Origin of the sequence: Comamonas odontotermitis, assembly GCF_040396735.1 — a bacterium.
Classification (GTDB): Bacteria; Pseudomonadota; Gammaproteobacteria; order Burkholderiales; family Burkholderiaceae_C; genus Comamonas; species Comamonas odontotermitis_C.
In genome coordinates, this window is sequence record NZ_JBEBNZ010000021.1 from 1 (window position 1) to 57671 (window position 57671).

Annotated in this window: 46 protein-coding genes and 1 tRNA gene (1 of these 47 running past the window's edge); 30 read left to right on the top strand and 17 right to left on the bottom strand. The window is 62.7% G+C overall.

Annotated features, from left to right (window positions below; translation table 11 throughout):
* Positions 1-85: 85 nt before the first annotated feature.
* Positions 86-160 (top strand) — tRNA-Val (locus ACH2DG_RS16240).
* 131 nt (positions 161-291) lie between these two features.
* Here ACH2DG_RS16240 and ACH2DG_RS16245 read toward each other — a convergent pair.
* The 5 genes from ACH2DG_RS16245 to ACH2DG_RS16265 form a co-directional block, all read right to left on the bottom strand.
* Positions 292-1662, bottom strand: a complete 1371-nt coding sequence (locus tag ACH2DG_RS16245) for a TolC family outer membrane protein (RefSeq protein WP_395027432.1) — start codon at positions 1660-1662, stop codon at positions 292-294.
* Positions 1663-1737: 75 nt separating this feature from the next.
* Complete coding sequence (locus ACH2DG_RS16250; protein ID WP_184711620.1) at positions 1738-2073, bottom strand: rhodanese-like domain-containing protein; 336 nt, start codon at positions 2071-2073, stop codon at positions 1738-1740.
* A gap of 58 nt (positions 2074-2131) precedes the next feature.
* A complete protein-coding gene (locus tag ACH2DG_RS16255; RefSeq protein WP_395027433.1) occupies positions 2132-2845 on the bottom strand; it encodes a protein-L-isoaspartate O-methyltransferase in 714 nt (237 codons plus the stop codon).
* A complete protein-coding gene (locus ACH2DG_RS16260) occupies positions 2842-3015 on the bottom strand; it encodes a hypothetical protein (RefSeq protein WP_395027434.1) in 174 nt (57 codons plus the stop codon). Before ACH2DG_RS16260 ends, ACH2DG_RS16255 begins: the two co-directional genes overlap by 4 nt.
* The gene (locus ACH2DG_RS16265; protein ID WP_395027435.1) at positions 3012-3692 is read right to left on the bottom strand and encodes a TetR/AcrR family transcriptional regulator; all 681 of its coding nucleotides are present in this window, start codon (positions 3690-3692) and stop codon (positions 3012-3014) included. The genes ACH2DG_RS16260 and ACH2DG_RS16265 overlap by 4 nt, the downstream gene beginning before the upstream one ends.
* A gap of 242 nt (positions 3693-3934) precedes the next feature.
* On the opposite strand from ACH2DG_RS16265, the gene msrA reads away from it, so the two are divergent.
* Both msrA and ACH2DG_RS16275 read left to right on the top strand, forming a co-directional pair.
* A complete protein-coding gene (gene msrA, locus ACH2DG_RS16270; protein ID WP_395027436.1) occupies positions 3935-4486 on the top strand; it encodes a peptide-methionine (S)-S-oxide reductase MsrA in 552 nt (183 codons plus the stop codon).
* A 73-nt stretch (positions 4487-4559) separates the two neighbouring features.
* A complete protein-coding gene (locus ACH2DG_RS16275) occupies positions 4560-5036 on the top strand; it encodes a Fur family transcriptional regulator (protein ID WP_395027438.1) in 477 nt (158 codons plus the stop codon).
* Positions 5037-5070: 34 nt separating this feature from the next.
* On the opposite strand, the gene ACH2DG_RS16280 is transcribed toward ACH2DG_RS16275, so the two are convergent.
* Positions 5071-6030 carry a DMT family transporter gene (locus ACH2DG_RS16280; protein WP_395027439.1) on the bottom strand — a complete coding sequence of 320 codons (960 nt, stop codon included), beginning with the start codon at positions 6028-6030 and terminating at the stop codon, positions 5071-5073.
* Between the two features lie 359 nt (positions 6031-6389).
* Here ACH2DG_RS16280 and ACH2DG_RS16285 point away from each other — a divergent pair, with 359 nt between their 5' ends.
* The 3 genes from ACH2DG_RS16285 (at position 6390) to ACH2DG_RS16295 (ending at position 10570) form a co-directional block, all read left to right on the top strand.
* A complete protein-coding gene (locus tag ACH2DG_RS16285) occupies positions 6390-7778 on the top strand; it encodes a phosphomannomutase/phosphoglucomutase (RefSeq protein WP_395027440.1) in 1389 nt (462 codons plus the stop codon).
* Positions 7779-7817: 39 nt separating this feature from the next.
* A complete protein-coding gene (locus ACH2DG_RS16290) occupies positions 7818-9230 on the top strand; it encodes a 3-deoxy-D-manno-octulosonic acid transferase (protein WP_395027441.1) in 1413 nt (470 codons plus the stop codon).
* Positions 9231-9385: 155 nt separating this feature from the next.
* Positions 9386-10570, top strand: a complete 1185-nt coding sequence (locus ACH2DG_RS16295; protein ID WP_395027442.1) for a CynX/NimT family MFS transporter — start codon at positions 9386-9388, stop codon at positions 10568-10570.
* 138 nt (positions 10571-10708) lie between these two features.
* On the opposite strand, the gene soxR is transcribed toward ACH2DG_RS16295, so the two are convergent.
* On the bottom strand, positions 10709-11257 hold the full coding sequence (soxR, locus tag ACH2DG_RS16300) for a redox-sensitive transcriptional activator SoxR (RefSeq protein ID WP_395027444.1): 549 nt from the start codon (positions 11255-11257) through the stop codon (positions 10709-10711).
* Between the two features lie 216 nt (positions 11258-11473).
* On the opposite strand from soxR, the gene ACH2DG_RS16305 reads away from it, so the two are divergent.
* The 6 genes from ACH2DG_RS16305 (at position 11474) to ACH2DG_RS16330 (ending at position 21552) form a co-directional block, all read left to right on the top strand.
* A complete protein-coding gene (locus ACH2DG_RS16305) occupies positions 11474-12694 on the top strand; it encodes an efflux RND transporter periplasmic adaptor subunit (RefSeq protein WP_395027446.1) in 1221 nt (406 codons plus the stop codon).
* 12 nt (positions 12695-12706) lie between these two features.
* Entirely contained in the window at positions 12707-15892 is a 3186-nt protein-coding gene (locus tag ACH2DG_RS16310; RefSeq protein WP_395027447.1) for an efflux RND transporter permease subunit, read from the top strand.
* Positions 15885-17354: an efflux transporter outer membrane subunit gene (locus tag ACH2DG_RS16315; RefSeq protein WP_395027448.1), complete on the top strand. Its 1470-nt coding sequence runs from the start codon at positions 15885-15887 to the stop codon at positions 17352-17354. The genes ACH2DG_RS16310 and ACH2DG_RS16315 overlap by 8 nt, the downstream gene beginning before the upstream one ends.
* A 479-nt stretch (positions 17355-17833) precedes the next feature.
* Positions 17834-19399 carry a hypothetical protein gene (locus ACH2DG_RS16320; protein WP_395027449.1) on the top strand — a complete coding sequence of 522 codons (1566 nt, stop codon included), beginning with the start codon at positions 17834-17836 and terminating at the stop codon, positions 19397-19399.
* 87 nt (positions 19400-19486) lie between these two features.
* Entirely contained in the window at positions 19487-19663 is a 177-nt protein-coding gene (locus tag ACH2DG_RS16325) for a hypothetical protein (protein ID WP_395027451.1), read from the top strand.
* Between the two features lie 230 nt (positions 19664-19893).
* Positions 19894-21552, top strand: a complete 1659-nt coding sequence (locus tag ACH2DG_RS16330; RefSeq protein ID WP_395027453.1) for a hypothetical protein — start codon at positions 19894-19896, stop codon at positions 21550-21552.
* Positions 21553-21634: 82 nt separating this feature from the next.
* Here ACH2DG_RS16330 and ACH2DG_RS16335 read toward each other — a convergent pair whose 3' ends face one another.
* Positions 21635-22120, bottom strand: a complete 486-nt coding sequence (locus ACH2DG_RS16335) for an ASCH domain-containing protein (protein ID WP_395027455.1) — start codon at positions 22118-22120, stop codon at positions 21635-21637.
* A gap of 325 nt (positions 22121-22445) precedes the next feature.
* Here ACH2DG_RS16335 and panB point away from each other — a divergent pair, with 325 nt between their 5' ends.
* Entirely contained in the window at positions 22446-23330 is an 885-nt protein-coding gene (gene panB / locus ACH2DG_RS16340) for a 3-methyl-2-oxobutanoate hydroxymethyltransferase (protein ID WP_395027457.1), read from the top strand.
* A gap of 48 nt (positions 23331-23378) precedes the next feature.
* Entirely contained in the window at positions 23379-24230 is an 852-nt protein-coding gene (panC, locus tag ACH2DG_RS16345) for a pantoate--beta-alanine ligase (RefSeq protein WP_395027459.1), read from the top strand.
* Positions 24231-24345: 115 nt separating this feature from the next.
* Here the strand turns inward: panC and ACH2DG_RS16350 are convergent, their stop codons facing one another.
* From ACH2DG_RS16350 to ACH2DG_RS16360, 3 genes are all read right to left on the bottom strand, one after another.
* Positions 24346-24831: a carboxymuconolactone decarboxylase family protein gene (locus tag ACH2DG_RS16350; RefSeq protein ID WP_395027460.1), complete on the bottom strand. Its 486-nt coding sequence runs from the start codon at positions 24829-24831 to the stop codon at positions 24346-24348.
* 99 nt (positions 24832-24930) lie between these two features.
* Positions 24931-25878, bottom strand: a complete 948-nt coding sequence (gene sigJ / locus ACH2DG_RS16355; protein WP_395027462.1) for an RNA polymerase sigma factor SigJ — start codon at positions 25876-25878, stop codon at positions 24931-24933.
* Between the two features lie 245 nt (positions 25879-26123).
* Positions 26124-27392, bottom strand: coding sequence for a purine-cytosine permease family protein (locus tag ACH2DG_RS16360; protein ID WP_395027464.1), 1269 nt, complete (start codon positions 27390-27392; stop codon positions 26124-26126).
* Between the two features lie 499 nt (positions 27393-27891).
* Here ACH2DG_RS16360 and ACH2DG_RS16365 point away from each other — a divergent pair, with 499 nt between their 5' ends.
* On the top strand, positions 27892-28833 hold the full coding sequence (locus ACH2DG_RS16365; RefSeq protein WP_395027466.1) for a pseudouridine synthase: 942 nt from the start codon (positions 27892-27894) through the stop codon (positions 28831-28833).
* Between the two features lie 49 nt (positions 28834-28882).
* On the opposite strand, the gene asd is transcribed toward ACH2DG_RS16365, so the two are convergent.
* The gene (gene asd, locus ACH2DG_RS16370) at positions 28883-29731 is read right to left on the bottom strand and encodes an archaetidylserine decarboxylase (RefSeq protein ID WP_395027467.1); all 849 of its coding nucleotides are present in this window, start codon (positions 29729-29731) and stop codon (positions 28883-28885) included.
* A gap of 220 nt (positions 29732-29951) precedes the next feature.
* Here asd and ACH2DG_RS16375 point away from each other — a divergent pair, with 220 nt between their 5' ends.
* Both ACH2DG_RS16375 and ACH2DG_RS16380 read left to right on the top strand, forming a co-directional pair.
* Positions 29952-31142, top strand: coding sequence for a CBS domain-containing protein (locus ACH2DG_RS16375; protein WP_395027469.1), 1191 nt, complete (start codon positions 29952-29954; stop codon positions 31140-31142).
* Positions 31143-31583: 441 nt separating this feature from the next.
* Complete coding sequence (locus ACH2DG_RS16380) at positions 31584-33206, top strand: phosphoethanolamine transferase (protein WP_395027470.1); 1623 nt, start codon at positions 31584-31586, stop codon at positions 33204-33206.
* Here the strand turns inward: ACH2DG_RS16380 and lptG are convergent.
* Together lptG and lptF are read right to left on the bottom strand one after the other, a co-directional pair.
* Entirely contained in the window at positions 33181-34275 is a 1095-nt protein-coding gene (lptG, locus tag ACH2DG_RS16385) for an LPS export ABC transporter permease LptG (RefSeq protein WP_395027471.1), read from the bottom strand. The two genes, ACH2DG_RS16380 and lptG, sit on opposite strands and share 26 nt — an antisense overlap.
* The gene (gene lptF, locus ACH2DG_RS16390) at positions 34272-35372 is read right to left on the bottom strand and encodes an LPS export ABC transporter permease LptF (RefSeq protein WP_395027473.1); all 1101 of its coding nucleotides are present in this window, start codon (positions 35370-35372) and stop codon (positions 34272-34274) included. The genes lptG and lptF overlap by 4 nt, the downstream gene beginning before the upstream one ends.
* Positions 35373-35395: 23 nt before the next feature.
* Here lptF and ACH2DG_RS16395 point away from each other — a divergent pair, with 23 nt between their 5' ends.
* The 7 genes from ACH2DG_RS16395 (at position 35396) to ACH2DG_RS16425 (ending at position 42379) form a co-directional block, all read left to right on the top strand.
* Entirely contained in the window at positions 35396-36964 is a 1569-nt protein-coding gene (locus ACH2DG_RS16395) for a leucyl aminopeptidase (RefSeq protein WP_395027475.1), read from the top strand.
* A gap of 17 nt (positions 36965-36981) precedes the next feature.
* Positions 36982-37434 (top strand): DNA polymerase III subunit chi, encoded by a 453-nt coding sequence (locus tag ACH2DG_RS16400; RefSeq protein ID WP_224152457.1) that lies wholly within the window; start codon positions 36982-36984, stop codon positions 37432-37434.
* Complete coding sequence (locus ACH2DG_RS16405) at positions 37427-38191, top strand: hypothetical protein (RefSeq protein WP_395027477.1); 765 nt, start codon at positions 37427-37429, stop codon at positions 38189-38191. The genes ACH2DG_RS16400 and ACH2DG_RS16405 overlap by 8 nt, the downstream gene beginning before the upstream one ends.
* 117 nt (positions 38192-38308) lie before the next feature.
* Positions 38309-39361 carry a methionine ABC transporter ATP-binding protein gene (locus ACH2DG_RS16410; protein ID WP_395027478.1) on the top strand — a complete coding sequence of 351 codons (1053 nt, stop codon included), beginning with the start codon at positions 38309-38311 and terminating at the stop codon, positions 39359-39361.
* A gap of 21 nt (positions 39362-39382) precedes the next feature.
* Positions 39383-40048 carry a methionine ABC transporter permease gene (locus tag ACH2DG_RS16415; RefSeq protein WP_224152460.1) on the top strand — a complete coding sequence of 222 codons (666 nt, stop codon included), beginning with the start codon at positions 39383-39385 and terminating at the stop codon, positions 40046-40048.
* Positions 40049-40287: 239 nt separating this feature from the next.
* A complete protein-coding gene (locus tag ACH2DG_RS16420; RefSeq protein WP_395027481.1) occupies positions 40288-41400 on the top strand; it encodes a DUF6817 domain-containing protein in 1113 nt (370 codons plus the stop codon).
* 181 nt (positions 41401-41581) lie between these two features.
* The gene (locus ACH2DG_RS16425) at positions 41582-42379 is read left to right on the top strand and encodes a MetQ/NlpA family ABC transporter substrate-binding protein (protein ID WP_395027482.1); all 798 of its coding nucleotides are present in this window, start codon (positions 41582-41584) and stop codon (positions 42377-42379) included.
* 135 nt (positions 42380-42514) lie between these two features.
* Here ACH2DG_RS16425 and ACH2DG_RS16430 read toward each other — a convergent pair whose 3' ends face one another.
* The gene (locus ACH2DG_RS16430) at positions 42515-43378 is read right to left on the bottom strand and encodes a PP2C family protein-serine/threonine phosphatase (protein WP_395027494.1); all 864 of its coding nucleotides are present in this window, start codon (positions 43376-43378) and stop codon (positions 42515-42517) included.
* Between the two features lie 197 nt (positions 43379-43575).
* Here ACH2DG_RS16430 and ACH2DG_RS16435 point away from each other — a divergent pair, with 197 nt between their 5' ends.
* Positions 43576-45774 carry an ATP-dependent DNA helicase gene (locus tag ACH2DG_RS16435; RefSeq protein WP_395027483.1) on the top strand — a complete coding sequence of 733 codons (2199 nt, stop codon included), beginning with the start codon at positions 43576-43578 and terminating at the stop codon, positions 45772-45774.
* Positions 45775-45854: 80 nt separating this feature from the next.
* Here ACH2DG_RS16435 and ACH2DG_RS16440 read toward each other — a convergent pair whose 3' ends face one another.
* Positions 45855-46673 carry an outer membrane protein assembly factor BamD gene (locus ACH2DG_RS16440; RefSeq protein ID WP_395027496.1) on the bottom strand — a complete coding sequence of 273 codons (819 nt, stop codon included), beginning with the start codon at positions 46671-46673 and terminating at the stop codon, positions 45855-45857.
* Positions 46674-46892: 219 nt separating this feature from the next.
* Here ACH2DG_RS16440 and dnaE point away from each other — a divergent pair, with 219 nt between their 5' ends.
* The 5 genes from dnaE (at position 46893) to sbcB (ending at position 56711) form a co-directional block, all read left to right on the top strand.
* Positions 46893-50438 carry a DNA polymerase III subunit alpha gene (gene dnaE / locus ACH2DG_RS16445; protein WP_395027484.1) on the top strand — a complete coding sequence of 1182 codons (3546 nt, stop codon included), beginning with the start codon at positions 46893-46895 and terminating at the stop codon, positions 50436-50438.
* 386 nt (positions 50439-50824) lie between these two features.
* Positions 50825-51196 (top strand): ATP-dependent Clp protease adapter ClpS, encoded by a 372-nt coding sequence (gene clpS, locus ACH2DG_RS16450; protein WP_395027485.1) that lies wholly within the window; start codon positions 50825-50827, stop codon positions 51194-51196.
* A 63-nt stretch (positions 51197-51259) separates the two neighbouring features.
* Positions 51260-53602 (top strand): ATP-dependent Clp protease ATP-binding subunit ClpA, encoded by a 2343-nt coding sequence (gene clpA / locus ACH2DG_RS16455; protein ID WP_395027486.1) that lies wholly within the window; start codon positions 51260-51262, stop codon positions 53600-53602.
* Between the two features lie 155 nt (positions 53603-53757).
* Entirely contained in the window at positions 53758-55212 is a 1455-nt protein-coding gene (cls, locus tag ACH2DG_RS16460; protein ID WP_395027487.1) for a cardiolipin synthase, read from the top strand.
* Positions 55213-55253: 41 nt separating this feature from the next.
* The gene (sbcB, locus tag ACH2DG_RS16465; protein ID WP_395027489.1) at positions 55254-56711 is read left to right on the top strand and encodes an exodeoxyribonuclease I; all 1458 of its coding nucleotides are present in this window, start codon (positions 55254-55256) and stop codon (positions 56709-56711) included.
* 120 nt (positions 56712-56831) lie between these two features.
* On the opposite strand, the gene ACH2DG_RS16470 is transcribed toward sbcB, so the two are convergent.
* Positions 56832-57671: the 3' portion of a hypothetical protein gene (locus ACH2DG_RS16470; protein WP_395027490.1), read on the bottom strand. Its footprint extends 1050 nt past the window's final position; only the last 840 of its 1890 coding nucleotides appear in the window; its start codon lies beyond the right edge, outside the window; the stop codon is at positions 56832-56834.

Sequence of the window (57671 nt, forward strand, 5' to 3'; positions counted from 1 at the left end):
GCCTTCACACGGCAGGGGTCACATGTTCGATCCATGTATCACCCACCAGTTTTTTGGAAAGTGGCCTGCAAAGGCGGCTTTCTTCGGGTGATTAGCTCAGCGGTAGAGCACTGCCTTCACACGGCAGGGGTCACATGTTCGATCCATGTATCACCCACCAACAAAGTCAAAAGGCCTGGTGCACATACCAGGCCTTTTTATTTTCATCGCGCTACGAATCCGTGACTATCTCGCACCCGGGCCGCATTTGCGGCCCTTGCTGCCTCTGTGGCGGTGGCTGCTGCTGCAGCCTCAGGGTTTCGCGGGGGGTTGTGGTTTGGCCAGCAGCAGATCGACGGCGCGAACATCGTCCAGTGTCAGATTGCCGCTCGCCTGCTTGAGCTTGAATTGGCCCAGCAGGGTGTTGTAGCGCGCCTGCGCCAGATCGCGCTTGGTCTGGAACAGCTGGCTCTGGGCATTGAGCACGTCGATGTTGATGCGCACGCCAACTTCGTAGCCGGTGCGGTTGGCGTCCAGCGCAAGCTGGCTGCTGGCCTCGGCTGCTTCCAGAGCCTTGACCTGGCTGGCACTCGACTGCACGCCGAAAAAGGCACTGCGTACGGTTTGCGTCACCGTGCGGCGCGCGTTGTCCAGGTCGGCCTCTGCCTTGGTTTCCAGGGCCACGGTTTCCTTGACCCGGTTCTGCACGGCAAAGCCGGAGAAGAGCGGCACATTCAGCACGACGCCCACCGTGCCCTGGTTGGCGTTATAGCCATTGGTGGGCATGGTGATGCTGCCCTTGGGGTAGAACTGCCGGCCTACGCTGGCCTGCAGGTCAACGGTGGGCAGGTGGCCGGTTTCGGCCTTTTTCGTGTCGAGCCGGGCATTGTCGACCGCCAGTTGTGCAATGCGGATCTGCAACTGATCGGCCTGGGCCTGATCGACCCAGGGAAGCACGCTGTCGGGCATGAGCGCAGGCAGCCTGGCGGGCTGCTGCAGCGGCCAGGGCTGGTTGCCGGGCATGCCGACCACATTGTCGAGCGCGAGCCGCTTGACAGTCAGATCGTTGTCGGCGGCAATTTCCTGGGCGCGGACGAGGTCGAAACGGGCTTCGGCCTCGCGCGAATCGGTGATGGTGGCGGTGCCCACATCAAAATTGCGCTTGGCGGCGGCCAGTTGCTCCTGCACCGCCGCTTTCTGTGCCTGCACGAAGCGCATGGTGTCTTCGGCAGCTAGCACATCAAAATAGGCCTGGGCCACCCGTACCAGCAAGTCCTGGGCTGCGGCGTCAAGCTGAAGCCTGGCGATGTTGGCGCCGAGCTTTCCCTGCTCCAGTGCAATGCGGTTGGCGGGCCGGTACAGCGGCTGGCTGGCAACCAGGCCCAGTTGGTGGTTGGGGCCGGTGATCGTCAGCTCCGGCTTGCTGACTTCGGTGCGGCTGTATTGCGACTGCGCCTGCAGGGCGACCTGTGGCAGCAGTCCCGCACGGGCCTGCTCTGCGCGGCTGATGGCGGCGTCCACATTGGCGCGCGCGGCCAGCCATGCAGCGTCGTAGCCGCTGGCCTGCTCGGCCATCTGCGACAGGCTCTGGCTGTGGGCGGCAGTGCCGCCCACAGCGAGCAATGCGCCTGCAATGCAGGTGTGGAGCCACAAGAGGCGGGGCAGGGCAGGTGCTGGGCGCATGGTAGGTCAGGAGATGGGGCGCAGGCGCTTGTTCATCCAGCGCAGGCGGCTCTGAGTTGACGGGTCTTGCGGGTCTTAGTAGCGAGGAACGCGGGGGTCGCGCTCTGCGCTCCACAGGTCGATGCCGCCCGTGATGTTGGACACCTCGGTAAAGCCGTTCTGCGTGAGGAAATGCGCCACCTGCAGGCTGCGCATGCCGTGGTGGCACAGGCAGGCAATCGGGCGGTCTTCGTCCAGCTGCGAGAGGGCAGCCGGGATCTGCTGCATGGGAATGTTCAGCAGCTCGAAGCCATCGGGGCTGACCGAGGCGGTCTGCACTTCCCAGGGCTCGCGCACATCCAGCACCAGGGGTTGTGCCCCGGCGTGGCGGGCCAGCCATTCTTGCAGTTGTGCAGGGCGGATTTGCTCCATAGCTTTCTTTCCGCCATGCAGCCGCACAAGGGGCTGCTGCATGGCAATGGGTGCGAGGTCAGAACTTGAAGCGCGGCGCTTCCGGGAAACCCTTGAGGCGTGCCACGACGATATCCCAAGGCTGGCTCACGTCGATCTTGCCGTTGGTGCGGGTGTACAGCGTGGTGCGCATCATCGGCTCATTGCCGACAAAGGCGATCAGGCGGCCGCCTTCGTTGAGCTTGTCAAAGAAGGCTGCCGGTACTTCGTGCACCGAGCCGCTGAGCACGATCACGTCGTAGGTGCCACCGATGGCCTTGACATTGGAGCCGTCATCGAGCACTACGTCCACATTCCTGATCTGCGCACGGTGCAGATTGGCGCGGGCCAGCTCGACCAGGGCTGGCTCGATCTCGATGGTGGTGACCTGCTTGGCCAGGCGCGACATCAGCGCAGCCATGTAGCCCGATCCGGTGCCGATCTCGAGCACGTTGTCGTTGGGCTGCAGCTTCAGGTCCTGCAGCACACGGGCTTCGACGCGCGGAGGCATCATGCAGTGGCCGTTGGCGATGGCCTCTTCGCCATCGTCGCCAAGCAGCGGCAACTGGATGTCCATGAAAGCCATGTCCTGCAGGCCATCGGGTACGAACTCTTCGCGGCGCAGGGTGCCGATGAGCTCGAGCACCTGCTCATCACCCAGGCTCCAGGGGCGCACCTGCTGCTCCACCATGTTGTAGCGTGCGAGCTGGTACTTATCACTTCCATTCGTGACCATGTTCAAGGGCAAACTCATTCCAGACTCCAGTTGACTTGTGGGGTGAGATAAAACGATGACAAACCCCTGATTTTAGGCTGCTTACGCCGCTTGCGCGGGTTGGCACCGCTTTTGCACCAACCATTGCGCAAAATCATTGGCTTGGCAGCGTTGAAATGCGGCAGGGCGGGGCAAGGCGCGGCCTTCATGGGAGGGCACCTTCGGCGTCGGGGGCGAGGCCGCGCACCAGGGTGTCGGCCTGCAGCCGCAAGAATGCCGGTACGTCAAACTGCGGGTTGGGCAGGCACAGCCCGCCCGAGCTTTGGGCAATGGCGCAGAAGATCAGCGGGGCCAGTACCAGGGTGGTGCCGTACCCCACATCCATGGCGCGCAACTCGCCCCGGTCGATGCCGCGCTGCAAAATGCGCTCGACCAGGCGATTGCCCGGCACGACCACTTCCTGCCGGTAGAACGCGGCAATCTCGGGAAAATTGTTGGCCTCGGCCATCACGAGGTGCGGCAGGCCACAGGCCTTGGTGGCGCCGATGCGCGTCCACCAGACCTCGTAGCAATAGTGGATCAGGCTGGCGGTGTCATTCTGGTAGTTGTCCAGCTCCAGGCTCCATTCGGCAAAGCGGTCGGCCAGCACATGACGCACGACGGCCTTGAACAGATCCTGCTTGCTGGGAAAGTACAGGAAGAGCGTGCCCTTGGAGACCCCCGCAAGCCGCGCCACTTCCTCCACCTTGGTGGCGGCATACCCCTTGCTGACAAACAGATCGAGCGCGGCGTCCAGCAGTTCGCCCGGGCGCGCTTCTTTGCGCCTGCTTCTTCGAGCAGGTGCAGAGCTGGTGCCCGGTGGAAGGTCGGAGGTGGGAGTGCCCATGTGAACAGAAGGAAATCAGTGCCAGGAGGAGAGATGGCGTATACCCCAAAGGCCAGGAAAAATTACTGACCCGTTGGTTATTAATGTAGTGGCGCAGTTCCTTGCCGTCAAGCCCGAGCGGCTCTTGAATGGCCTGGAGGCCGCCCGCAAATAAAGCCATGCGCTGACGAAATGGGCCACATTTTCTCTGGTACAACAGTCAGCCATACCGTCACTTGTTGCATATGTCTCCTGGAGCACGCATGGCCATCGAAGAACGTTCCACTACCGAAAAAATCTATCTGGCGGGAGGGTGCTTCTGGTGCACCGAAGCCGTGTTCTCACGGGTGCGCGGCGTCCAGAGTGTGACCAGCGGCTATGCCAACGGCCATGTGGACCAACCCAGCTATGAAGCGGTTTGCAGCGGCACCACTGGCCACGCCGAGTGCATTGAGCTGGTGTTCGAGCCGGGCGTGCTGCCGCTTGCGCAGGTGCTGCAGATATTCTTCGCCACGCACGATCCGACCACCCCCAATCGCCAGGGCAATGATGTGGGCACGCAATACCGCAGCGGCATCTACACCACCAGTGCAGAGCAATTGGCAGCAGTGCGCGCATTCGTTCAGCAGCTGGCAGACGGCGGCCAGTTCGGCGCGCCGGTGGTGACCGAAGTGGCACCGCTCAGCCAATTCTGGCCAGCTGAAATCTACCACCAGGAGTATTTCGACAACAATCCCCGCCAGCCATACTGCCAATACGTGGTCAGCCCCAAGGTGGACAAGCTGGAAACCCGCTTTGCCAGCTGGCTGAAATAGGTGGCAATGCCTGTGCATGCATTTGGACAGGCATAATGCAACACAATTGCATCAGCATTGGTTCATTCGCCCCATGTCCGCACGTACCCCCTCCACCACAACTGCTGCCCTGCGTGTAGACGCGCTGCCCGCCGGCATGCGCGCAACGCGTGCCACCAAGGCCTTGCTGGCCCTGGTGGCCGCGCAGCCGGACATGCAGTGGTCTGCTGCCGATGTACAGGCACGCCTGCAGAAAATGGGCGTGGATGTGAACCGGGTCACCACTTACCGTTTGCTCGACAGGCTGGCCGCCGCCGGAAGGCTGGTCAAGAGCGTGGACAGCGAACGCCTGACCCGCTATTCGGTGCCCACCCATGCCGAGGCACTGCACGTGCGCTACGAATGCACCGATTGCCACCAGGTGCAGGCGCTGGACGAGAGTGCCGATGCCCAGATTGCCCATGCCATGGCGCAGTACCTGCAGACCTTGCAGGGCCAGGGCCTGGCGCCTTCACAGAGTGAGCTGCGCCTGCAGGGACTGTGCGCCGACTGCAAATCAGGCCATCTCTAAGAAGGCATTGAAAGAAGCCTTTGCTGGGCGGCGCTCAGGCCTTCTTGGCCCCGATGAGCCCTGTCGAGAGCATGGTGCCTCCGATGATGATCGCTCCACAGCCCACCATCCAGGCCGTGATGGGCTCGGCCAGAAACCAATTGCCGTAGAGCAGGGCGAACACCGGCGCCAGGAAGGTCACCGCAATGGCCCGGCTGGGCCCGGCCGTCTGGATGATGCGGAAATACAGAATGTAGGCAATGCTGGTGCACAGCAGGGCCAGCGCCGCGACTGCCAGCCAAGACGACAGGGGCGGCATCTGCGCGGGCCACAGCGCCATGGTGGGCAGCAGCAGGCCAAGCGTAGCGCCAATCATGCTGCCGGTGGCCGTAGCCAGAGGCGGCACGCCCACCAGGTAGCGCTTGGCAAAACTGGCGGCAATGCCGTAGCTGAGCGATGCGCACAGGCAGGCGCCAATGGCGGTGTAGGCGGCCCAGCCGCCTCCGGTGCTTGCCGGCCGGTCATACAGGGCCAGCAGGGCGACGCCGGCAAAACCCATCAGAAGGCCGATGGCGCGCAGCGGCGTGATGCGGTCGCCCAGCCACAGCCAGGCCACCAGCGCGCCAAACAATGGCGCTGCGGCATTGAGTACCGAGGCCATGCCGGTGGGCATGTGCACCACGGCATAGGAAAACAGGGCAAACGGAATGGCCGAGTTGATGAGGCCCGAGAACAGCACTGGGCGCCAGTGCGCGCGCAGCGCGGGCCACTCGCCGCGCACCAGCATCACCGGCAGCAGAAACAGCGCGGCCAGCGCCACGCGCAGGCCTGCCGTGGGCACGGGGCCAAACTGCGAAGCGCCCAGGCGCATGAACAGAAACGATGCGCCCCACAGAACGGCGAGCACAACAAATTCCGGCAACCACCGCATGACGGGGATCGATGCGGCAGAGGGCAGGGCGGCTGGCGGAGAGACGGTCTGTGCCGGGGCTTGGGGCGTGGTGGTGCTGGGCATGGTGGGGGCGGGTCAGCGCAAAGCGGTTGTCACGGCAGGAAAAGGCCTCGGACAGATGCTGGCAATGGGTGCTGGTAACAGATGCTCCATGCTAGCGGGCGCGGGGGCGGTGATTGGTGACATTCTTGCGCCGAATTGATGCGTTGTGGTGATTGCTATTGATTCTATAGCTTGTAGTGCAAGTGTGCCGGGCACTCATGGCCTATCTCGCTCTCAACCCCTTTCGTTGGCAGGCCGGGGCCATGTGCCTTCTGGCCGGAAGCGGCTCACACAGTGCCTACAATAGCCTGCTCCCGGCATCGCGGCTTCCGAGCGAAGCCGTTTTTGTGTGCGCCGGGCCAACCAAAGGGTTTCGTACTGTGCCGATTTCTCCATCGATCTTCAAAGCCTATGACATTCGCGGCATTGTGCCCAGCACGCTGAACGAAAGCGTTGCGCTGAAACTCGGCCGCGCCTTTGGCCAGCAGGCCCTGGCCGCAGGCGAGATGGTGGTGGCCGTGGGCCGCGATGGCCGGCTATCGGGCGATGAACTCGGCCGCGCGCTGATCCAGGGCCTTGTGGAGGCGGGCGTCGAGGTGATCGACGTTGGCCGCGTCACGACGCCGATGCTGTACTTTGCGGCCAGCACCCTGTGCCACAGCGGCATCCAGATCACCGGTAGCCACAACCCCAAGGATTACAACGGCTTCAAGATGGTCATGGGTGGCCGTGCCATCTACGGCGACGAGATCCAGAAGCTGCGCCAGATCATGGAGAAGGAAGCCTGGCGCATGCAGGGCGGCGGCAAGGTGCGCGAGGCCGATGTGACGCAGGCCTACCAGGAGCGCATCGTGTCCGACGTGAAGCTCGCTCGCCCGATGAAAATCGTGGTCGACAGCGGCAACGGCATTGCCGGTGCCACGGCGCCAGGCATCTTCCGCGCCCTGGGCTGTGAGGTAACCGAGCTGTTTTCCGAGGTGGATGGCAATTTCCCCAACCACCACCCGGACCCCAGCAAGCCCGAGAACCTGAAAGACTTGATCGAGGCGCTGCAGAACTCCGACGCCGAGCTGGGCCTGGCCTTTGATGGCGACGGCGACCGCCTGGGCATCGTCACCAAGGACGGCCAGAACATCTTCCCCGACCGCCAGATGATGCTGTTTGCGCAGGATGTGCTCTCGCGGGTGCCTGGCGGCGAAATCATCTACGACGTGAAATGCTCGCAGCGCCTGGCGCCCGCCATCGAGGCGGCAGGCGGCAAGCCCGTCATGTTCAAGACCGGCCATTCGCTCATCAAGGCACGCATGCGCGAAACCAATGCACCGCTGGGTGGCGAGATGAGCGGGCACATCTTCTTCAAGGAACGCTGGTACGGCTTTGACGACGGCACCTACGCCGGCTGCCGCCTGCTGGAGATCCTGAGCCGCGCGCAAAACCCCAGCGCCGTGCTCAATGCCCTGCCCACCAGCTACAGCACGCCCGAGCTGAACGTGGCCTGCGAAGAGGGCGAGCCGCACAAGCTCACCGCCCAGTTGCAGGAAATGGCGCCTGCCGCCTTTGCCGCGCCTGCCGTCATCAACACCATTGACGGCCTGCGCGTCGACTGGCCCGATGGCTTTGGCCTCATCCGCGCAAGCAACACCACCCCGGTGCTGGTGCTGCGCTTCGAGGGCCACAACCAGGCAGCGCTGCACCGCATCGAGCAGGACATGAAAGCCCTGCTGCTGAAGGTCAAGCCCGATGCCGTGGTTGGCAGCGCTGCGCACTGACATCCCCGCCACCAACGCCAACGCCGCCAGGAAAGCGCCATGGGACTGAGCCTGATTCTCTACCGCTGTGCGGCGCGCCTGGCGCGGCCGCTGGTGCGGCGCAAGCTGGCTCGCCGCGCGGTGGCCGAGCCCGGTTACGCCCAAGCGGTGGAGCAGCGCTTTGGTGACTACGGTGATATCCCCTCCTACCAGGCGCTGCCCGATATGCCGCTGGTGTGGATTCACGCCGTCTCGCTGGGGGAGACGCGCGCTGCCGCCATTCTGCTGCGTGAGCTGCGCCTGCAGATCCCATCGCTGCGCCTGCTGCTCACCAACGGCACGGCCACCGGCCGGGAAGAGGGCAAGAAACTGCTGCTGCCCGGTGATATCCAGGTCTGGCAGCCATGGGACGACAAGGCAGCCGTGCGGTCCTTTCTGCGGCGCTTTCGACCCGCCATCGGCATACTGATGGAAACCGAGATGTGGCCGGGGCTCGTGGCCGAATGCCAGAAGGCCCATGTGCCGCTGGTGCTGGCCAATGCGCGGCTCAATGAAAAATCCTTGCGCGGCGCCAGGCGGCTTGCATGGCTCTCGCGCCCGGCCTACCAGGGACTGTCTGCCGTCATTGCCCAAAGTTACGCCGATGCTGCACGCCTGCGCGAGGTAGGGGCACCGGTGCAGGCCGTGCTGGGCAATCTGAAGTTCGACGTGCAGCCCGATCCCCAGCAACTGGGCCAGGGCCAGGCGTGGCGGCATGGCTCCCAAAAGCCGGTGGTCATGCTGGCCAGCAGCCGAGAGGGCGAGGAGCAGCTGTGGCTGGACGTGGTGTTGCAAAGCAAGGCGCTCGCGCCCGCCCAGCAGGCGCCAGATGCTATCAATAGCGAAGCGTCTCATGTCTTTGAGACGCCTTCTCAAAGCCTGTGCGCTGTGCAGTGGCTGATCGTGCCCCGGCATCCGCAGCGCTTTGACGAAGTGGAAAAGCTGCTCACCGCCGCGGGCCTGAGCGTATCGCGCCGCAGCCAGTGGCAGGATGGCCCGGGGGCTGCCGACGTGTGGCTGGGCGACAGCATGGGCGAGATGCAGCTGTACTATGGCCTGGCCGATGCAGCCCTGCTGGGCGGCAGCTTTGAACCCCTGGGCGGCCAGAACCTGATCGAGGCAGCCGCGTGTGGCTGCCCGGTGGTGATGGGGCCGCACACCTTCAACTTTACGCAGGCAGCTGCCAGCAGTGCCGAGGCCGGTGCTGCGCTGCGCGTTGACGGCATGGCGCAAGGCATTGCACAGGCCGTGCTGATTGCCACCCAGCCTGCGCTGCACAGCAGGATGCAGCAGGCCGCCTTGCAATTTGCGCACCACCACCGAGGGGCGGCCAATGCCAGCGCACAGATCATCGCCGCGCTGCTGGAGTCGACCGAAGGCTTTGTGAACACCGGTTTTGAAGCGTCGATCTTCGACGAAGAATCGCGCGGCTGACGGCTCCAGCCGCCCTGGAGCGGTCCTGGTGGCCGTGCACAGTGACTGCGCATAGCGACAGGCTCTGGGTGTCATAGCCAGAATTGGCATTGACTTCAAGTGCGCTTCAATTTTTAGACTGCAGGCCATTTCCTGTTCTTCTTGATCTGGCGGATATGCAAGCACAACCCCATCACACCTCCTGGCGCAACATTGCGCTGGCGATCTTCGCGTCACTCAATGCCGCCTTCCAGATTGGCAAGGCCATCATCGCGCTGCCACTTCTGCAAGGCGCGCCGCTGCACCTGAGCCTGCGGGAAACCGGACTGGTCATCTCGTCGCTTGCCATTGTGGGCGCCGTGCTGGCCATGCCGCTGGGCCTGATGGTTTCGCGCTTCGATGCGCGCAAGGTACTGTGCGCGGGGGTGGCGGTGCTGGCATTGACCAACTTTGCCGGCAGCTTCGCCACGGGGATCGGGTTGCTGATCGCGTCGCGCGTGGTGGAAGGCATTGCGGTGGTCGTGTTGCTGATCTGCGCGTCGAGCGTGGTGGGGCGCCAGGCCGCGCCCCGCGAGCGCGACCTGGCCATGGCGCTGTCGAGCACGGCGGTGCCCAGCGGCATTGCCCTCATGATGCTGGGCGCCACCGTGGCGGCGTCGCTGGGCTACCCCGTGTCCTGGCAGCTGCTGTGGCAGCTCAATGGCTGGCTGGCCGTGGCCAGTGGCGTCGTGCTGTGGCTGTGCCTGCCTGCCATGCCTGCGGTGGCGTCAACGGCCGTGGGCAGCGGCGCATGGAACGCTATCCGCAGTGTGGCGCAGGCGCGGGGGGCGCAGCTGATTGCGCTGTGTTTTGCGACGTACGCGATGATCTATTTCGCGTTTTCCGGCTTTCTCCCCTTGCTGCTGCGCGATCTGCTGGGCCTGTCCGCACGGCAGGCGGGCTATGTGAGCGCCGCCATCGTGGCAGTCAATGTGCTGGGCAATATCAGTGCCGGTGCGCTGATGCGGCGTGGCGTGGCGCCGCGCCGGGTGGTGGGGGCGGGCTTCACCATCGGTGCGGTGTGCATTGCGCTGCTGTTCTGGGTTCCACTGCCCATGCAGGCGTCCGTGGCCGTTGCCATGCTGATGACCGGGTGCATGGGCTCCATCCCGGGCGCCCTGACTGCAGGCGCGCCCAAGGCCGCGCCGAGCGCGGCGCTGGTGCCGCCCACCATTGGTTTCATGCTGCAGGGCAGCTATGTGGGGCAGTTGCTCGGGCCACTGGCGGCCGGCGTGCTGGCCCAGGCAGGAGGGTGGACGATGGTGGCCTGGATGCTGCTGGCCCTGGCCGCCTGCGGCGTGCTGCTGGCCCGCAAACTGTGAGGAGGGCGCGCGCTAAGGGGGCGCTGCGGGCGCGAGCAACACGCCCGGCCACGGTCTGATCGCGGTCTGAACACCGTCTGGCGCGAGCCGCTGCGCTGTTTTCTTCGTCAGTGGCGACAGCGATTACAGCGATTGCCTTCAACAGGCGCCTTGCGGTGCATCCCGATCCGCGTCCAGCCCATGCGGTGAAGGCCCTGCAGCGCATCCGTGGCAGCTTTCGTCCTGCGCGGGCACCAGCCGGTCGCCCAGCCAGACCCGGGGGCCGGCGCCTTTTTCTGCAATGCAGTCGGCGCGGTTGAAGATGTTGCACACCTTCATCGACAGGCAGCCGCAGCCAATGCAGTCTTCCAGACTTCTGCGCAGGTGCATCAGCTCCTGGATGCGTTCATCTACGCGGTTGATCCAGGTTTTCGAGATGCTGCTCCACTCATCGCCCGTAGGCGCATGGTGCTTGGGCAGCCCATCGAGCTGCGCGGCAATTTCTTCGAGCTGAAAACCCAGGCGCTGGGCAAACACGATGTAGGCCACCCGCCGCAGGCTGGAGCGCCGGTAGCGGCGGTGGCCCGCGCCGCTGCGCACGGATTCGATCAGACCCAGCGATTCGTAGTACCGCAATGCGGAGGCGTTGACCCCGCTGCGCTGCGCAATCATGCCGATCGGCAGCAGCTCATCATCCCCAGGATTCATGGTGGTAATCCATTTTTCAATTGACTTAAAGCTTACTTTAACTTGAAAAATGCGGCGCAGCAACGGGCAAAAGCAGGGTTTGTCTCTGTGTGGTCATTGCGGCCACGCTCGTGCTTTGCCTTCATGTCTGCCAGCACACCGGTCTGGCAGGCCAACGGATGGGGCTCCCTGTCGCGCCTGCGGTTCGGGTTTGCCGTCCACTCATGGAATTGAACAATGACATCAGCAATCAGCGCGCACTGGTTTGTGCGCACCGGCCTTGCAACCGCGGCCAGCATGGCGCTAGTCGGTTTAACCGCCTGCAAGCAGGCCAGCGGGGGGAGTGAACCTGCTGCCGCAGGCGAGCCGCCGCCAGCACAGGTCAGTACGGCGCAGGTGCAGTTGCATCCGGTGCAGCAGTGGGACAGCTTCAATGGCCGCATTGCCGCCAAGGAGAGTGTGGAGATCCGCCCCCGCGTGGGCGGCTACATCGACAGCGTGAACTTCAGCGAAGGGCAGGCCGTGCGCAAGGGGCAGGTGCTGTTCACCATTGATGCAAGGCCCTACAAGGCAACGCTGGCAAGCGCCCAGGCCCAGCTGCAGCGCGCCAAGGCGGCGCAGGCTCTGGCCAGAACGCAGGACCGGCGCGCCCGCGACCTGCTGGCAGACCGCGCCATCTCCGCCGAAGAGGCCGACAACCGCGCAGGCACCCTGGCGCAGACATCGGCAGAAGTGATGGCGGCAGAGGCCGCCGTGGCCGCCGCGCAGCTGGATCTGGGCTTTACCGAGGTGCGCTCGCCCATCAGCGGTGTGGCGGGGCGCGCTGTACTGACGGCGGGCAACCTGGCCCAGGCCAACCAGAGCGTGCTGTCCACCGTGGTGTCGCAAAACCCCGTGTATGTGTACTTTGATGCCGACGAGCAAAGCCTGCTGCGCAGCAGGCAGCAAAGGGCAACGAATGGAAGCGGGGGCGCAGGAGCAGCGCAGGTGCGCATCGGCCTTGCCAACGAAGACGGTTTTCCGCACACCGGCCAGGTGGGTTTTACCGACAACCGGCTCGATCCGCAGACGGGCACGCTCACCGTTCGCGCCACGCTCGCCAACGACCAGGGCCTCTTCACGCCCGGCATGTTTGCCCGCGTGCAGATGCAGGGGCGCAGCGATTTTCAGGCCGTATTGATCGACGACAAGGCGGTGCTGACCGACCAGGACCGCAAGTACGCCTACGTGGTGGGCGAGGGCGGCCGCGCTGAGCGGCGAGAGTTGAAACTGGGCCGCATGTTCGAGGGCCGGCGGATTGTGGAGGCAGGCCTGCAGGCGGGCGACCAGCTGGTGGTGGCAGGCATGCAGCGCATCTATTACCCAGGCATGCCGCTGGCCCCCAAGCCACAGGCCGAAGCGGGCAAGCCACAGGCGGCTCTGTCAGAAGAAAAACCGGCCACAGCGCCCGGCCAATAAGCGGAGGGTGCTATGGATTTTTCAAAATTCTTTATTGACAGGCCGATCTTTGCCATCGTGCTGTCGGTGATCATGTTCGCCGTTGGCCTGATTGCCATTCCGCAGCTGCCATCGGGCGAATACCCCGAAGTGGTGCCCCCGAGCGTGGTGGTGCGCGCCACCTACCCGGGCGCCAACCCCAAGGAGATTGCCGAGTCGGTGGCCGTGCCGCTGGAAGAGGCCATCAATGGCGTCGAAGGGCTGATGTACATGAAATCGGTTGCGGCGTCGGATGGCAGCCTGCAGGTCGTCTCTACCTTCCGCCCCGGCACCGACCCCGACGCAGCCGCCGTGCGCGTGCAAAACCGCGTGAGCCAGGCGCAAAGCCGCCTGCCCGAGGAAGTGCGGCAATACGGCATCACCACGCAAAAGCAGTCGGCCACGCCGCTCATGTACGTGGGCCTTGCATCGAACGACGGCAAGCTCGACACGCTCTACCTGCGCAACTACGTCACCTTGAAGGTCAAGGACGAGCTTGCGCGCCTGCCCGGCATTGGCGATGTCGGCGTGTATGGCTCGGGCGACTACGCCATGCGCATCTGGCTCGACCCGGACAAGGTGGCGGCCCGGCAGTTGACGGCCAACCAGGTGATTGCCGCCATACGCGAGCAGAACGTGCAGGTCTCCGCAGGCCAGTTGGGCGCCGAGCCCAGCACCAAGGGCACGGAGAAACTGCTGTCGATCAATGTGCAGGGGCGCCTCAAGACCGAGCAGGAGTTTGGCGACATCGTTCTGAAAACCGGCGCCGACGGCCAGATCGTGCGCCTTGCCGATGTGGCCCGCATTGAGCTGGGCGCCAGCGACTACACCCTGCGCGCCGCGCTGGACAACCAGAACATGGCGGCCATCGGCATCTTTCTGACGCCCGGGGCCAATGCGCTGGGTGTGGCTGACGAGGTATACAAGACGCTCGACCGGCTCTCGGCCACCCTGCCGCAGGGCGCTTCGTTTGAATACCTGTGGGATCCGACGGTGTTCGTGCGCGACTCCATTGAGGCGGTGCAGCGCACCCTGATCGAGGCGGTGATTCTGGTGGTGCTGGTCGTCATCGTCTTTTTGCAGACCTGGCGCGCCTCCATCATTCCGCTGCTGGCCGTGCCCGTGTCCATCATTGGAACGTTTGCCTGGCTCTACCTGCTGGGGTACTCGATCAACACCCTGACCCTGTTCGGGCTGGTGCTGGCCATCGGTATCGTGGTGGACGACGCCATCGTGGTGGTGGAGAACGTGGAGCGCTTCATTGAAAAAGGCCACAGCCCGCGAGAGGCTGCGCACCTGGCGATGAAGGAAGTGTCGGGCCCCATCATCGCCATTGCACTGGTGCTGTGTGCGGTGTTCGTGCCCATGGCGTTTCTCGATGGCATCACGGGCCAGTTCTACAAGCAGTTTGCGGTAACGATTGCAATCTCCACCGTCATCTCGGCGATCAACTCCCTCACGCTCTCGCCAGCGCTGGCCGCCAAGCTGCTGCAAGGCCACGGCGCGCGCAAGGATTGGCTGGCACGCGGCATGGATGCGGGCCTGGGCTGGTTCTTCCAGCGGTTCAACCGCATGTTCAATCGCAGCGCCAGCGGCTATGAAAAGGTTGTGGGGCGCTCGTTCAAGATGCGCGGGGTGGTATTTGTGGTGTACGTGGCGCTGCTGGGCGGCACGGCCTGGCTGTTCAACACCGTGCCCGGCGGCTTCATCCCCATGCAGGACAAGCTCTACCTCTTTGCCGGTGCCAAGCTGCCCGAAGGCGCATCGCTCAGCCGCACCGACGAGGTGACGCGCGAGCTCACCCAACATGCGCTGTCGGTGGAGGGCGTGCATTCCGTGCCCGCGTTCGCTGGCCTCAACGCCTTGCAGGGCACCAACACGCCCAACCTGACGAGCGCCTACGTCATCCTCAAACCCTTTGGCGAGCGCCAGCGCAGCGCCGCCGACATCAGCGCAGAGCTGAACGGCAAGCTCTCGGGCATGGATGGCGGCTTTGGCTATGCGCTCATGCCGCCGCCCATCCAGGGGCTGGGCAATGGCTCGGGCTACTCGCTGTTTCTGGAAGACCGGGCGGGCCTTGGCTATGCTGCGCTGCAGCAGGCGCTGGGCGCCTTCCAGGCCGAAATCGCCAAGACGCCGGGCATGCACTACCCGGTGAGCGCCTACCAGTCAAACATTCCGCAGCTGGAAGTCAAGGTGGACCGCACCAAGGCCAAGGCCCAGGGCGTGGCGCTGAACGACCTGTTCCAGACGCTGCAGGCCTACCTGGGGTCGGTGTATGTCAACGACTTCAACGCCTTTGGCCGCGTGTACCGCGTCATGCTGCAGGCCGATGCCGATTACCGCCAGACGGCAGAAGACATTGGCAGGCTGCAGACCCGCAACAGCCGGGGCGACATGGTGCCGCTCGCGTCCATGGTGAGCGTGGAGCCCAGCTATGGGCCCGACCCGGTGCTGCGCTACAACGGCTTTCCGGCAGCTGACCTGATTGGCGACGCCGACCCGCATGTGCTCTCGTCTGCCGAAACCCTGGCCAAGCTGCGCGAGATTGCCGACCGGGTGCTGCCACCGGGCATCGAGCTGGCCTGGACGGAGATGAGCTACCAACAGGTGGAGCAAAGCCATGCGGCAGCCATCGTCTTTGCGCTGGCCGTGATGCTCGTGTTCCTGGTGCTGGCGGCACTGTATGAGAGCTGGACCATGCCGCTCGCCGTCATCCTGATCGTGCCCGTGTGTATCTGCGCGGCGCTCTTTGGCGTGTGGCTCTCGGGCGGAGACAACAACGTCTTCGTGCAGGTGGGGCTCGTGGTGCTGATGGGCCTGGCCTGCAAGAACGCGATCCTGATCGTCGAATTTGCGCGCGAGCTGGAAATGCAGGGCGCCAGCATCTGGGACGCTGCGCGGGAGGCCTGCCGCCTGCGCCTGCGCCCCATCGTGATGACCTCGATTGCCTTCATCGCCGGGGCCGTGCCGCTGCTCATCGGCCATGGCGCAGGCGCCGAGGTGCGTGCCGCCACCGGCATCACCGTGTTCTCGGGCATGCTGGGCGTCACCATCTTCGGCCTGTTCCTCACACCCGTGTTCTACGTGACGCTGCGCAAGCTCAGCGGCACGCAACTGCGGCAGCATCCGCAAACCCCTTCTTCCGCAATTCCCCCTTCGGAGCATGTCCATGGCTAAACCCCTCCTGTTGAGCAGCATGACCCTGGCATGCAGCATGGCGCTGTCCGGCTGCGCCGTGGGGCCGGATTTCAAAAGCGCAGCACCCGCCGTGCAAACGCCCGCACAGTTTTCCCGGCAGGAGGCGAGGGCGGGGACTGATGCGGCCCCGCTGCCATCGGTCGACGTGCGCGACGCTGCCTTCTGGCGCGAATTTGGCGACGACACCCTCACAGCCCTGGTGCGCCAGGCACTGGGCGGCAACCACGACCTGGGCGCAGCCCTGGCACGCCTGCAGGCAGCCGATGCAGTGCTGAACGAGGCGCAGATGGAACGCTTTCCCACCGTCACCATGAATGCGGGCGCCACCCAGCAAAAGCAGAGCCAGGATCAGCTGAGCCCCGGCCAGCCGCGCTCCACCCGCAGCTACAACGCAGGCATTGCCGCGCAATGGGAGGTAGACCTGTTTGGCCGCGTGCGCCGCGCCGTGGAAGCGCAGCAGGCGCAAAGGCTGGCCACGCAGGCCGATCTGGCCGCGCTGCAGGTGGTGATTGCCGCGCAGGTGGCCGACAGCTACGCGCAGTTGCGTGGCACCCAGCTGCGGCTGCAGATTGCCCAGGCCAACGCCCGCAACCAGCGCGACACCCTGCAGCTGGTAGAGCGGCGCCTGCAGGCAGGCATGGCGACAGACCTGGACGCCAGCCGCGCCCGTGCCCTGCTGCTGGGCACCGAGGCGCGCCTTCCCAACCTGCAGGCGCAAGCCGCCGTGCTGCAGCACCGCCTGGCCGTGCTGGCAGGCCTGCCGCCGGGCGATCTGATCGCCATGCTGGACAGCGCCCAGGAACTGCCCCGCCTGCCCGCGGTGCCGCGCGCAGATACGCCTGGCGAACTGCTGCGCCGCCGCCCCGACATTGCGGCTGCCGAGGCACGCCTGCACGCCGCCACGGCGCGTGTGGGCGTGGCCACAGCCGACCTGTTTCCGCGCCTGTCCATCGGTGGGCTGCTGGGCAGCTTTGCGCTGGGCGGCAACGACCTCTTCAAAGGCAGCACGGCCACCAGCAGCGTCTTCCTGGGCGTGGACTGGTCGTTTCTGGACGTGGGCCGCGTGCGCGCCCGCATTGCGGCCAGCGAGGCGGGCGCTGCCGAATCCCTGGCGCAATACCAGCAAAGCGTGCTGCAGGCCCTGGAGGAAACCGAAAACGCCCTGGTGCGCGCCAACCGCAGCCGCGAAGAGCTGCAGGTATTGACCTCCGCCACGCAGCAGCGCGACAAGGCATCCAAACTCGCACAGCGCATGTACCAGGGTGGCACCATCGGCCTGTACGAAGTGCTCGACGCCCAACGCGAGCAACTCGCCGCCCAGGACGCCAGCTCGCAAAGCCAGGTGGAAGCCCTGCGCAACAGCATCGCCGTCTACAAGGCGCTGGCGGGAGGGTGGCAGGCTGGTGGTGAGGTGCGCGGTGCGGGGGGCGGCGAAGGCTGAGAGACGCCTGTGCATGAAATCCAAAGCCGCCTGAGGGAACTATCTCAGGCGGCTTTTTGATTGCGGGGCAGAGGTTGTTTGTCGATGTCTATTGCGTAGCGTTTGGTGCAAAGGGGTGTATCCAGCCAGAAGCTGTCGATCATCACGCCCGTTTGATCGGCCCCTTCAGGCAGATTTCAGCCCCTGAGCTTTGGCAAACCTGTGACCGCTGCCGCCGATACTGGTTGTTGTCGTGTTCAAGAACGAAAGTGGAAGCCAGCGCGGCCGCAGGTATTCGTACAGCGCGTTCGCGTCAGCCTCGCGATTTAGAGCCGCTAACACAACCCAGCAAATCGTAGATTTGCGGTTGAGACGAGGCGCGAAGCCGCAGGCAGTACAGGCGTACGACAAGGCGAAGCAACGACGTATCAAGGTTTGTGTTAGCGGCTCTTAGAAGTTTGGTCTTCTATACTGACTACATAAACACTGGGAGACAGTCCGTGCCGTGCAATTTCAGCATTCATGCCTTGCGCTCAATTATCTTCGCATCTGCGGTAGCCTTCACAGGCACAGCGAGTTGGGCCGCTCGAGACTTTACACCGCAAGCGGGCACCTGGGTTATCAGCGACGAGTTAGACGGAAAACCCGGCCGAGGGTTGGCGATTGATGTGCAGGGCAACACCTTCTTCATGCAGGTGTTTGGCTACGAGAAAAATGGTGACGCCACTTTTTACACGGCTACTGGCCAGATGGAAGGCAACAACATCACCGTACCACTGAAACGATACCAAGGTGGGCGCAGCTTTGGCGGGGGTGCGCAGGATGCGGTGGAAGATGGCTCGCCGGGGAGCGTTACGGTCAGCTTTGACAATGGGTTGCAGGGGACGGTGCAATTTCCTGGGGAAGCAAAAGTAGCCATTGAGCGCTTTCAGATGAAGAGCGCTGAGTTTGAAATGCGCTACACCGAGAAGGGAATGCGGCGTGTCTTTTTGATTGGGACGTTTGATGCCGAAGCGCAACATCACTTTTTTTCCGAGCTTACTATTGGGAATTCTGGCGTAGCCGGTGAAGGCATGGTGATGAGTTTACATACGGAAGCCAATGCTAATCGGCAGCGCCTGTCCTGTGAGAAGTTGACAGGGCGTGACGCGTATTCCTGCAAGAGTAATGAATCTGCAGGTGCAGTCCGAGAGGTTCAACTGAACGTCGCAAATACCGATGTTTATGGCACGGTCGACTTGTTGAAAGACGGAGTACTTCATCGCTTATCGATGAATGGCATTGCTGTAAGTGGTGGAGGTGGTGTGAGCATTACCGGCTGCGGAACGGAGCTTGACGTATATGTAGCTGATATTAATAACTGCAAACAGGTGTCGACGCCAAGCAGTGGCACCTGGGTAATTGAAGACGAGTTGTTAGGCAAGCCTGGGCGTGGCTTTGCCATAGATGTGCAAAATGGCATGGTGCTTGCACAGGTGTTTAACTACCTACCCAGTGGGGAGCCGACCTTTCATATGGGGAGCGGCACTTACCAACACATTGAACCGAGTTTTCAGCTGCACCGGTATGCAGGAGGACGTTGGTTTGGAGGCCCACCGGCGAGTGCCCATATGCTGGAATTCCCAGGGGATTTCCATATTCGCTTTTCCGAAAATGAGGTGCAAAAAGGATTTGATGCTGCACGTTTGGTTGGCATTGCCTACATACCGGGAGAAGGACCAAAGCGCATGGTACGAATGGCATTGGAGTCCGGCGCTGTCTCTGCACAAGGGCTGCTCGGCCAGTGGTGGCTCAGATTCCAGTCGAGTACAGGTATCCAACGAGAGGCACGACTGGTGAACTTGACCACCGTGGACGGAGATAAAGTGCTCAGTGACGACGGCACCGTGGGCTGTGTTCGCCCTGATGCATCTAGACCTCAACGTGTTCAATGCACATGGCCGCATGATGGTGTAGACATGAAGGCTTACTTTCACCAGGAAACCAATAACCGCAGCTATAACGCACTGCAAATGCGCGACCGTCATGGCAACCTGATGGGGCTAGGGAGTGTCCCTTTGAATTGATTCACTGCTGATAGGCGACTGGATCGTGCATAACCCACCAAAAATTGGTCAAGGGTACGCGATTTGGCATATCGGTAGGAGCCAAACATGCACAGTGAAAAAATTGGCTTTTCCGGGGGACTTCTCCGTATGAAGGCGGTGCAATTCATCGTTTTAGTGATAGCCGTTGGCGCGCTTTTTCTTGTGGTGAACGGATTATTTTCTGCGTGGGCTTTGCTTGAGCTGGCCTGGTCGGTGATTCTCAGCTTTGTAAATCTCTTTTGATATTGGCCTGCAGTAATGCATTCCACACCATATGGTTGTCGCATCTTTGGGTCTCCAGTCCCAATTTTTCATTGCGTCGGGTGCGTAACGGCACCGTTATCACGGCCCTGGGCCTGGTGGCCTGACGTTTTCGCCCGTTTAGCTGGGACGTTGAGCGTCTGCTTTCATCTGGCGAGACCGACTGCTCTTGGCCGATCTGCGACTGTCACTGAACGACCCAAAGCAGTCACTTGGTTTATAAAGAGACTTCAATCTATACTGATAAAAAATCGGGAGAGAAAATGCAAATCTCAAATGGAATTCGTTTTTTACGCTCCGCTATCGTAGTCTCGTTAGCAGTTTTTTCTTGCACCGCCAGTTGGGCAGCTCGCGACTTCACTCCACAAGCTGGCACCTGGGTCATCTCCGAAGAGCTGGACGGCAAGCCTGGTCGTGGTTTGGCGATTGATGTGCAAGGCAACACATTCTTTATGCAGGTGTTTGGCTATGAAAAAAACGGCGATGCGACCTTTTACACTGCAACAGGTCAAATGGAGGGCAACACAGTCACTGCACCGTTGATGCAGTACCAAGGCGGGCGTAGTTTTGGAGGTGAGGCCCGGGACGCGGTGGAAACCGGATCACTAGGCAACGTGACACTAAACTTCACCAACGGTCTTGTAGGGACAATTCAACTTCCAGGCGAACCAACGGTAGCAATCGAGCGATTTTTAGTGAACGACCGTGAGTTGGAAGATGCACAACTGCAACCTACGGAGCCCCACGGAAGCAGAGCAAATATCAGCATATGGTGGGTTCAAGACCAGCAGGGAAAATTTACGGATTTACTAAGCGTTTATCTGACGGCAACAGAAAAAAACCCATATCAGGTTACCATATATCGTAAATCTGAAACTAGTCGCTATAGCTGTGAACGAACACTGAAGCCACAGGCATTTCATTGCATTTCTTCCGCCGATAACTCTAAAGAGCCGAAATACCAGAATTTACGATTTCAAATGGTGGGGTCGGAGGTTGTTGGCAATGTAACCGATAAAAGCAATAGAGCCCTAAGGTTAGTTGGAACAATGCGCGGACTAGGTCCAATAAGTCCGGCATATGTACTGTGCGCTTTTTTTGACTACACTTACATGCCCTCTGGGTGTGATGGTCTGCGCATTCCATCCAATGGGACTTGGATTATTTCCGATGAACTGACGGGTAAGCCTGGGCGTGGATTGAGTGTTGACAGACAAGGACAAACAGTTATTTTACAGGTTTTTGATTATCTGCCTAACGGTCAACCTACTTTTCATATGGGAAGTTCTTTGATCGGCAAAGACCCTTTTACCGGTACATATAATGAAGACGTTGTCCCTTTGAAAAGATACCGAGGTGGTCGATTTCTAGGAGGTCCAACCATGCCAGGGACTCTCGTGGCTGATGCGCCAGAAGTTGGGAATGCAAGATTGGATTTCAATGGAGTGATTGAGAATCAGGGGGCTTGGTATATTTCAGGAACCCTGCAGTTACCAGGAGAAGATAAAAAATTTTTGAATCGTCTTGATTTACAAAGCCAGGGACCCTTGGATAGACTCCAGGGAGAATGGATAATGAATTTTTCGGCAGTACAAAAACCCGAATACTTACAAGAATCAATTGTTAAGACCGTTCGATTAAGTAAAATAACCGATAAATCGGTGATGAGCGACGACGGATTAATAGTTTGTAGCACTCTTGAAAATAATCAATATAAATACAAATGCAATCTATATAACGATTCACTGAGATTGGAGGTAGTAGGTTCCACTGAGTTCATGGCTAATGGATTTACTACTTACGGTTCAGCATTTCAGTTACGAGACAAATTCGGAAATTGGCGTGGCGTAGGTGATGTGGTGCCTGAATGAATGTCTTCTTCTGGCCGGTAGCGCCAATTCATGGGCCTCGCTGACAACTGACTTTTCCGCCTGGGCTCGTGTGGGCGAGGGGTTAGACCGTACTGCGTGCCGCTCGTGGATGGACCACACGGAATCGCTCGCATGCGAGCAGCATTTCGTGGCTGAAAGCGCGGCCTGATCTTTCGCATTCTCTTGTGAAGTATTCGAAATGTGTTTTGCGCCAGTAGTCGAGAGAGCCATCACCTTCTCCCTCGGTTGCTGCAAACTCCTCCGAAACGGCATGAAACGGAACAATATCAACTTGAACTGTTTCGATAATGCACAGCGGGGTGTCATTGGAGTCGGTTACCACGCTCAAGTCACCGGGCTTGGGTATACCTTTGCCGCTCGACTCGTACGACCAGACTGATCCAGCAGTTGCGCGCTTGATGCCAGCCAGCACCAGCTTTCCGAGCTCATCCGCCATAGACGGTGAGTCCCCGAAGCCGAATGCTTCGTAGAATCTTTCGTCTTCGATTCCGCCTTCCTCCAGACAGAATGCGGACCACATAGTCAGAACGTGGGATGGGATGGTCATGGTGCTATCTGTTGTGCGGCCCAGCGTAATTCAGACCTCAATATCTGTGGGATATTCAGGTCACTGATTGCTCTTGGAAGTGGCTTCCAGCTTGGGTTTAAGAAGGAATGACTGTTTGAACATTCAAGTATAGATATTCCAGCAAAACCCGGCAATCATCAACGCAGCGCCACCAGCTCCTGCACCCGCTGCACAGGCGACTTGATGATGAAAGAAGTCGCTTCAGGCAGGCCTTGGCCATTCACGGCCAGTGCCAAAGCGGAGAAGGAAAGGGCAAGTCCCCTATACTCGCGACAACTTCGAGCAAGGAACACAAGGAGACGCCATGTCGGTCCCTGTCAGCACCAGCGGTGGAACACCTTATGGCACGATTCCTCCCGCTTCTCCGCTACCTCGGCGCAAGCCCATCAGCCTGCCTCGTCTGAACCAGATGCGGGAGGCGGGCGAGAAGATCAGCATGATCACTGCCTATGATGCCACCTATGCCGCCATCGCAGATGCTGCTGGCGTGGAGTGCATTCTTGTTGGCGACTCCCTGGGGATGGTGTGCCAGGGATTGCATAGCACCGTTGGCGTTTCGCTGGACGCCATGGCATACCACACCGAGTGCGTGGCGCGAGGCCTGCATCGTGCCCAAGGAATCGCCTGGTTGATCTCCGATCTGCCCTATGGCAGTTATTCCGCAAGCCCCGAGCAAGCCATACACAGCGCCACGCGCCTGATGCAAGCCGGCGCGCATATGGTCAAACTGGAAGGAGGCGGCTGGACCGCGCCTGTCGTGCAATTTCTGGTTGAACGCGGCGTTCCTGTATGCGCGCACCTGGGCCTCACGCCGCAGACCGTGCATGCCCTGGGCGGCTATCGCGTACAGGGCCGCGATGCTGTTGCCGCAGCCGCACTGCACGAACAGGCCTTGGAGCTTCAAGATGCCGGGGCATCCATGCTTGTGCTCGAAATGGTGCCTGCCGAACTCTCACGCAAGCTCACGCAGGCCCTGCAGCGCTGCCATACGATTGGCATCGGCGCAGGTAGCGGCACCGCAGGGCAGGTGCTCGTGATGCACGACATGCTCGGCGTGAACCTTGGCAACAACGCCAGATTTGTACGTGATTTCCTCAAGGACGCAGGCTCGGTCAGAGGCGCCATCGAGGCCTATGTGCGCGCCGTCAAGGAAGGAAAATTTCCGGACGATGCGCTCCACGCCTGGTGATTTTTCCAGTTTTCACTTTCATCCGTGCGGAACGATTGAACCACCACCATGCAAATCACACAGACCATTCCTGAGCTTCGCGCAGCCCTGGCACACCGTGGCAGGCCTGGATTTGTACCCACCATGGGAAACCTGCACGAAGGCCACCTGTCACTGGTTCGCGTCGCAGCCGAGCTTGGGGACGTCTCTGTTGCGAGCATTTTCGTCAACCGGCTGCAGTTCCTGCCCCATGAGGATTTCAATAGCTATCCTCGTACCTGGGAGGCAGATTGTGCAAAGCTGGAAGCGACAGGTTGCGACGTGCTGTTCGCGCCGCGCGAACTCGATCTCTACCCTGAGCCACAGGTGTTCAAGGTTTTGCCTGATCCGCAGATTGCGGACATTCTCGAAGGCGAGTTTCGCCCCGGGTTCTTTACCGGCGTCTGCACCGTGGTGATGAAGCTGTTTGCCTGTGTCTTTGGATCGACAGCTGGCGGATTTGCGGTATTTGGCAAGAAAGACTATCAGCAGCTCTTGGTGGTGCGCCGCATGGTTCAGCAGTTTGCCCTGCCGATTGAGATCGTTGGCGTAGAAACCGCGCGCGCAGAAGATGGCCTGGCGCTCAGTTCGCGCAACGGTTATCTGAGCGTTGAGGAGCGCCAGAAAGCTGGTGCGCTTTCAAGCGCCTTGCAGCAACTCGCGGCCGATACGCGCGCGGGTCACCGCCAGCTTGCCGATCTGGAAGCTGAAGCCACCAGGCTGCTGCACGACAAAGGCTGGGCAACGGACTACCTCACCGTGCGCGAGCGCGACAGCCTTCGTGTACCACCGCAAACGGGGCCGGTACCAGATGTTCCGCTGGTGGCGCTTGGCGCTGCGCGGCTGGGCAGCACGCGCCTGATTGACAACCTGGAGTTTTAACGCGGCGGCGCCGCGGCCACTGTTTGGGGCGTTTCCAGTTTGGTGAATCGATTGAGATTGGATGATCAGCAGCCTTGCGATCCCGTCTTCCAATGCATCGATTTTTGGGGTCGATTCAATTCAATCCGGCCTTGTCGAGCCCGAACATCCGATCTTTCGAGCCCGGCGGGCTGCGGAAAGCAACGTTGAGGCGGTTCCAGCCGTTGATGGCAACAACACGGAAGGTGAGCTCGGAGAGTTCGGTTTCATTGAAGTGCTCAAGAGCGGCGGCATAGAGTTTGTCGGAGACCCCTTCGCCTTCAATCTTCGTCAGCGCCTCGGTCCAGGCCAGGGCCATGCGCTCCTTGGGCGTGAACAGATGGGACTCACGCCAGATGACAAGGTGGTGCAGGCGCAGTTCACGTTCGCCATGGAGCTTGGCCTGCTTGACGTGCATGTCGAGGCAGAAAGCGCAACCGTTCAGTTGCGAAGCACGGATATCAATGAGCAGGGCGAGGCTTTCGTCCAGTTTGCCGGCCATGCCGAACGCAATGTACTTCTTGAACAGGTCGGGCGAAATTTGCATGTAGTCGAGGCGCGGCGAATTTGCAGTCATGGTCATTTCCTTATGGAGGGTTTGCGTATGGGGCTTGCAGAAAACCCGATACATGAACAAGACGACATAGCCGGGTGCTTTGTGACATGCGCACCGAATTTCTCTCTATTCCTTCGCCGCCAGCATCTGCATGATGCCTGCCAGTTTCTCCGGGTTGCGCTGTATGTAAATTGCGCCGATACCGCCTCCCGTATCGGCGGCTGGGGCCAGGGCAAGGGTCTGCACCAGTTCGCCATGGTTGCGATCGTCGATGATCAGGCAGCCAGGCAGGCCATTGACCACGGTCGGCACAATGCGCCAGCCACGGTTGTCGTCCAGCCGTGCCCAGCCAACCAGGGCTTTGGCAATGCCGACATTGCCTCGCAGCGGCTTTGTGATTGCGCTGACCTTGCCGCCGCCATCGGCGAGCATCACCGCATCTTCGGCCAGTACCTGTGCCAATGTACTGATGTCCTGGGTGCGCAGGGCCTCCGCGAAGGCCTTGGCAAGGCGTTGGCGCTCTTCCTCGGCGACTTCGCGGCGTGCATAGTCAGCCTTGACGTTGCGGCGTGCCCGGCTGGCCAACTGGCGGCAGGCATCGGGATTGCGGTCCAGATGGTGAGCGATCTCGTCGTACTCCAGGTCGAACACGTCGTGCAACAGGAAGGCAGCACGCTCCAGCGGTGACAGACGTTCCAATGCCAGCATGAAGGCCACCGATACATCCTGGGCGAACTCCGCCTGTCGTTCAGGATTGGGTGCCCAGCCAAACAGGATCTCGTCCTCCAGCAGAGGCTCGGGCAGCCAGGTGCCCACATATTGCTCACGCCGTGCGGCGGCAGATCCCAGCTTGTCAAGACACAGATGGGTAGCGAGGCGTGACAGATAGGCTCCCGGATTGTCGATGGTGCTTTCATCCACCTCGATCCAGCGCAACCAGGTGTCCTGCACGATATCCTCCGCTTCGGCGCGCGAACCGAGCATGCGATAGGCCAGGGCCCGCAGCCTGCGTGCGTGCTCGGCGTCATAACGGCGAGCGCGTTCGTCGGGTGAGAATAGGTTTTTCTGGATCATGAATGCAGTCTCGTACCTGCCCCCAGGCGAGGCATGCCAGTATGACGAAATAGCCGTCAAGCATGTGACATGAATGACCAGGCTCCTTTGAAGCCCGATGCGCTGCAAAGTGCAGGCGAACTCTCGTACTGCATCTACAGTGGCATCTGCAGTTGATTTGCTGGGTTGATAGACGGCATGCGTCCTGTGGGGCCGATACCTATTGGCGGGTCAGGGTTGGCCACAAGCCATCGATCCAGCCCGTCTCAGCCCTTGGCCCGCGTAGCAAACGCCACCACAAACGTCACCACCAGCGTAGGAATCGCAGAACCCGCCACCGGCGCCCAGGCTGCCAGTGCGTGGTAGAGGGCAATACCGCACAGCCAGATGCATACCGGCAGCCAGTGGATCGGTGCCTGCACGGCAGTGCGCTGGTAGCCGCCAAACGACAGGCGGCCCAGAATCACGCCAAAGAGCGGCACAAATACCGAGCTGAGCAGCAGCAGAAAGGGCTCCAGGCTGTGCATGGGCAGCACCAGGGCGAGCAGGGTGCAGGCGGCGGCCACCACCAAGCCCCAGGCGCGCACGCTCCAGGCGGGCAGCACGCTGTGGGCCGATACGGAGCCTGAGTAGGCGTCGCCATAGGCGTTGTCCACCTCGTCCAGCAGCACCAGCGACAGGGCGATCAGGCCGCCCTGGGCCAGCAGCAGGGCGGCGACGAGGTCTTTGCTGGGCAGCACCAGGGCCACGAGCACGCCCAGGGCGTAGCACCATACGTTGGCAATGCCAAAACCGAGCCAGGTGCCGGCCATGGCCGAGCGGCCATTTTTGCCGTAGCGCGAGTAATCAGCCACCAGTGGCAGCCACGAGATGGGCATGGCCACCACCAGGTCCAGCGCGGGCATCACGCCCATGCCGCCTGCGCCGGGGCGGCTCCACAGCGCAGAAAAGCCCTGCGCGCTCGCCATATGGGTGAACTGCCAGGTCAGCCACAGCAGCGACAGCACCACCAGCGGCAGCGCAATGCGTGAGATGAGCCGGCGCACCAGGTGCACCATGGAGCCCAGCATCAGCGCCATCAGCAGGCCGCCCCACAGCAGGGTGGCGGCCCAGGGCCAGTAATCGGCCTGCATGCTGCCCGCCTGGCGGCCAATGGCGACAGTGGAGTCGCGCATCACCACCAGCTCGAAAGCGCCCCAGCCCAGCAGTTGAACGATGTTGAGCAGCACCGGCAGCTTGGCAAAGTGGCGGCCGTACACCTGGTGGATGAGGCCTGCGCTCGACAGCCCGGTATCGCAGCCGAGCTTGCCCACCCAGGCAAGCAGGCCTGCGCCGACGATGGAGCCGCCCACAATGGCCAGCATGGCCTGCTGGGGCGACAGGGCGGGCATCAGGTAGGCACCCACCTGCATGACCAGAAGGCCAACTCCCAGGCTGAACCACAGTGAGGCCAGATGCATGCCGCTGAATACGCGCTCGCCCGCCTGGACGGGCGTGAGCGCTGCATTGGAGGGTGAGGAGGTGTTGCTGCTCATGGTTGTTGTGTCTTGTCTTGCTTTGCCCAAGGTTCGAGTCTGGCCCTGCCTGGGCGCTAAGAACGTGTTTACGATCTCCTCGCGCCGCGACAGTGACTTTGCGGGGCGCCCGGCTAGGGATGGGATGCTAGGGGCGCGCCTAGCGGCGCAGTGCGCAGCCAATAGCCAGCTATTGGCAAGTGCTGCAACGACGCAGACCGCCCCTAGCCGGGCGCCCCTGACCGGGCGTCCCCAAAACCACTGTCCCTCCGGGTTGGAGTGAAATCGGGCGATTTCTGCGCGCTCGCCCTTGCTTGCACCCCGGTGCAAGCTGCGGCCCAGCGCTTCGAACTCATCCCGATTGCACTCCAACGCGGCTGCGTAGAGATCGTAAACACGTTCTAAAAAGGCGCTATTGTGCCTTGCCGCCAATCCCCTGAGGCGGCAGCGCCATACCGGTGCAGCGCGCTCCGAGGGGGGACAACACAGGCCTACAATCGCCAGCGACATGACGCGTGCAATGAATGAATCTGTAACCCCTTCGCCCGAAGTTGCAGCCCCTGGCGCTCCGCATACCTGGATGCGCGACGGCGTGAGCCCCAGTTGCGTGGTGCTGCCTTCGCAGGGCGACGGTTGGCTGCTGGATTACCTGGCGGAGCGGCTGCCCCTGGTGGCGCGGCAGGAGTGGCAGGCGCGCATGCAGGCGGGCGACGTCGTGGATGCCCAATGCCAACCCTTGCGTGCCGACCAGCGTTTTGTTCCAGGTCAGCGGGTGTACTACTGGCGTGCCTTGGTGCAGGAGACCCCGATTCCCTTTGAAGCGGCGGTGCTGTACGAGGACGAGCGTATTCTGCTGGTGGACAAGCCGCACTTTTTGCCCGTGCTGCCCACGGGCAAGTACGTGCAGAACTCGCTTTTGGTGCGGCTCAAGCGGGCCACCGGCAATGCCGAGCTGTCGCCGCTGCACCGTATCGACCGCGACACCGCAGGTCTGGTGCTGCTGTCCAAGGATGCAGCCACGCGCGGCGCCTACCAGGCGCTGTTCCGCGACCGGGCCATGCACAAGAGCTACGAGGCGGTGGCCCCGGTGCGTGCTGACCTGGCCTTTCCGCGCGAACACCACAGCCGCATGGAAGAGAGCCAGCGCTTTTTTCTGATGCACGAGGTGCCGGGCACGCCCAACAGCCACACGCGGATGGCCATCATCGAAACGAAGGGCGCCTGGGCCCGCTATGCGCTGGAGCCCATCAGCGGCAAGCGGCACCAGTTGCGGGTACACATGGCGGCACTGGGCATTCCCATCCGCAACGATGCGTTCTACCCCGAGGTGAACGACCCGCCCGAAGGTGATTTTTCCAGCCCGCTGCAGCTGCTGGCCAAGGAGTTGGCCTTTACCGATCCGGTGAGCGGGCAGGTGCACCGCTTTCGCAGCCGTCTGCAATTGCTTGAACTTCCAAAATGATAGCCTCTGGCGCTTTATGGATAAGCGTCAGAGGCAAAAAGGCTGAAAATCAGGCGGCAAAGCTGCCCATGGCTTCGCCCAGTTGCACGGGCTTGGCCGCAGCCCAGTCGGCGGCAAAGCCGGTTTTGCCGGGTGGCAGCAGCAGCACGACCGTGGAGCCCAGCAGGAAGCGACCCATTTCATCGCCTTGCTCCAGCACGATGGGCTGGGTCTGGTAATCCCAGCTGCGTACCTTGCTTGAGCGCGGAGGGTTCACCTGGCCGTGCCAGGTCGTGTACATGCTGCCCACAATGGTGGCACCCACCAGCACCATCACCACGGGGCCGATACGCGTCTCGAACACGCAGACCACGCGCTCGTTGCGCGCAAAGAGGCCTGGCACGCCGCGTGCGGTGAGAGGGTTCACCGAAAACAGATCGCCCGGCACATAGATCATCTTCTGCAGCTTGCCGCGCAGGGGCATGTGAATGCGGTGGTAATCGCGGGGGCTGAGGTAGATGGTGGCGAACTGGCCGTTGTTGAACTGCGCGGCCAGCTCGGCATCGCCGCCCACCAGGGCCGTGGTGCTGTAGTGGTGGCCCTTGGCCTGAAAGATCTGGTCGTGCTCGATGGCGCCGCACTGGCTGATGGCGCCGTCCACCGGGCAGACGAGGTCAGCCTGGGCAAGCGGGCGGGCGCCGGCGCGCAACTCACGGGTGAAGAAGGCATTGAAGCTGTCGTACCGGGCAATGTCCGGCTCGGCGGCTTCTTCCATGTTGACCTGGTACTTCTGGACGAACCAGCCGATGAAGGATGTGGTGGCTCCGCCCAGGCGGGCCGATGCCAGCTTGCCAGCCAGAGCGGTCATCCACTTTTTGGGCAGCAAGTATTGGGGCAGAACAGCAAATCGGTCACGCATAGAGGGTTTCACAGTAAACCGCCGATTCTAGCGAGACTGTGTCATCTGTTTGACAAGTTGACGCCGGGTAAGCCCGTAGATGGCAACAAATATGCCGTGCCGGAGCCATTTTGGGCTGCCGTGGCGCGTGGATTGGCGGTCGGGCATTCCAGCCGGGCAGGCACGCCGCGCCGCCCTTGTCTATGATGCAGGTCAATATTGCGCAGTTTCTCCCTGATCCATGCCTGACGACAGCAACCGCACTCCTGAACCTCCCGTCCGCGCCGAACGCCTGCGCCAGTGGCTGCGCAATTTCTGGCCGTCTTCGTCGCATGTGAATGGCAAGGAGCTGCTGCGCATGGTGGTGGGCGTGGGGCTGACCCTGCTGCTCACCGGCCTTGTCAGCCGCTGGTGGGGGCAGAGCCACCACGCGCCCTGGCTGTTTGCGGCCATGGGGGCGAGCGCCTTGCTGCTGGTGTGCACGCCATCCAGCCCCATGGCCCAGCCCTGGCCCGTGATCGGAGGCAGCGTGTTTTCGGGCCTGGCGGGTCTGGGGGCGGCCCTGGTGATTGACGACCCATCGGCCGCCGCTGCCGTGTCGGCCGGTCTGGCGGTGATGGTGATGGTGGTCATGCGCTGCCTGCACCCGCCGGGCGCCGCACTGGCGATGTGGATTGCGCTGGAGCATGGCACCGATGTATCGGTGCTGGCCTATCCGGTGGCCACCAATCTGGTGCTGCTCGTGGTGCTGGCAACCCTGTACAACCGCGCCACCGGCAAGCGCTACCCGGCGCCGCAGCACAGCCAGAAACCCGCTGCCGCAGGTGATGCGCGCAACATGCGCATCGAAGGGGTGGATCTGGATGCGGCGCTCGATCACTTCAACGGCGTGCTCGATGTGAGCCGCGCCGATCTGGAAGCCCTGGTACACATGGCGAGCCAGGCCGCTTTCAAGCGCACGCTGGGCGACCTGCGCTGCGAAGACATCATGGTGCACCCGGTATTCGTCACCACGGCCGATGCGCCGGTGCAGCAGGCCTGGGAGCGCATGCAGCAGCATGACGTGAAGGCGCTGCCGGTGGTGGACGAGAAAATGCAGGTCAAGGGCATCGTCACCTCGACCGACCTGCTCAACCAGGCGCTGTCGCAGGCGCCTGCCGGCTTGGGCGACCGCCTCAAGTCGCTCGTGCTGCGCAAGAAGAAGGCGGCCGTGGTGGTAGGTGAGCTGATGACCGAGGAGGTTGCCACGGTGCAAGGCTATGACCGCGTGGTGGATCTGATCGCGGTGTTCAGCCGGGGCCATCTGCGGCATTTGCCCGTCATCAATGCGCAGGGTAGGCTGGTGGGCATGGTCACGCAGACCGATCTCATCCGGGTGATGGCCCAGTCCCTGGCTTCGGCGCATACCACCCAGGTGCCTCAAAAAACATAGCGCAAGGCGATTGTGCTGGTTAAACCTTGGACATGTCGCGTAGGCGAAGTCAAGTGGGATACGCGCTTCTTGCGCTCTTGTTGGTAGGCGCAGAAAGGTTCTGCATCCTGGCATGCGGTTACACTGCGCACCGCTAAGAACGTGCTTACGATCTCCTCGCGCCGCGACAGTGGCTTTGCGGGTTGGGCTGCTAGGCGCAATACCGCAGCAATAGCCCCGCTATTGCGAGGATTTGCAACAACGCAGACCGCCCGCAAGGCCACTGTCCCTACGGGTTGGAGTGAAATCGGGCGATTTCTGCGCGCTGGCCCTTGCTTGCACCCCGGTGCAAGCTGTGGCCCATCGCTTCGAACTCATCCCGATTGCACTCCAACGCGGCTGCGTAGAGATCGTAAACACGTTCTAAAAACAACAACAGGCTGCCGCATCGTGCAGGTATGGATGTCACAAGAACCAACAACAGGAAAATCGACCGGCCAGCGTCTTCAGGTCTGGGCAAGCGCCTTGCTGCTGACAGGCATCATGCTGTATGGCCTGGGCTACCTGCACATCAATGACGCCCAAAGCGCCATGCGCCGCCTGCTGCTGGCGGCGTTGACCTGCGGCTTTTACCTGTACGGCGCCCGCAGGGGCTGGGCCACCAAGTGGGCCTGCGGCATCAGCCTGCTGTTTTCCCTGTATGTGATGCTGGGCATTGGCCGTGGTTATGGTTATCCGTCGACGGTGCTCGCGGCCTCGGCCCTGGAGACGGATGTGCAGGAGAGCTGGGAGTTTCTGCTCAACCTCGATGTCACCGATATCGCCCTGGGCCTGGTGGCAGCAGCGCTGGCCATTTTCTACGGCAGGCAACGCCCGCAGGCGCCCAGACGCTTCTCGGTCGTGCTCTGGGTGGTGCTGGCCATCCTGAATGTATTCGGGCTGTTCACCATACAGGCTATCAAATCGGTCGTCAGCTACCGCTCCGAGCATGCCGTGCTGGAAGCCAAGCCTGGTGCGGTGGATTGGCAGATTGAGCGCGTCGAGCGCAATCGCAACCTGAAGGTGCTGGTGATCGGCGAGAGCGTAAACCGGCGCTACATGTCCGTCATGGGCAGCCCCTGGAAGACCACGCCGTTTCTCGATGCATCGCCGCAGGTCGCAGCCTATGCGCAGTACCACGCACCCGCGCCCAATACGGTCACCAGCCTGGTGCGCACCCTGTCGTATTCGACCATGGCTGACGGCAGCTTTGACCCCGATCGCAACGTGATGGCCCTGGCCCATGCCGCGGGCTATACCGCGCACTGGATATCCAACCAGGGCAGCGTGGGCAAGCACGACACCAAGATTGCCTGGATCGCGCGGCAGGCCGACTCCTACCGCTTTCTCGACCAGCCGCCCGCCGTTGCGCCGTACCGCGATGATTTCGCCATGCTCAACGTGTTGCGCAGCCAGCTGGAGACGCCGGGCACCATTGCACCGGATGCCGTGATCGTGCTGCACATGATGGGCTCGCACCCCGATGCCTGCGAGCGCGTCACCGACATGCCCATCGCCTTCCAAAGCGGGCAGGGGCACCACATCGACTGCTACCTGACCAGCCTGCGCAAGCTCGATCTTTTCCTGCAGAAGCTCGACGAGCTGCTGCAGACGTGGCGGCCGGACCAGCACGAAATTCTGTTTGTTTCCGACCATTCACTGCGCGTCGAGCCGGCAAGCGACTGGGAGCGCTGGAAGGAGCAGCTGCACATGCCCAACAAGAACATCTACGTGGAGCCCAATATCCAGGAGGCCTACGATACCGCGCTGCTGCACATCGACACCAGCCGCAAGGCGCCCATGCGCAACACCACGCCGATCAGCGGCTATGACTTCTTCCATCTGTACGCCAACTGGCTGGGCGTGAAGAGCCCCATGGTGCAGCCAGGCAAGAACCTGGCCGCGCCCACCAGCAGCGCGCCCATCCAGGTCTACAACTGGCAGCGCATGGTGCCCTGGAGCGAGCTGCCGGATGCGCCGGTGTTCACGCCGGCGCAGACAGACGGAAAGGGCGGCGCCGTCAGCGCCGCAGCACCAGCCAGGTGAAGGCGCCGAGCGACAGCAGCGAATAGATGATGCCCGGTGCCGCCGCTGTCAGCATCGGCGGCCAGTTCTGCAGGTTGCCTGCAAAGCCGAACACATTGTTCAAGAGGAAGAAGCTGATACCGGCCATCACCCCGCCAAACACGTAGCCGGTGATGCCGCCTGAGCGGAAGTGCAGGTAGGCAAAGGGCAGCGCGAGCACCACCATCACCAGGCAGCTGATGGGGTAGAACACCTTGCGCCACAACTCGATCTCGTAGCGCTGCGCGCTCTGGCCGTTGGCTTCCAGGTGATCTACATAGCGGAACAGGTCGTAGGTGCTCATCTGGTCGGGCTTGAGCACGGCAGCGGCCACCATGCTGCGGGTCACCGTCGTGGGCCAGTCCACATCCGGCAGGTTCTTCACTTCGACACGCGCCTTGTTGCCGTCGCCCAGGAAATAGTGCTGCTCCTGCACCTGGCGCAGTTTCCAGCTGCCATCGCCAAAGCTGCCGCCGCCAGCGGTGAGCTGCTTCTGAATACGGCCCTGGCCATCAAAGCTGAAGATGCGCACCTGCTGCAGCTCGCCTTCGGGGCTGATGGAACGCACATTGATGGCGGCCATGCCATCGTCGCGCTTTTCGCGCAGCCAGGCGCCGGTCTGGCCGGTGCTCAGCTGCCCAAAGCGCTGCGCGCGCAGCAACTGGCTGGCCTGCTCGCCAGCGGGCGCCACATAGTCGCCAATGGCAAAGGTCAGCACCACAAAGGCGATGCCGATGCTCATGAGGCTGCCCAGCGCCTGCCAGGGACTCAGGCCGCTGGTGCGCAGAATGGTGAATTCGGAGGTCTGCGCCATGCGCGCCATCACGAAAATGGTGCCGATCAGCACGGTGATCGGCAGCAGTTCATAGACATGGGTGGGAATGTTCAGCGCCACGCTCAGCACGGCGTGCTTGAGCTGGTAGGTGCCGGTGCCGACCCAGCGGAACTCGTCGACCATGTCGAAAAAGAAGAACAGCGCCAGAAACGCCAGGGTGACAAAGCCTACGGTCGAGGCAATGTCGCGGTAGATCATCTTGCGGAAGGTTTTCATGCGCGGGCTCCCTTGCTGCGCAGCCATTGCAGCGGCGAGCGCTGGTGGCTGCGGAAATAGAGCAGCACCCAGGCAAGCACCGCAGTGGCGCCATGCACCAGGGTGAACGATGCCCACAGGGGCACCTTGCCCGACGACACCCAGCTCTGGGAGAAGGTCATCAAGTTGTAGTAAACGACAAAGGCGAAGAGGGCGAAGAGCAGGCTGCTGCTGCGGCCCGCCCGGGGATTGACGCTGGCCAGCCCCAGGCCCAGCACCACGAAGTTGAGGGCGGCAATGGCCAGGCCCAGGCGCCAGCCCAGCTCGCCGCGCTGCCTCGGTTCTGCACTGGTGGCGAGCTTCTGCGTAGGAATGTTCTTGACCGAATAGGAATCATTGAGGTCGACCGCACCTGCCTTGCCGATGCGCGTGCCGTACTCCTTGAAGTCGCTCACCTTCAGGCCCTGCTTGTTCTTGTCCTTTTCAACGCGCTGGCCGTCGTTCAGCACCGCAACGCGGGCATCGTCCTGCACCTCGAGGTGGGCGCTCTTGGCGCTGGTCACCGTGTCCTTCTTGGCCTCGTTGGTCACGATGAAGACGTTGCTGGCCTGCGTGTCCGATGCGCGCTCGCGGTCGATGAAGAAAACCCGCGTGCCGTCGGACGACTCCTGGAACTCGCCTGGCGCAATGCGCTCCACATCACCGCGCTGCTCGTACTGGGCACGCAGCTGCACGATCTGCTGGTTGGCCCAGGGCCACACCACCAGCGCCAGCACCGCGATCACCACCATCACCGGCCAGGAAAAACGCATCAGCGGGCGCAGAAAGGCCATCAGGCTCTGGCCGCTGCTGAACCACACCGCCATCTCGCTGTCGCGGTACATGCGCGACAAGGTGGCCACCACGGCGATAAACAGGCAAAGGCTCAAAATCGTGGGCAATTGGCCGAGCACGGTATAACCCATCACCAGCATCACATCGGATGGATTGACGCTGCCGCGCGAGGCTTGGCCCAGCACCTTGATAAGCATCATGGTCATCACGACGGTGACCAGCACCACCAAGGTGGCACCAAAGCTGCGGGATAGCTCTTTACGGATCGAAGAATCGAATAACATTGGCGGCAAGGAAAGCACCGATTATGAACTTTGAACTCAAGACTCTGGATCTGGCCTCGGCCGCATTGCAGCCGGGCGATCTCCTGGTCGTACTGGTTGGCGACAACGCACCCAAGGCCAGTGACGCATTGTCCACCCTGATTGCGCATGCGCAGAAGAATGGTGATTTTGAGGCAAAAGCCGGCAAGTCGCTGGCCATGTACGCGGTGCCCGCCATCCAGGCTCGGCATTTGCTGCTTTTGGGCGTGGGCGACGGCTCGGCCAAGGCAGTGCGCCAGGCGCTTGCCGCTGCGGCAGGCGGCTTCACCCGCGAGGGCACCAAGCAGGCCGTGATCGTCAGCGCCAGCCCGCTGGCAGAAGATGCCCTGTACGCTGCCGTGCAGTGCGCGGCGGAGCTGGCCTACCAGTACGGTACCTCCAAGCCCTCGGCCAAGGCGGTGGCCCTGCAGGGCGTGACCATCGGCGCGCCCAACGCGCAAGAACTCGGCGGTGCCTTTGGCGTGGCCCAGGCTACTGCCACTGGCGTGGCTTTTGCCCGCGAATGGGCCAACCGCCCCGCCAACTACGCCACGCCCAAAATGCTGGCCGATGCCGCTGAAACCCTGGCGGGCGAGCACAAGCGCATCAAGTGCAAGATCCACAAGCCCGAAGACGTGGCCAAACTGGGCATGGGCGCGTTCATGGCGGTGGCCCAGGGCTCCAAGGAGCCGCTGCGCTTCATCGAGCTGCACTACAGCGGCGCTGACAAAGGCGATAAGCCCGTGGTGCTGGTAGGCAAGGGCATCACGTTCGACACCGGCGGCATCTCGCTCAAGCCGGCACCGGACATGGACGAGATGAAATACGACATGGGAGGCGCCGCCAGCGTGCTGGGTACCTTCCGTGCGCTGGCAGAGCTCAAGCCCGCCATCAACGTGGTGGGTTTGATCCCGGCCTGCGAAAACATGCCCGACGGCGGCGCGGTCAAGCCCGGCGACGTGGTCACCAGCATGAGCGGCCAGACCATCGAGATTCTGAACACCGATGCCGAAGGGCGCCTGGTGCTGTGCGACGCGCTGCATTACGCAGAGCGCTTCGAGCCAGCGGCGGTGGTTGACATCGCCACCCTGACCGGTGCCTGCGTGATCGCACTGGGCGCGCAGCGCAGCGGCCTGTTCTCCAACAACGACGCGCTGGCCCAGGCCCTGCAAAATGCCGGCGACAAGGCGCAGGACTGGTGCTGGCGTATGCCGCTCGATGACGAGTATGCCGATGGCCTCAAGAGCAACTTCGCCGACGTGGCCAACGTGGGCGGCCGCCCGGCCGGTGCGGTGACGGCAGCCAAGTTCCTGCAGCGCTTTGTGGGCAACATGGCCTGGGCGCATCTGGATATTGCAGGCACCGCCTGGCGCAGCGGCGCCAAGAAGGGTGCGACCGGCCGTCCCGTGGGCTTGCTGCTGCAGTACCTGCTGTCGGCGCAGAAGGCAGATGCTTCCAAGCCCGGCAAGGCTGACAAGGACGCACGGCCCGCCAAAGCCAAGGCGGTGAAGGCCGACAAGCCCGGCAAGGCCGCTGTCAACCAGGACGGCAGCGACCGCCCTGCAGGCAACTGACCGGATCGGCCCGCACCATGGCAGACAAGACCGCCGTCGCCTTTCACTTCAACGCACCAAGCAAGCTGACCTATGCCTGCAAGCTGGTGCGCAAGCTCCAGCGCATGGACATGCCGCTGGTGGTGCTGGCCGCGCCCGATGTGGTGGCCGAGCTGGATCTGGCGCTGTGGTCGTTTGGCGGCGAGCCCCAGTTTCTGGCCCATTGCCGGGCTGATGCGGCAGCCGCTGTGCTGCAGCGCTCGCCCACGGTGCTGGCCAGCCAGGTGGATGCGGGCCTGCCGCACAAGCGCGTGCTGCTGAACCTGTCCGATCGCATGCCAGACGATTTTGCGCAGTTCGAGCGCGTGATCGAGGTGGTGAGCGCCGATGATGACAACGACCGGCAGCTGGCTCGCCAGCGCTGGCGTGACTACACCGCCCAGGGCTATGCCATTGAGCGGCGCGATCTGGTGATGAAGACCGATGACTGACCACCCCATGGAGCCACGCACCCCGCCCAAATTCGTGCCCACGCTGACCGAAGTGGCTGCGCAGGAGGCCGCTTTGGAGGATTTTTCGGCGTCCGTGCCCGCTGAAGAAGCGCAGGGCGCTATAAAAAATGAAGCATCTTCTGCCGCCGTGTTGCGCAGGCGCCGGGAGGCGGATGCGTTGGGCGCCGAAACCCCGCCCCTGAGCAACATCGACATTGCCAGCTTGCCCACGCACAGTGGCTGGGCGCAGCCTGTAGATGCGGCGGACCCCGCTGCCCATGACGCAGATCCCGCCAGATTCGTGGTTGACACGGCGCAGGCCGAAGGTGCGACCCAGCCACACGCCGCGCTTGCCCAGGGGCCTGAACCCGCGGGTCTGCAACCCGTGGCAGGCGCCATTGCCGTTGCCACCGCAGGCGCCTTGGGCGAAGGTGCTGCTGCAGAAGCTGCCACCCATGTGGAAGGCGCCACCGGCAGCCCTATAGGCAATGCCGCCATGGAAGCGGCCACCGCCAGCCTTGTGGCCAGTGCCGCGCAAACGGCGCAGGAGCTGGAAGACGCCATCACCCGTCGCGTGCTGCGCCGCGTGCAGGACACGCTCGATGACCGGCTCACGGCGGCCGTCCTCAAGGTGGTGAACCAGCAGACGGCCTTGCTGCAATCGTCGCTGCAGCTCGAAATCGACACCACTATCCGCGAGGCCGTGGCAGACGCCGTGCGCCAGGCCATGGGCGCGCCAAAAGACCTTCCGAAATAACCAACGGTTGTAACGAACTAAAATTTCATTCGTTGGTAACAGCTGTCGCATCGCGTACAGTACATCTATTCACGCTTCTCGAAGCGCCCTGCGAACAAGGGCGCTTTCTTTATTCCAATGATTGAACTTCGGGGTATCACCCAAACGTACCCGGGCAAGAATGGCCCGGTGCAGGCGCTGCGTGGCGTTGACCTGCGCATTGCCGCCGGCGAGGTGTTTGGCATCATCGGGCGCAGCGGCGCGGGCAAAAGCTCGCTCGTGCGCAACATCAACCTGCTCAACCGTCCCACCTCGGGCCAGGTGTTCGTCAACGGCCATGAGCTGACGGCCATGAACGATGGCGAGTTGCGCCAGGCGCGGCGCGAGATCGGCATGGTGTTCCAGCACTTCAACCTGCTCTCGTCCCGCACGGTGTTCGACAACGCAGCGCTGCCGCTGGAGCTGGCCGGTGTCGACAAGGCAGCCATCAAAAAGCGCGTGGACCCGCTGCTTGATCTGGTGGGCCTGTCGGCCTTCAGCGACCGCTATCCGGCGCAACTGTCGGGCGGCCAGAAGCAGCGCGTGGGCATTGCCCGGGCGCTTGCGAGCGAGCCCAAGGTGCTGCTGAGCGACGAGGCTACCTCGGCGCTCGATCCGGAAACCACCCGCTCGGTGCTGGCCCTGCTCAAGCAGATCAACAAGGACATGGGCCTCACGGTGGTGCTGATCACGCACCAGATGCAGGTGGTCAAGCAGATTGCCGACCGTGTGGCGGTGATGGAAGCTGGCAAGGTGGTGGAAGAGGGCTCGGTGATCGACGTCTTCACCCGCCCGCAGCAACCCATCACCAAGAGCCTGATCGATGAGATCGTACCGCAGGACCTGCCGGCCAGCGTGATCGAGCGCGTGCGCACGCTCAACGATGCGCTGACGGCTGGCCACGGCAAGCTGTTGCGCCTGTCCTATGCGGGCAACCAGGCCTACCAACCCATCCTCTCGCGCCTGATCCGTGACTTTGGCCTGGATGTCAGCATCCTCAACGGCCAGGTCGACGAGATCCAGGACCAGACCTTCGGTTTTCTGGCCGTGTATGCCAGCGGCCCGCTGCAGCAGCTGGATGCGGCAATTGCTGCGCTGCGCGCCTCCGGTGTGCAGGTGCAGGAAGTGGATACTGCGGCCCGCGCCGCCTGATCACCCCCCAAGAGGTAGACCATGTTTGAGAATTTTTCGGAAATGATGTTGGAGCTGTTTGCCACCTCGCTGTGGGAAACCATCATCATGGTGGGCATCTCCGGCGTCGCCGGGGCCTTGATCGGCATTCCGCTGGGCGTCTTCCTGCGCCTCACCGACCAGGGCGGCATCCTGGAAAACGGAGCTGCCAACAAGATCGTCGGCTGGATCGTGAACGCCGTGCGTTCCACGCCCTTCATCATCCTGCTGGTGGCGATCATCCCGTTCACGCGGTTGATCACCGGCTCCTCCATCGGCACGGCAGCAGCCATTGTGCCGCTGACGCTGGCCGCCGCGCCCTTCATCGCCCGCCTGGTGGAGACTTCGCTGCGCGAAGTGGACAACGGCCTCATCGAGGCGGCACAAGCCATGGGCGCCACCTCGTGGCAGATCGTCTGGAAAGTGCTGCTGCCCGAGGCGCTGCCCGGCATCGTTGCGGGCCTGACCATCAGCTTCGTCTCGCTGACCGGCTATTCGGCCATGGCAGGCGCCATTGGCGGCGGGGGCCTCGGCGATCTGGGCATCCGCTACGGCTACCAGCGCTTTCTGCCGGACATCATGCTGGCGGTGGTCGTGATCCTGATCATCTTTGTGCAGCTGGTGCAAAGCCTGGGTGACTGGGCCGTTCGGCGCCTGAGCCACAAGTAAGAACCTGTTCAAAGTCTCCTTGCGCCGCAAGACGCCAAAGCCCATGAAGCATCGCCTTCATGGGCTTTTTGCTTTGGTACTGCAATCAGGAAATCCAGAATCCAATGCTGGTAAGCGCAAGTAGCTATGGTTTTTATAGTTTGGCCGGATGCGCACGTTTTCCATGTCGCGCAAGAGGCGAACATCACAGCACCGCTGCCTACAATGCCTGCAACCACCAAAAAAACCAGGAGACTCGCATGAACGCCCCTTTGCCTCCCGCCCATGGCTTGCCGCTGCAGCGCCTTGATGCGAATCAATGGCAGCGCGCCAAGCCGCTGCTCGACGACAGCTGGATCGAGCAGGAGCCCCGTCTTGCCGCCGCGTTGCCCGTGGTGCTGGCCCGCGACGTGGGGCTGGATTGGCACAAGGCGGGCACATTCCGCCACCACCTGCTGGGCGTCACGCGCACGCTGCAGCTGTGGCAGCAGCCCGAGGACGTCAAGCTCCTGGGCCTGCTGCACAGCGTGTACGGCAATGCCTTCGTCGACCTCGTCAAATTCGATGCCAACAGTGAACGCAGCAAGCTCGCCGCCGTGGTGGGCGAGAAGGCGGAGCTGCTTGTGTTCGAGTTCTGCACGCTCTCGCGTGCGCAGTTCGTGCAGAAGGTGCTGGCCGGCCAGATCGAGGCCGATGGCGCCGTGGTGCTGGACCACAAGGGTGCACCGCGCCGCGTCGAGCCCTATACCGTGGCGGCCTTCATCATCGTCAGCATGGCCGACACCATGGAGCAGTGGTTCAGTTGGCAGGACGATATTTTCTCCAGCTTCCCGAACGTGCCGCAGCGCAGCCAGAAGGCGCACTGGATGGCGTCGCTCTGGCCTGGCCCGATGCGCCCCAGCGGCCGCATGCTGTCGCAGATTGCCAGCCTGGGCCTGGCGCTGCAGCACCCGGGCCTCAAGGGCCTGCTGCCTGTGCCACCGGTGTTTGCGCGCTGCACCCAGGGCCTGACGCCAGCGGCCGATGCGGCAGCTGCGTCGCTGTACTGGTCGGTTATCCAGCAGGACCAGCCGCTCACGGATCTGGATGTGGCAACCGGTGTGCTGGAGCAGGCCGTGCAGCTCAACCCCTGGGTGGGCGAGCCGCAAATGGTTCTGGCCCAGCTGTACCTGAGCGCCGGGCGCAATGCAGACGCCCAGGCAGCAGCAGACAGCGCGCTGCAGGCTTTCAGCGAATGGGGCAATGCCTGGGACAAGCGCGTGCAATGGGACGCCTGGGTGGCGTGGACGCGCATCCTGCAGCAGCATGCGCAAAACGGCAACTGGCCCGAGCGGCTGGACAAGCTCAACAATGTGGCCCTGAAGCCCGAATAGGGCGGCAGGGATGGCTGAAACCGGGCGAAAACCGTTGCTGGCACAGGATTGATGAGCGCCAATGCATCAAATTTGATAGCATTCATACGGGTAATCCGGTTGTAAGCAAATATACAAACAATCTTTGCTGCGGTGCAAAAACGGGCTTACAGTTCGGTATCGAATTTGAAAGGTATCGCTCGTGCAAAAACGTACATTGCTGCAATCGGTTCTGGCTTTGGCGCTGGCCGTTGGTGTTTCTGGCGCCGCTGTCGCGCAGGACAAGGAAATCAAGATCGGCGTGACCGCCGGCCCGCACGCCCAGATCATGGAGCAGGTCAAGAAGATCGCCGAGAAGGACGGCCTCAAGATCAAGATCATCGAGTTCAGCGACTACGTGCAGCCCAACGCCGCGCTGCAATCAGGCGAACTCGATGCCAACAGCTACCAGCACAAGCCTTACCTGGACGCGCAGATCAAGGACCGAGGCTACAAGTTTGCCGTGGCCGCCGATACGGTGAATTTCCCGATCGGCATCTACTCCAAGAAGATCAAGAAGATCGACGAGTTGAAGGAAGGCGCGCGCTTCGGCATTCCGAACGACCCGACCAATGGTGGCCGCGTGCTGCTGCTGCTGCAGGCCAATGGCTTGATCAAGCTCAAGGACAACGCAGGCCTGAAGGCGACGCCGCTGGATGTGGTGGCCAACCCCAAGAAGCTGAAGTTCGTTGAGCTGGATGCAGCCCAGCTGCCTCGCTCGCTCGATGACCTGGACGCTGCGGCCGTCAACACCAATTTCGCCATTTCGGCGGGGCTCAATCCCAAGACCGATTCCATCGTGCTCGAAAGCGCCAAGAACCCGTACGTGAACATCCTGGTGGTGCGCGAGGCCGACAAGAGCCAGCCCTGGGTGACCAAGCTGGTCAAGGCCTACCACAGCGAAGAAATCCGCAAGTTCCTGGACGTGCAGTTCAAGGGCTCGGTGATGGCCGGTTTCTGACCGCGCCCGGTATCCGTTTTCCCTGCAGAAAAGCCTCGCCATGCGAGGCTTTTTCATGGGCGGAAAACATTGACCCCAATTGGCGCAGTCAGCGCCCGGCGGGGTTCGGTTGCCCTACATGGCGGGGGTAACGACTCAGGAGATGATAGGAGATCCCGGTGCCTGGTTCGAAAGCGGCAGCGGCGCAGGTCTGGCACTCTTGCTGCTCTTTGCGCCTGAGCGGGGCTTGGCCGGTTTGTCGGAAGGGATGGATTCGATCTTGACAATGGCCAGCGACATGTTGTCGCCCGTGCCCGTGGCGCGCATCTGCGCGCGCTCGATCAGGAACTGGCTGGCCTCGCGCGGCGACAGCAGCCGCGTGATGGACGAGAGTTCCTCGGGTGCAAAGTAGTGCCAGATACCGTCGCTGCAGGCCATCAGCACGTCGCCGTGCTTGAGCACCGGAATGCGGTGGTGGATCAGCGGCGGGTCCTCCGCCGTGCCCAGGCAGTTGAGCAGGATGTTGGACTGCGGGTGGAAACGCGCTTCTTCCAGCGTCAGCTCGCCCTGGTCCACCAGGGTCTGCACGTAGGAATGGTCGCTCGTCTGGTACAGCAACTGGCCACTGCGGAAATGGTAGATGCGCGAATCGCCCGCATGTGCCCACACGCACGAGCCATTGGGCATGATGACAAAGGCTGCAATGGTGCTGTGCGGCTCCTGCTCGGCGGCAATGGCAACCAGGCGGATCAGCAGATGGGCTTCGCGCACGATGCTGCCCAGCATGGATTCAGGGCTGTCGGCCTCGGGGGAGAAACGCTCGAACACCTGCCTGGCCGTCATCATGACCTGATCGGCTGCGGCGCGCCCGCCACTGCGCCCGCCCATGCCGTCGGCCACCACGGCCAGCACACAGCCCTTCACCCGGGGGTGGGCCAGCACCCCCACCTGGTCCTGCTGGTAGGGGCGGTCGCCCTTGTGCAGGCCGGTGGATGCGGACAAACGGAAACTGGTGCTCATGCGAGGCGGGGCTTGGTTGGAGTTGTCTGCATCATAGAGCAGATTGCCCTGCAGGCCGCGCCCCAGCACGTGTTTACGCGGGTTGCGACCGCCCAACTGATGTTTGCGCGCCATCATTTGCCCTTTGTCAGCATTTTTCAGCCGCCTGCACCGGCTAGACTTGCCTGCCCATGTCTTCGCCACCAGTCCCTTCGCCTATGCCGACACCCGGCCCGCCTGCCGCGCATGCGCCCCTGCAGTTGCGTGCGCAGCAGCAGCGCATGGTCGAGGCCATTCTGGCCGCCTGGAAAGCCGGGGAATCCATTGCGGTAGAGGCCCCTACCGGAACGGGCAAGACCTATGCCTACCTGATGGCGGCGCTGGCTCAAGGCGGGCGCTTTGTGGTGAGCACGGCCACGCGCGCCTTGCAGGACCAACTGGTGGACCGCGATCTTCCCGCGCTGCTGGCCCATCTGCAGATGCGCAGGCGCGTGGCGGTGCTCAAGGGGCGCGAGAACTACGTCTGCCTGCATGGCCTGGCGCAATCGCTGCAGACCCACAGGCCCGTCGATCAACTGCAGGCCCTGCAACAGGTGGCGCGCTGGGCACAAGGCACGCGCAGTGGTGATCTGGCGGAGCTGGAGAATCTGCGCGAACTGCCTGCGTTGCTGCCGCAGATCACCGCCAGCCACAGCGAATGCCTGGGCCAGCGCTGCGCGCATTTCGCCGCCTGCTTTTCCAACCGCGCCCGGGCCCAGGCCGCCCAGGCCGATGTGCTGGTGATCAACCACCACCTGTATTTCAGCGAACTGCGCCATCGCCAGATGCTGGGCGCCGCCCACGGCTTTGTGCCGCTGGCCGAAACCGTGGTGATGGACGAGGCGCACCAGTTGCCTGCCATCGGCCTCAAGGTGCTGGCCAGGGGCATCAATGCGGGGGATGTGCAGGATTTTGTGCAGTCCACAGCGCGGCAGACGCGCCTGCACGCGCGCGGCTTTGCCCCTTGGGATGCGCTGCTGGCGTCCTGCAGCCAGGCGCTGGCCCACTGGCTGGCTGCCAGCAATGCCTATAACGGTGGCCCGGGCAGCGAAGCGGGCCGCGCAGAGGCTGCGGCGGGCGAGAGCACCGAGGCCCTGGTGCGCCTGCATAACCGCTTGTCGGAAATGATAGCGGCATTGCAAGGTGTGGCAGGTGGTGCGGCCAGCCTGCAGCGCCTGGTGGAGCAGGGCCACAGCTTGCTTGCCACCCTGCGCCAATGGGGCAGGCCGCCCGCTGCGGGCCTGGTGCGCTGGTGGGATGGCCCAAGCCTGCCGCCGCAGCAAAACGCACCCCGCGCCGCCCCCGGTGCGCAGGCACGCGCCCTGCGGCAGGGTTTTCGGGAATCCCCGCCGTGGCTCTGGCAGGCGCTGACGGCTTTGCAGCCTGATGTATTGGGGGCCACCTGGCTGGCAGCGCCCATGACGGGGGTGAGCACCCCGTCTGAGGCCGCGGTGCCGCAGCGCTGGCTGTTCACCTCTGCCACGCTGGGGCAGGACGATGCACTGCAGTGGTTTACGAGTGCCATGGGTCTGCAAGGGCTTGCGGCCGGTGGCTCTCCTGCGGTGGATGGGGTTGCGCCCTTGCCCGAATCCCAAACGCAGGCGCAATTACCACCGCAACTGCCGCCACAGGTGCCACCGCAGGTGCGTTGCCTGCGCCTGGCGCATGCGTTGGACTGGGCGGCGCAGGCGGCCCTGGTCATTCCCCAGACCCTGCCGCCTGCGGATGCGCCGGCAGCCGAGCGTGCGCAGGCGCTGGCCGCGTGGCTGAAGGCCCCGGTCGAGCAACTGGGCGGCCGCTGCATGGTGCTGTGCACGTCCACCCAGGCCATGCAGGCATTGGCTGCGGCACTTCGCCAGGAACTGGGCAGTGCGCCCATCGATGTGCAGATGCAGGGGGAGGCGCCCAAGCGCCATCTGCTGGCTGGCATGCGTGGCGCAACCGGGCAGGGGCGGCGCGGTCAGGTGCTGGTGGGTACCATGGCGCTGTGGGAGGGGGTCGATCTTCCGGGAGAGGCGCTGCAGTTGCTGGTGATCGACAAGCTGCCGTTTCCACCCCGCCACGACGCATTGCATGCCGCACGGGCAGCGGCCTTGCAAGACCTGGGGGAAGACGGCTTTCTGGGCTACACGCTGCCGCAAACCGCCATGCAACTGCGCCAGGGCGTGGGCCGCCTGCTGCGCTCGTTCAGCGACCGAGGGCTCGTCGTGATTGCCGATGCGCGCCTTTGCACCCGCAGCTATGGCGCCAGTCTGCTGGCTGCGCTGCCACCCATGCCGCAATTGCCACAAGAGGAGGTGGTGCGGTACCTGGCCGCCATCCGCGAAATCCGCGACGAAAGCGCAGATGCGTCGCGGGCTACCATTTCATCATCGTGAAATGAATAAGCGCCCAGCTGGTGGGCGCCTTATGCTATTGATTCAGGAGTTAGGGACGCCAATGCCCTTGGCGGCAGGCCTTACCAGAGCTTCCACCAGGGCTTGTCTTCCCTGCGGAAGCCCTTGCTGAGCAAGGTGGTGTTCGGGTAGCTGGCTTCCAGCACGCGCTTGGTATCGGCCGCCATGTCCTTCATGTTCAGGCGTTCGTACGACAGCATCATGATATAGAGCGCATCTTCCTGCGCGGGCACTTCCTTGTACTCGCTGACGGCATTCTGCGCGCGGTTGATGGCAGCGACATAGGCGCCGCGCTCGTAGTAGTAGCGCGCCACATGCACCTCGTACTGCGCCAGCGAGTTGACGATGTAGCGCATGCGCTTTTCAGCGTCGGGGGTGTACTTGGATTCAGGGAAACGCGTCACCAGCTCGCGGAAAGCCTCGAACGAGTCCTTGGCTGCCTTCTGGTCGCGCTCGGACAGGTCCTGCTTGGCCACCCAGGAGAACAGGCCCAGGTTTTCGTTGAAATTGACCAGGCCTTTCAGGTACAGCGCGTAGTCCACGCCTTCGCTGGCGGGGTGCAGCTTGATGAAGCGGTCCAGCGTGCCGATGGCCTGGGCTTTTTCGCCGCTCTTGTACTGCGAATAGGCCTTTTCAAGCTGGGCCTGCTGGGCCAGTGGCGTGCCGGCAGCACGGCCTTCGAGCTTTTCGTACAGCGGAACGGCCTTGTCGAACGAGCCGGTCGAGGCTTCGTCGCGGGCTTCCGAATAGATCTTGTTGGGACTCCAGCCTGCTGTTGGATCCACCTCGGTTGTGGAGCAGCCTGCCAGAAACACGGCGGTTGCTACGGAAGCGATAGCGGTAACCTGAGATGTACGTTGCGCAAACAGCATTTTTGGCATCAATTCCATGGATGGAAGGCATGAAAAACCGCGCGGCGGCAATCGCCCGCCCGCGCAGCAGGGCGGCACCTGCCGCGCCCTGTATCCGACGCATTGTAATAGGCTGCGCAAGCCAATCGGGCAGGCAAGGGTTGCGAGGGGTTGTCGTGTGTAACAGCGGCTGCGGGTTGTGGGTGGTTTGCCGGGCAGGGTGCCCAAGCTTTCCTACAATGCAGGGATATGTTCGTACACCTTCGCATCCATTCCGAGTTCTCGATCATCGACAGCACCAACCGCATTGGGGATCTGGTGAAGTTCGCCGCCAATGACGGGCAACCCGCGATGGCACTGACCGACCTCAACAGCCTGTTTGGCGCCATCAAGTTCTACAAGGCAGGGCGGGGCGCAGGGGTTAAGCCGCTGCTGGGGGCCGAGTTGGTGATGGAGGCCGAGGTGTCTGGCGGGCCGCTGTCGCGCATCATCGTGCTGATCCAGAACCAGCAGGGGTACCTGAACCTGTCGGAGATTCTGGCGCGTGTATGGATGGCCGATACCGTCAAGGCGCAGCCGCAGTGCACCTGGGCCTGGCTGGAAGAGCTTTCCGAGGGGCTGATCGTGCTGTCGGGGGCGCAGGCCGGCCCGGTGGGGCAGGCCCTGCTGCGTGGTGACGAAATGGCGGCGCGCAGCAGCGCACTGCGCCTGGCGAGCCTGTTTCCGCACCGTTTTTACATCGAACTGCAGCGTGCGGGCCGCTCGGACGACGAAACCCATGTGAGCGCCGCCGTGGCGCTGGCGGCCAACCTGAAGCTGCCGGTGGTCGCCACCCACCCGGTGCAGTTTGGCAAGCGATCGGATTTCGAGTCGCACGAGGCACGCGTGTGCATTGCCGAGGGCGAAACCCTGGGCAACAAAAAGCGCATCAAGCGCTTCACGCAGGACCAGTACCTGAAATCCGCAGCCGAGATGGAGGCGCTGTTTGCCGATGTGCCCAGCGCCATCGCCAATACCGCCGAGATTGCCCGCCGCTGCAGCGTTACCCTGCAGTTGGGCAAGTACTTTCTGCCCGATTTCCCCACGCCCAACGGCATGCCGATTGATGAATATTTCCGGCAGGCGTCGTTCGAAGGGCTGGAGGATCGCCTCCAACTCCTCTTTCCGGATGCCACAAAGCGCGAGGCCGAACGGCCCAAGTACGTGGAGCGGCTGGAGTTCGAGCTGGGCATCATTTTGAAGATGGGGTTTCCCGGCTACTTCCTGATCGTGGCGGACTTCATCAACTGGGCCAAGAAGAATGGCTGCCCGGTGGGGCCGGGCCGGGGCTCGGGCGCGGGCTCGCTCGTTGCCTACGTGCTCAAGATCACCGACCTGGACCCGATCCACTACAACCTGCTGTTCGAGCGCTTCCTGAACCCGGAGCGCGTGTCCATGCCCGACTTCGACGTCGACTTCTGCCAGGCCAACCGCGACCGGGTGATCGACTATGTGAAGGACCTGTACGGCCGCAATGCCGTCAGCCAGATCGCCACCTTCGGCACCATGGCCGCGCGCGCGGCCATCCGCGACGTGGGGCGTGTCATGGACATGAGCTACACCTTCTGCGATGGCATCTCCAAGCTCATCCCCAACAAGCCGGGCCTGCACGTCACGCTCAAATACCCGCCCAACCCGCCCAAGGAAGGCGACAAATACACCTATGCGATCAAGGAAGAGCCCATTCTTGCCGAGCGCATCGAGAAAGAGGAAGACGTCAAGACCCTGATCGAGATGGCGCAGAAGCTCGAAGGCATGACCCGCAACATCGGCATGCACGCGGGCGGCGTGGTGATTGCCCCGGGCAAGCTGACCGACTTTTGCCCGCTCTATCAGCAGCCGGGCAGCACGTCGGCCGTGGCCATGTACGACAAGGACGATGTGGAGGCGGTGGGCCTTGTCAAGTTCGACTTTCTGGGCCTGGCCACACTCACCATCCTGGAGATTGCGCGCGAATTCATCATGAAGCGCCACAAGGGCCAGGAAAACTTCGCCTTTGAAAACATTCCGCTCGACGACGCCAAAACCTACCAGCTGTTCTCCGCTGGCAAGACCGAAGCCGTGTTCCAGTTTGAATCGCGCGGCATGCAGCAGATGCTCAAGGAAGCCAAGCCCAGCCGCCTGGAAGACTTGATTGCGCTCAATGCACTCTACCGCCCTGGCCCGATGGACCTGATTCCGAGCTTCGTGGCCCGAAAGCACGGCAAGGAAGTGGTGGAGTACCCGCACCCGCTGGTCGAAAAGGTGCTCTCCGAGACCTACGGCATCATGGTCTACCAGGAGCAGGTGATGCAGACCGCCCAGGTGCTGGGCGGCTACAGCCTGGGCGGCGCCGACTTGCTGCGCCGCGCGATGGGCAAGAAAAAGGTCGAGGAGATGGTGCAGCACCGCGCGACCTTCCGCGAAGGGGCCTCCAAGATCGGCATCGACGAGGCCAAGGCCGACGAAGTGTTCGACCTGATGGAGAAGTTCGCCGGCTACGGCTTCAACAAGTCGCACGCAGCAGCGTACTCCCTCCTGGCCTACCACACCGGCTGGCTCAAGGTGCACTACACGGCAGAGTTCTACTGCGGCAACATGACCGTGGAAATGGACAACACCGACAAGCTCAAGGTGCTGTACGAAGATGCACTCAAGATGGGCATGAGCTTCGAGATGCCCGATGTGAACCGAGGCCAACACCGTTTCGAGCCCGTGACCGACAAGGTGATCCGCTATGGCCTGGGCGCCATCAAGGGTACGGGCCAGGCTGCCATCGAGGCCATTGTGGCGGCGCGCGAAGGCGTGGGTACCGGCCCCCAGGGCGATACCAAGGGCCCGTTCAAGAGCCTGTTCGACTTCTGCCTGCGCGTGGACCGCAGCAAGCTCAACAAGCGCACGGTGGAAGCCCTGATCAAGGGCGGCGCCTTCGACAGCATCAACCTCAACCGGCGCGCGCTGCTCGAATCCATCGACGTGGCCTTCGAATTTGCCGCCACCACCCATGCCAATGCCAACCAGGGCGGCCTGTTTGACATGATGGGTGATGACGCCGTGGGATCCAGCACGCAGGAGCCGCCGCTGGCCGATGTGCTGCCCTGGGGCATCAAGGAGCGGCTGGTGCAGGAGAAGACCGCCGTCGGCTTCTACCTCTCGGGCCACCTGTTTGACGAAGTGGAGCTGGAAGTGCGCCAGTTCGTGCGCACGCCGATTGCCAATCTCAAGGACAGCCGCGAGACCCAGACTGTGGCGGGCATCGTCAGCGATATGCGCATCATCAACGGTCAGCGCGGCAAGCTGGTGCTGTTTCGCGTAGACGATAAATCGGGCGTCATCGAAGCCTCGGTGGACGAGGCCACCTGGCTGCGCCACAAGGAGCAGCTCAAGGACGACGAGTTCATCATCCTCAATGGCCGGGTAGGGCTGGACCACTTCAGCGGCGGGCTGCGCGCCAAGGCACAGCACATCTGGAGCCTGGCCGACGCGCGGGCGCGCTTTGGCCGCTATCTGCTCGTCAACACCGATCGCCACCAGCCCGATGTTGCGCGTTTGATTCAGGAGTTTCCCGCAGTCGAGGAGCATACCGATGAGGGCGTGCTGCGCCATGGCCTCAAAATCCGGCTGGGTGTGGTCTGCGAGCTGGAAGGCACCAAGGCGGGCGTGGAGCTCAATCTGGGCGATGCGGCGCGCTTCTTCCCCAGTGACCAGGCCATGGCCGCGTGGTCGCAGGAGGCGGGCCACGAAGCCATCAGGATTGTTTACGAAAGCCTGGCCTGACAAGCATAGTACCGGTGATGCGTAAGAACGTGGTTACGATCTCTACGCAGCCGCGTTGGAGTGCAATCGGGATGAATTCGAAGTGCTGGGCCGCAGCTTGCACCGAGGTGCAAGCAAGGGCCAGCGCGAAGAAATCGCCCGATTTCACTCCAACCCGTAGGGACAGAGGCTTTGTGGGCGGTCTGCGTTGTTGCAAATCCTCGCAATAGCGGGGCTATTGCTGCGGTGTTGCGCCTCGCATCCCATCCCTAGCCGGGCGCCCCGCAAAGCCACTGGCGCGGCGCGAGGAGATCGTAAACACGTTCTAAGTACCGGGCTCGGAGCCCGGGATTGAAGTTCACAAAACCATCACCATCTTTGCCGATGTGGAAATTTAGCCTTATAGAATGATCTCGATGGCCACGAAACCTGTTGTTCCCCCTACGCCGAGCCTGCCCGCTACGCCCAAAACACCGGATGACGGTGGCGCGCTGGTGGTCGAGCGCACCACGCAGCGGGTGGAGCCCCCCAAGATGTACCAGGTCGTCATGCTCAATGACGATTTCACCCCCATGGAATTCGTGATCGAGGTGTTGCAGCACTTCTTTGGCAAGAGCCGCGAGGCTGCCACCCAGATCATGCTCAAGATTCACCTGGACGGAAAAGGAGTGTGCGGCGTGTATTCCCATGAAATAGCCGAGACCAAGGTTGCACTGGTGATGGATGCAGCGCATGGCGCAGGGCATCCGCTGCAGGCCGTCACCGAGCCTGTTGAATAACGCAATTGGATCCTCATCTAGAAGCAAGTTGAGTGTATTTGGCAAGCAAATAAGGAGTTTCAAATGATTGCTCAGGAACTGGAAGTCAGCTTGCACATGGCTTTTGTAGAAGCCAGGCAGCAGCGCCACGAATTCATCACCGTGGAGCACCTGCTGCTGGCCTTGCTGGACAACCCGAGTGCTTCTGAGGTGCTGCGCGCGTGCTCGGCCAATATCGACGATCTGCGCGCGTCGCTGACCAATTTCATCAAGGACAACGCTCCCCAGGTGGCGGGCGAGGACGAAGTCGACACCCAGCCCACACTGGGCTTCCAGCGCGTGATCCAGCGCGCCATCATGCATGTGCAGAGCACCGGCAATGGCAAGAAGGAAGTGACCGGCGCCAACGTGCTGGTGGCCATCTTCGGCGAAAAGGATTCGCATGCCGTGTACTACCTGCACCAGCAGGGTGTGACGCGCCTGGACGTGGTCAACTACATCGCCCACGGCATCAAGAAGAACGACGCTCCCGAGCAACCCAAGCCCGAATCGGGCTCGGACGCCGAAGAGGCGAGCAGCGGCGGGGGCGAGCGTGCCGAAAAGGCATCGCCGCTGGAGCAGTTCACCGTCAACCTGAACCAGCAGGCCAAGGACGGCAAGATCGATCCGCTGATCGGCCGCCAGTACGAGGTCGAGCGCACGATCCAGATCCTGTGCCGCCGCCGCAAGAACAACCCGCTGCTGGTGGGTGAGGCCGGCGTGGGCAAAACCGCGATTGCCGAGGGCCTGGCGTGGCGCATCACCGAAAACGATGTGCCCGAGGTGCTGGCCGAGGCCGTGGTGTACTCGCTGGACATGGGCGCGCTGCTTGCAGGCACCAAGTACCGCGGTGATTTCGAGCAGCGCCTCAAGGGCGTGCTCAAGGCACTGAAGGACAAGCCCAACGCCATCCTGTTCATCGATGAAATCCATACGTTGATCGGCGCCGGTGCGGCATCGGGCGGCACGCTGGATGCGTCCAACCTGCTCAAGCCCGCGCTCTCGAGCGGCCAGCTCAAGTGCATTGGCGCAACGACGTTCACCGAGTACCGTGGCATCTTCGAAAAGGATGCGGCACTCTCGCGCCGTTTCCAGAAGGTCGATGTGGTCGAGCCTACCGTGCCCGAAACCATTGATATCCTCAAGGGCCTGAAAACCCGCTTTGAAGAGCACCACAGCGTCAAGTACGCCCTGGCGGCACTGCAGGCGGCGGCGGAGCTGTCTGCCAAGTTCATCAATGACCGCCATCTGCCCGACAAGGCCATCGATGTGATTGACGAGGCCGGAGCCGCGCAGCGCATCCTGGCGCCTTCCAAGCGCAAGAAGACCATTGGCAAGGCCGAGATCGAGGAAATCGTCGCCAAGATCGCCCGCATCCCGCCTGCCAACGTCAGCAATGACGACCGCAGCAAGCTGCAGACGCTGGAGCGTGACCTCAAGAGCGTGGTCTTTGGCCAGGACAAGGCACTGGAAGTGCTGGCGTCTGCGGTCAAGATGTCGCGCTCGGGCCTGGGCAAGGTGGACAAGCCCATCGGCTCGTTCCTGTTCAGCGGCCCCACGGGCGTCGGCAAGACCGAGGCTGCCAAGCAGCTGGCCTACATCCTGGGCATCGACCTGATCCGCTTTGACATGTCGGAGTACATGGAGCGCCATGCGGTCAGCCGCCTCATCGGCGCGCCTCCGGGCTATGTCGGGTTCGACCAGGGCGGGCTGCTGACCGAGGCCGTCACGAAGAAACCGCACGCGGTGCTGCTGCTTGACGAAATCGAGAAGGCGCACCCGGACATCTTCAACGTGCTGCTGCAGGTGATGGACCATGGCACCTTGACGGACAACAACGGACGCAAGGCCGACTTCCGCAACGTCATCATCATCATGACGACGAATGCGGGTGCCGAAACCATGAACAAGGCGGTCATCGGCTTCACCAATCCGCGTGCGGCCGGTGACGAGATGGGCGACATCAAGCGCCTGTTCACGCCCGAGTTCCGCAACCGGCTCGACGCCATCGTCAGCTTCAGGCCGCTCGATGAGCAGATCATCCTGCGCGTGGTCGACAAGTTCCTGCTGCAACTGGAGCAGCAGCTGGCCGAGAAGAAGGTGGAAGTCACCTTCACCGACAAGCTGCGCAAGCACCTGGCCAAGGCAGGCTTCGATCCGCTGATGGGCGCGCGCCCGATGCAGCGCCTGATCCAGGACACGATCCGCCGCTCGCTGGCCGACGAACTGCTGTTTGGCAAGCTGGTCGATGGTGGCCGCCTGACGGTGGACTGGGACGACAGCGACGCTGACAAGCCCGAGGTCAAGCTGGACATCCAGCCTGCGCCGAAGAAGGAGCGGGCCAAGCAGGCCCCTGGCGAGCCTGAAGAAGAGATCGCCGCCGACTGATGCCCTGGCGCCCCCGCCAAAAGCCGCATGCCCCCGGGTGTGCGGCTTTTTTTCGCCCCGGGGAGCGCGCGCTTTCGGGTGTTGGTGCAAGACACGGCAATCACATGGAGAGCGGCTACACTTGCCCGGGGCACCATAGATAGGAGATTTTGCCGGTGGATTGGATGACGCAGCTCCTGACCAAGGAGAACATCAAGGTGGTTTTGTCCGTGGTATGGCCCATCTACCTGTTCGTGGTTGCCATCTGGATTCTGATGCAGCGCCGCGCGCCGGTCGCCACCCTGGGCTGGCTGCTGTCCATGGGGGCGCTGCCGGTGGTGGGGCTGATCGTGTACTACTTCATCGGCCCGCAGCGCTTGAAGCGCCAGCGCATCAAGCGCCTGCGCGCCCGCAACAAGAGCCGCGTGCGGGAGACGGCGCGCCGCATCCGCGATGCGCAGCCGCAACTGGCATCCCACATGCGCGAACTGGTCAAGCTGGTGGACGAGACCAGCGGCTTTCCCATCTCTACCGCCGAAAGCGTGCAGCTGCTGAGCGGCGGTGCCGCCACCTTCGACCAGATTCTGGAGGATGTCTCGCGGGCGCAGCACCATGTGCACCTCGAATACTACATCTACGAGCCCGACCAGACCGGCACGCGCCTGCGCGATGCGCTCGTCGAGCGTGCCCGTGCGGGCGTGCAGGTGCGCCTGCTGGTGGATGCGCTCGGCGCCAAGCGGGTGAACAGAAAGTTCATCCAGCCGCTTCTGGACGTGGGGGGCGAGTTTGCCGTGTTCCACCCCACCAAGATCGGCCGGCGCCTGCGCCCGGTGATCAATTTCCGCACCCACCGCAAGATTGTGGTGGTGGACGGCCGGATCGGCTTTACCGGCGGCGTCAACATCACCGACGAGGAAGACCGGCGCGTCAACCCCAATGCCTACCACGACGTACACCTGCGCATGGTGGGGCCCATCGTCACCTGGCTGCAGACCACGTTCCTCGAAGACTGGGCGTACGCGCTGCAGAAAACCGACAAGGACATCCCCGAAGACCTCGATGCCCTGCTGCCCGACCTGCCCGATGGCACCCACCCGATGCAGTTGGTGACCTCGGGGCCGGATAACCCCGGCGAGCCCATCCACCGCGCCCATGTGTTTGCCGTCCAGTCGGCGCGCGAGCGGGTGTGGTTGACCACGCCATACTTTGTGCCCACGGAAGCGGCCATGTACGCGCTCACGAGTGCGGCCCTGCGCGGGCTCGATGTGCGCCTTCTGGTCCCTGAAAAGTCGGATTCGCTGGTGGTGACGGCTGCCGCGCGCTCCTATTTCGACGAACTGATCCATGCCGGCGTCAAGGTGTACGAATACCAAGCACGCATGCTGCATTCCAAAACCCTGGTGGTGGACGACAACGTGGCCATCATTGGCACTGCCAATTTCGACAACCGGAGCTTTCGCCTGAACTACGAGGTCTGCGCCATCGGCTACGGCCCCGCGCTCAACAGCAGGCTCCAAGAGCAGTTCATGGCGGACATCAGCAGATCGCGGCTGGTGGAGGTGGACCGCAAGCAGGCTTTTCTGCCACGCCTGGGTGATTCGGTCGCGCGTCTGTTCTCGCCTTTGCTCTAGGTTAGCCTAGCCCGGGAGCCAGAGCAGGCATACTAGCGGCCATGCAGACACCACAGCCCGCACAGGCCACCTTCTTCTGGCACGACTACGAAACCTTCGGCGCCGTGCCGCGCCGCGACCGTCCATCCCAGTTTGCCGGCATCCGCACCGACATGGATCTGAACGAGGTGGGCGAGCCCGTCATGCTGTTCTGCCAGCCCGCGCCCGATTACCTGCCCAGCCCCCAGGCCTGCCTGATCACCGGAATCACCCCGCAGCAGTGCCTGGAGCAGGGCGTGCCCGAGCACGAGTTTGCCGACGTGGTGGAGGCCGAGCTGGGCCGCCCCGGCACCATTGGCGTGGGCTACAACACCATCCGTTTTGACGACGAGGTGACGCGCTACATGCTGTGGCGCAATCTGCGCGACCCCTACGCGCGCGAATGGCAGAACGGTTGCGGCCGCTGGGACCTGCTTGATGTCGTGCGCATGGTCTATGCGCTGCGGCCCGACGGCATCACCTGGCCCAAGAAGGAAGACGGCTCGGTCAGTTTCAAGCTCGAAGACCTGGCCCGTGCCAACGGCATCCTGCATGAATCGGCCCATGATGCGCTCAGCGATGTGCGCGCCACCATTGGGCTCGCGCGGCTCATCAAGCAGCTGCAGCCGCGCCTGTTCGACTTTGCGCTGGGCCTGCACAAGAAGGACCGCGTGATGCAGGAGCTGGCTCTGCCCGCCACGGCTGCCCACGCGCGGCCATTTCTGCACATCTCGGGCATGTTCGGCGTGGAGCGCGGCTGCATTGCCGTCATGTGGCCGCTCGCCCAGCACCCCACCAACAAGAACGAGGTGATTGCCTGGGATCTGGCGCAGGACCCGGCCCAGCTTGCCGATCTTTCGGTAGAAGACATCCGCCTGCGCATGTTCACTGCCAGCGCCGACCTGCCCGAAGGCGTGGAGCGCCTGCCGATCAAGACCGTGCACCTGAACAAATCGCCCATGGTCGTCAGCAGCCTGCGCACCCTGAGCGCCGAGCAGGCCGCGCGCTGGCACATCGACATGGAACGCGCCCTGCAATACGCCGCCGTTGCCCGCGATCTGCCGGATATGAGCGCCACCTGGGCCGCCGTGTTCCAGCGCCCGGCCTTGCAGGATGTGGATGTGGACCAGGACCTGTACGGCGGCTTCATCGGCCAGGCCGACCGCAGGCGCCTGAACCAGCTCACCGCCATGCACCCGCAGGAGCTGGCGGTAGCCAGGCCCGGGTTTGACGACGAGCGGCTGCAGGAGCTGCTGTTTCGCTACCGGGCACGCAATTTTCCGGATTCTCTCAGCGCCACCGAGCAGGCGCGCTGGCAAGCCTTGCGGGCAGCCTTCCTGCTGCAAGGCGAGGGCGGTGCCCGCACGGCCGAGCAGATGTTTGCCGAAATCGACCAGCTGTCGGAAACCGCAGATGAGCGCGCCGAGGAACTGCTGGGCCTGCTCTACGACTACGCCGACGCCATCGTGCCGGACGCGTAGGCCTCTGTATTGCTATCAAAAAATATAGCAAATGGCGCATATGAGGTAAGGATTTCATTGTAAAAACATCTGAATCCTGTGCCCGCACAGCGCCCACTGCCATGCATTTTCCGGCTGCGGTCAATAGTGCAGGGCGGCGCGCACGAACCAGCCCTTGCCGCGTTCGTCCCCGGCCAGGCGGGCGCGGTACTGCACGGACAGATCCAGATAGGAACGTGGTGCGTTATAGGCGTCCTCACGGAACCAGTAGCGCATGCCGACGCCCAGACCCGCACCTGAAGAACTGCGCTGGCCGGACGACGTGGGCTGCGAGTTGTAATCCCAGCCCAGCACCGCATGCGGAAACAGCACCAGGCGCGAATGGGCATCGCCCACGCGAAAGCTCCGCCCGGCTTGCCCCTCTACCGTGCCATAGGTCTGCTTCTGGCGGAAGAAGTGGCCCGCTTCGGCGTAGACGTTCAGCGTCGTCCAGTCGCCAGCATCCTCGCGCAGATCGGTGCCCACGCCGCCGGAGTAGCCCAGGCGCAGTAGCCAGTCATTGGATGACAGCGAACCCACGCGGATGCGCCGCTCTGCCGATACCACCAGATTCTGGCTGCGCAGCGGCTTGACGCGGATCCCCAGCGAGGCCTGCGTGGTATCCGAGCCCGTGGCATCGCCATTGCGGCTGTAGAGTGACTGCGCTAGACCTCCGTACATCTCCCAAAAGCGCCCGTCTCCGTAGCCCGAAGGCCGCAAGTAGCCTTCGGCGACGATCTGCGTGGTGTCTCCGTAGGGCCGGGTCTGCGCTGCCGCCACGCCGGGCGATATGCCACGGTAACCCAGAAGCGCATTCACGCCCCAGGTGCGGGTGCGGGTTTCCACCTCGCGCCGGGTTTCATAGTGCTGCTGGGGCGACAGGGCCAGGCTGCCAGCCGCATGCGCGTCGATTGCCTCTTTGAAGTAGCCGACGGAGGCGTC

Coding starts and splice junctions, on each gene's coding strand:
- ACH2DG_RS16440 (WP_395027496.1), bottom strand. CDS start 46,673: ATGCCAAAAATGCTGTTTGCGCAACGTACATCTCAGGTTACCGCTATC.
- ACH2DG_RS16290 (WP_395027441.1), top strand. CDS start 7,818: ATGGGACTGAGCCTGATTCTCTACCGCTGTGCGGCGCGCCTGGCGCGG.
- ACH2DG_RS16255 (WP_395027433.1), bottom strand. CDS start 2,845: ATGAGTTTGCCCTTGAACATGGTCACGAATGGAAGTGATAAGTACCAG.
- ACH2DG_RS16400 (WP_224152457.1), top strand. CDS start 36,982: ATGGCAGACAAGACCGCCGTCGCCTTTCACTTCAACGCACCAAGCAAG.
- dnaE (WP_395027484.1), top strand. CDS start 46,893: ATGTTCGTACACCTTCGCATCCATTCCGAGTTCTCGATCATCGACAGC.
- panC (WP_395027459.1), top strand. CDS start 23,379: ATGCAAATCACACAGACCATTCCTGAGCTTCGCGCAGCCCTGGCACAC.
- ACH2DG_RS16275 (WP_395027438.1), top strand. CDS start 4,560: ATGTCCGCACGTACCCCCTCCACCACAACTGCTGCCCTGCGTGTAGAC.
- ACH2DG_RS16365 (WP_395027466.1), top strand. CDS start 27,892: ATGAATGAATCTGTAACCCCTTCGCCCGAAGTTGCAGCCCCTGGCGCT.
- ACH2DG_RS16315 (WP_395027448.1), top strand. CDS start 15,885: ATGGCTAAACCCCTCCTGTTGAGCAGCATGACCCTGGCATGCAGCATG.
- lptG (WP_395027471.1), bottom strand. CDS start 34,275: ATGAAAACCTTCCGCAAGATGATCTACCGCGACATTGCCTCGACCGTA.
- sigJ (WP_395027462.1), bottom strand. CDS start 25,878: ATGATCCAGAAAAACCTATTCTCACCCGACGAACGCGCTCGCCGTTAT.
- ACH2DG_RS16295 (WP_395027442.1), top strand. CDS start 9,386: ATGCAAGCACAACCCCATCACACCTCCTGGCGCAACATTGCGCTGGCG.
- clpS (WP_395027485.1), top strand. CDS start 50,825: ATGATCTCGATGGCCACGAAACCTGTTGTTCCCCCTACGCCGAGCCTG.
- panB (WP_395027457.1), top strand. CDS start 22,446: ATGTCGGTCCCTGTCAGCACCAGCGGTGGAACACCTTATGGCACGATT.
- ACH2DG_RS16420 (WP_395027481.1), top strand. CDS start 40,288: ATGAACGCCCCTTTGCCTCCCGCCCATGGCTTGCCGCTGCAGCGCCTT.
- ACH2DG_RS16415 (WP_224152460.1), top strand. CDS start 39,383: ATGTTTGAGAATTTTTCGGAAATGATGTTGGAGCTGTTTGCCACCTCG.
- ACH2DG_RS16380 (WP_395027470.1), top strand. CDS start 31,584: ATGTCACAAGAACCAACAACAGGAAAATCGACCGGCCAGCGTCTTCAG.
- ACH2DG_RS16305 (WP_395027446.1), top strand. CDS start 11,474: ATGACATCAGCAATCAGCGCGCACTGGTTTGTGCGCACCGGCCTTGCA.
- sbcB (WP_395027489.1), top strand. CDS start 55,254: ATGCAGACACCACAGCCCGCACAGGCCACCTTCTTCTGGCACGACTAC.
- ACH2DG_RS16405 (WP_395027477.1), top strand. CDS start 37,427: ATGACTGACCACCCCATGGAGCCACGCACCCCGCCCAAATTCGTGCCC.
- ACH2DG_RS16360 (WP_395027464.1), bottom strand. CDS start 27,392: ATGAGCAGCAACACCTCCTCACCCTCCAATGCAGCGCTCACGCCCGTC.
- ACH2DG_RS16395 (WP_395027475.1), top strand. CDS start 35,396: ATGAACTTTGAACTCAAGACTCTGGATCTGGCCTCGGCCGCATTGCAG.
- asd (WP_395027467.1), bottom strand. CDS start 29,731: ATGCGTGACCGATTTGCTGTTCTGCCCCAATACTTGCTGCCCAAAAAG.
- ACH2DG_RS16310 (WP_395027447.1), top strand. CDS start 12,707: ATGGATTTTTCAAAATTCTTTATTGACAGGCCGATCTTTGCCATCGTG.
- clpA (WP_395027486.1), top strand. CDS start 51,260: ATGATTGCTCAGGAACTGGAAGTCAGCTTGCACATGGCTTTTGTAGAA.
- ACH2DG_RS16265 (WP_395027435.1), bottom strand. CDS start 3,692: ATGGGCACTCCCACCTCCGACCTTCCACCGGGCACCAGCTCTGCACCT.
- ACH2DG_RS16410 (WP_395027478.1), top strand. CDS start 38,309: ATGATTGAACTTCGGGGTATCACCCAAACGTACCCGGGCAAGAATGGC.
- ACH2DG_RS16335 (WP_395027455.1), bottom strand. CDS start 22,120: ATGACCATCCCATCCCACGTTCTGACTATGTGGTCCGCATTCTGTCTG.
- lptF (WP_395027473.1), bottom strand. CDS start 35,372: ATGTTATTCGATTCTTCGATCCGTAAAGAGCTATCCCGCAGCTTTGGT.
- ACH2DG_RS16435 (WP_395027483.1), top strand. CDS start 43,576: ATGCCGACACCCGGCCCGCCTGCCGCGCATGCGCCCCTGCAGTTGCGT.
- ACH2DG_RS16280 (WP_395027439.1), bottom strand. CDS start 6,030: ATGCCCAGCACCACCACGCCCCAAGCCCCGGCACAGACCGTCTCTCCG.
- ACH2DG_RS16430 (WP_395027494.1), bottom strand. CDS start 43,378: ATGAGCACCAGTTTCCGTTTGTCCGCATCCACCGGCCTGCACAAGGGC.
- ACH2DG_RS16245 (WP_395027432.1), bottom strand. CDS start 1,662: ATGCGCCCAGCACCTGCCCTGCCCCGCCTCTTGTGGCTCCACACCTGC.
- ACH2DG_RS16375 (WP_395027469.1), top strand. CDS start 29,952: ATGCCTGACGACAGCAACCGCACTCCTGAACCTCCCGTCCGCGCCGAA.
- msrA (WP_395027436.1), top strand. CDS start 3,935: ATGGCCATCGAAGAACGTTCCACTACCGAAAAAATCTATCTGGCGGGA.
- soxR (WP_395027444.1), bottom strand. CDS start 11,257: ATGAATCCTGGGGATGATGAGCTGCTGCCGATCGGCATGATTGCGCAG.
- ACH2DG_RS16350 (WP_395027460.1), bottom strand. CDS start 24,831: ATGACCATGACTGCAAATTCGCCGCGCCTCGACTACATGCAAATTTCG.
- ACH2DG_RS16260 (WP_395027434.1), bottom strand. CDS start 3,015: ATGAAGGCCGCGCCTTGCCCCGCCCTGCCGCATTTCAACGCTGCCAAG.
- ACH2DG_RS16250 (WP_184711620.1), bottom strand. CDS start 2,073: ATGGAGCAAATCCGCCCTGCACAACTGCAAGAATGGCTGGCCCGCCAC.
- ACH2DG_RS16325 (WP_395027451.1), top strand. CDS start 19,487: ATGCACAGTGAAAAAATTGGCTTTTCCGGGGGACTTCTCCGTATGAAG.